This window comes from Comamonas nitrativorans (assembly GCF_042654765.1).
GTDB classification, from domain to species: domain Bacteria; phylum Pseudomonadota; class Gammaproteobacteria; order Burkholderiales; family Burkholderiaceae_C; genus Comamonas; species Comamonas nitrativorans.
This window is the reverse complement of the sequence record NZ_JBHSEW010000009.1, coordinates 1-55,554: the sequence shown is the minus strand read 5'-3', so window position 1 is coordinate 55,554 and position 55,554 is coordinate 1. Positions and strand designations below refer to the sequence as shown.

The 55,554-nt window shown below is 64.7% G+C and carries 52 protein-coding genes, 1 pseudogene and 1 riboswitch; of the genes and pseudogenes, 27 read left to right on the top strand and 26 right to left on the bottom strand.

Going from position 1 to position 55,554, the window contains the following annotated elements; translation table 11 throughout:
* The first annotated feature begins 25 nt into the window (after positions 1 to 25).
* The 7 genes from ACFO3A_RS10975 to ACFO3A_RS10945 all read left to right on the top strand — a co-directional run bounded on the left by ACFO3A_RS10975 (position 26) and on the right by ACFO3A_RS10945 (position 7,103).
* Positions 26 to 679, top strand: a complete 654-nt coding sequence (locus ACFO3A_RS10975; RefSeq protein ID WP_377726302.1) for an NADH-quinone oxidoreductase subunit J — start codon at positions 26 to 28, stop codon at positions 677 to 679.
* Positions 676 to 984 (top strand): NADH-quinone oxidoreductase subunit NuoK, encoded by a 309-nt coding sequence (gene nuoK / locus ACFO3A_RS10970; RefSeq protein WP_377726301.1) that lies wholly within the window; start codon positions 676 to 678, stop codon positions 982 to 984. The genes ACFO3A_RS10975 and nuoK overlap by 4 nt, the downstream gene beginning before the upstream one ends.
* Positions 985 to 1,014: 30 nt before the next feature.
* Complete coding sequence (gene nuoL, locus ACFO3A_RS10965) at positions 1,015 to 3,045, top strand: NADH-quinone oxidoreductase subunit L (RefSeq protein ID WP_377726299.1); 2,031 nt, start codon at positions 1,015 to 1,017, stop codon at positions 3,043 to 3,045.
* A gap of 13 nt (positions 3,046 to 3,058) precedes the next feature.
* Positions 3,059 to 4,534: an NADH-quinone oxidoreductase subunit M gene (locus ACFO3A_RS10960; RefSeq protein ID WP_377726297.1), complete on the top strand. Its 1,476-nt coding sequence runs from the start codon at positions 3,059 to 3,061 to the stop codon at positions 4,532 to 4,534.
* A gap of 27 nt (positions 4,535 to 4,561) precedes the next feature.
* Positions 4,562 to 6,058: an NADH-quinone oxidoreductase subunit NuoN gene (gene nuoN, locus ACFO3A_RS10955; protein WP_377726296.1), complete on the top strand. Its 1,497-nt coding sequence runs from the start codon at positions 4,562 to 4,564 to the stop codon at positions 6,056 to 6,058.
* Positions 6,059 to 6,069: 11 nt separating this feature from the next.
* Positions 6,070 to 6,378, top strand: coding sequence for a DUF2818 family protein (locus ACFO3A_RS10950; protein WP_377726295.1), 309 nt, complete (start codon positions 6,070 to 6,072; stop codon positions 6,376 to 6,378).
* Between the two features lie 251 nt (positions 6,379 to 6,629).
* Positions 6,630 to 7,103, top strand: coding sequence for a DUF1178 family protein (locus ACFO3A_RS10945; protein ID WP_377726293.1), 474 nt, complete (start codon positions 6,630 to 6,632; stop codon positions 7,101 to 7,103).
* Positions 7,104 to 7,292: 189 nt separating this feature from the next.
* Here ACFO3A_RS10945 and metE read toward each other — a convergent pair whose 3' ends face one another.
* A complete protein-coding gene (gene metE / locus ACFO3A_RS10940; protein ID WP_377726292.1) occupies positions 7,293 to 9,563 on the bottom strand; it encodes a 5-methyltetrahydropteroyltriglutamate--homocysteine S-methyltransferase in 2,271 nt (756 codons plus the stop codon).
* A 106-nt stretch (positions 9,564 to 9,669) separates the two neighbouring features.
* On the opposite strand from metE, the gene ACFO3A_RS10935 reads away from it, so the two are divergent.
* From ACFO3A_RS10935 to ACFO3A_RS10905, 7 genes are all read left to right on the top strand, one after another.
* Complete coding sequence (locus ACFO3A_RS10935; protein ID WP_377726500.1) at positions 9,670 to 10,557, top strand: LysR family transcriptional regulator; 888 nt, start codon at positions 9,670 to 9,672, stop codon at positions 10,555 to 10,557.
* Between the two features lie 153 nt (positions 10,558 to 10,710).
* Positions 10,711 to 11,367 (top strand): DUF924 family protein, encoded by a 657-nt coding sequence (locus tag ACFO3A_RS10930; RefSeq protein ID WP_377726289.1) that lies wholly within the window; start codon positions 10,711 to 10,713, stop codon positions 11,365 to 11,367.
* A 70-nt stretch (positions 11,368 to 11,437) separates the two neighbouring features.
* Positions 11,438 to 13,054 carry a methyl-accepting chemotaxis protein gene (locus ACFO3A_RS10925; RefSeq protein ID WP_377726287.1) on the top strand — a complete coding sequence of 539 codons (1,617 nt, stop codon included), beginning with the start codon at positions 11,438 to 11,440 and terminating at the stop codon, positions 13,052 to 13,054.
* Between the two features lie 2 nt (positions 13,055 to 13,056).
* Positions 13,057 to 13,569: a bacteriohemerythrin gene (locus ACFO3A_RS10920; protein WP_377726285.1), complete on the top strand. Its 513-nt coding sequence runs from the start codon at positions 13,057 to 13,059 to the stop codon at positions 13,567 to 13,569.
* Positions 13,570 to 13,630: 61 nt separating this feature from the next.
* Positions 13,631 to 13,869, top strand: a riboswitch (cobalamin riboswitch).
* Between the two features lie 65 nt (positions 13,870 to 13,934).
* Entirely contained in the window at positions 13,935 to 15,818 is a 1,884-nt protein-coding gene (locus ACFO3A_RS10915; RefSeq protein WP_377726283.1) for a TonB-dependent receptor domain-containing protein, read from the top strand.
* Entirely contained in the window at positions 15,803 to 16,717 is a 915-nt protein-coding gene (locus ACFO3A_RS10910; protein WP_377726282.1) for an ABC transporter substrate-binding protein, read from the top strand. The genes ACFO3A_RS10915 and ACFO3A_RS10910 overlap by 16 nt, the downstream gene beginning before the upstream one ends.
* Positions 16,704 to 17,231, top strand: a complete 528-nt coding sequence (locus tag ACFO3A_RS10905; RefSeq protein WP_377726280.1) for an ATP:cob(I)alamin adenosyltransferase — start codon at positions 16,704 to 16,706, stop codon at positions 17,229 to 17,231. The genes ACFO3A_RS10910 and ACFO3A_RS10905 overlap by 14 nt, the downstream gene beginning before the upstream one ends.
* A 129-nt stretch (positions 17,232 to 17,360) precedes the next feature.
* Here the strand turns inward: ACFO3A_RS10905 and yddG are convergent, their stop codons facing one another.
* From yddG to ACFO3A_RS10880, 5 genes are all read right to left on the bottom strand, one after another.
* Positions 17,361 to 18,260: an aromatic amino acid DMT transporter YddG gene (gene yddG / locus ACFO3A_RS10900; protein WP_377726278.1), complete on the bottom strand. Its 900-nt coding sequence runs from the start codon at positions 18,258 to 18,260 to the stop codon at positions 17,361 to 17,363.
* Positions 18,261 to 18,372: 112 nt separating this feature from the next.
* The gene (locus tag ACFO3A_RS10895) at positions 18,373 to 19,869 is read right to left on the bottom strand and encodes an aldehyde dehydrogenase (RefSeq protein ID WP_377726276.1); all 1,497 of its coding nucleotides are present in this window, start codon (positions 19,867 to 19,869) and stop codon (positions 18,373 to 18,375) included.
* A complete protein-coding gene (locus ACFO3A_RS10890) occupies positions 19,869 to 20,777 on the bottom strand; it encodes a dihydrodipicolinate synthase family protein (RefSeq protein ID WP_377726275.1) in 909 nt (302 codons plus the stop codon). Before ACFO3A_RS10890 ends, ACFO3A_RS10895 begins: the two co-directional genes overlap by 1 nt.
* Before the next feature lie 60 nt (positions 20,778 to 20,837).
* Complete coding sequence (locus ACFO3A_RS10885; RefSeq protein WP_377726273.1) at positions 20,838 to 22,169, bottom strand: MFS transporter; 1,332 nt, start codon at positions 22,167 to 22,169, stop codon at positions 20,838 to 20,840.
* 114 nt (positions 22,170 to 22,283) lie between these two features.
* Positions 22,284 to 23,603: an NAD(P)/FAD-dependent oxidoreductase gene (locus tag ACFO3A_RS10880; RefSeq protein ID WP_377726271.1), complete on the bottom strand. Its 1,320-nt coding sequence runs from the start codon at positions 23,601 to 23,603 to the stop codon at positions 22,284 to 22,286.
* Positions 23,604 to 23,846: 243 nt separating this feature from the next.
* Here ACFO3A_RS10880 and ACFO3A_RS10875 point away from each other — a divergent pair, with 243 nt between their 5' ends.
* The 5 genes from ACFO3A_RS10875 (at position 23,847) to ACFO3A_RS10855 (ending at position 28,059) form a co-directional block, all read left to right on the top strand.
* Positions 23,847 to 24,818: a LysR substrate-binding domain-containing protein gene (locus ACFO3A_RS10875; protein WP_377726270.1), complete on the top strand. Its 972-nt coding sequence runs from the start codon at positions 23,847 to 23,849 to the stop codon at positions 24,816 to 24,818.
* 135 nt (positions 24,819 to 24,953) lie between these two features.
* Positions 24,954 to 25,418: a bacterioferritin gene (gene bfr / locus ACFO3A_RS10870; RefSeq protein WP_377726269.1), complete on the top strand. Its 465-nt coding sequence runs from the start codon at positions 24,954 to 24,956 to the stop codon at positions 25,416 to 25,418.
* Positions 25,419 to 25,619: 201 nt separating this feature from the next.
* Entirely contained in the window at positions 25,620 to 26,087 is a 468-nt protein-coding gene (locus tag ACFO3A_RS10865; protein WP_377726268.1) for a MarR family winged helix-turn-helix transcriptional regulator, read from the top strand.
* Between the two features lie 65 nt (positions 26,088 to 26,152).
* Entirely contained in the window at positions 26,153 to 27,835 is a 1,683-nt protein-coding gene (locus ACFO3A_RS10860; protein WP_377726267.1) for an FAD-dependent monooxygenase, read from the top strand.
* 29 nt (positions 27,836 to 27,864) lie between these two features.
* Positions 27,865 to 28,059 carry a DUF2783 domain-containing protein gene (locus ACFO3A_RS10855; protein WP_377726265.1) on the top strand — a complete coding sequence of 65 codons (195 nt, stop codon included), beginning with the start codon at positions 27,865 to 27,867 and terminating at the stop codon, positions 28,057 to 28,059.
* A gap of 141 nt (positions 28,060 to 28,200) precedes the next feature.
* Here the strand turns inward: ACFO3A_RS10855 and miaA are convergent, their stop codons facing one another.
* From miaA to ACFO3A_RS10800, 11 genes are all read right to left on the bottom strand, one after another.
* Positions 28,201 to 29,202 (bottom strand): tRNA (adenosine(37)-N6)-dimethylallyltransferase MiaA, encoded by a 1,002-nt coding sequence (gene miaA / locus ACFO3A_RS10850; RefSeq protein WP_377726264.1) that lies wholly within the window; start codon positions 29,200 to 29,202, stop codon positions 28,201 to 28,203.
* Between the two features lie 18 nt (positions 29,203 to 29,220).
* Positions 29,221 to 30,444, bottom strand: a complete 1,224-nt coding sequence (locus ACFO3A_RS10845) for a multidrug effflux MFS transporter (protein WP_377726262.1) — start codon at positions 30,442 to 30,444, stop codon at positions 29,221 to 29,223.
* 26 nt (positions 30,445 to 30,470) lie between these two features.
* Positions 30,471 to 31,127: a maleylacetoacetate isomerase gene (gene maiA, locus ACFO3A_RS10840; RefSeq protein WP_377726261.1), complete on the bottom strand. Its 657-nt coding sequence runs from the start codon at positions 31,125 to 31,127 to the stop codon at positions 30,471 to 30,473.
* A gap of 22 nt (positions 31,128 to 31,149) precedes the next feature.
* The gene (locus tag ACFO3A_RS10835; protein ID WP_377726259.1) at positions 31,150 to 32,472 is read right to left on the bottom strand and encodes a TRAP transporter large permease; all 1,323 of its coding nucleotides are present in this window, start codon (positions 32,470 to 32,472) and stop codon (positions 31,150 to 31,152) included.
* Positions 32,469 to 33,035 (bottom strand): TRAP transporter small permease, encoded by a 567-nt coding sequence (locus ACFO3A_RS10830; protein ID WP_377726257.1) that lies wholly within the window; start codon positions 33,033 to 33,035, stop codon positions 32,469 to 32,471. The genes ACFO3A_RS10835 and ACFO3A_RS10830 overlap by 4 nt, the downstream gene beginning before the upstream one ends.
* A gap of 105 nt (positions 33,036 to 33,140) precedes the next feature.
* Complete coding sequence (locus ACFO3A_RS10825) at positions 33,141 to 34,160, bottom strand: TRAP transporter substrate-binding protein (RefSeq protein ID WP_377726255.1); 1,020 nt, start codon at positions 34,158 to 34,160, stop codon at positions 33,141 to 33,143.
* A 40-nt stretch (positions 34,161 to 34,200) separates the two neighbouring features.
* Entirely contained in the window at positions 34,201 to 35,214 is a 1,014-nt protein-coding gene (locus ACFO3A_RS10820) for a fumarylacetoacetate hydrolase family protein (protein ID WP_377726254.1), read from the bottom strand.
* Positions 35,215 to 35,340: 126 nt separating this feature from the next.
* On the bottom strand, positions 35,341 to 35,886 hold the full coding sequence (locus ACFO3A_RS10815; protein ID WP_377726252.1) for a VOC family protein: 546 nt from the start codon (positions 35,884 to 35,886) through the stop codon (positions 35,341 to 35,343).
* Between the two features lie 49 nt (positions 35,887 to 35,935).
* Complete coding sequence (locus tag ACFO3A_RS10810; protein ID WP_377726251.1) at positions 35,936 to 36,166, bottom strand: DUF2783 domain-containing protein; 231 nt, start codon at positions 36,164 to 36,166, stop codon at positions 35,936 to 35,938.
* A gap of 57 nt (positions 36,167 to 36,223) precedes the next feature.
* A complete protein-coding gene (locus tag ACFO3A_RS10805; protein WP_377726250.1) occupies positions 36,224 to 37,909 on the bottom strand; it encodes an FAD-dependent oxidoreductase in 1,686 nt (561 codons plus the stop codon).
* 116 nt (positions 37,910 to 38,025) lie between these two features.
* Positions 38,026 to 38,991, bottom strand: coding sequence for an MBL fold metallo-hydrolase (locus ACFO3A_RS10800; RefSeq protein ID WP_377726248.1), 966 nt, complete (start codon positions 38,989 to 38,991; stop codon positions 38,026 to 38,028).
* A gap of 102 nt (positions 38,992 to 39,093) precedes the next feature.
* Here ACFO3A_RS10800 and ACFO3A_RS10795 point away from each other — a divergent pair, with 102 nt between their 5' ends.
* Complete coding sequence (locus ACFO3A_RS10795; protein ID WP_377726246.1) at positions 39,094 to 39,993, top strand: LysR family transcriptional regulator; 900 nt, start codon at positions 39,094 to 39,096, stop codon at positions 39,991 to 39,993.
* 104 nt (positions 39,994 to 40,097) lie between these two features.
* Here ACFO3A_RS10795 and gdhA read toward each other — a convergent pair whose 3' ends face one another.
* From gdhA to ACFO3A_RS10770, 5 genes are all read right to left on the bottom strand, one after another.
* Positions 40,098 to 41,441 (bottom strand): NADP-specific glutamate dehydrogenase, encoded by a 1,344-nt coding sequence (gene gdhA, locus ACFO3A_RS10790; protein ID WP_377726245.1) that lies wholly within the window; start codon positions 41,439 to 41,441, stop codon positions 40,098 to 40,100.
* Between the two features lie 771 nt (positions 41,442 to 42,212).
* Positions 42,213 to 42,365, bottom strand: coding sequence for a hypothetical protein (locus tag ACFO3A_RS10785; RefSeq protein ID WP_377726243.1), 153 nt, complete (start codon positions 42,363 to 42,365; stop codon positions 42,213 to 42,215).
* A 182-nt stretch (positions 42,366 to 42,547) separates the two neighbouring features.
* Positions 42,548 to 43,378, bottom strand: coding sequence for a MurR/RpiR family transcriptional regulator (locus ACFO3A_RS10780; RefSeq protein ID WP_377726242.1), 831 nt, complete (start codon positions 43,376 to 43,378; stop codon positions 42,548 to 42,550).
* 78 nt (positions 43,379 to 43,456) lie between these two features.
* Complete coding sequence (gene mutL, locus ACFO3A_RS10775) at positions 43,457 to 45,391, bottom strand: DNA mismatch repair endonuclease MutL (protein WP_377726499.1); 1,935 nt, start codon at positions 45,389 to 45,391, stop codon at positions 43,457 to 43,459.
* 88 nt (positions 45,392 to 45,479) lie between these two features.
* Complete coding sequence (locus tag ACFO3A_RS10770) at positions 45,480 to 45,731, bottom strand: glycine zipper domain-containing protein (protein ID WP_377726241.1); 252 nt, start codon at positions 45,729 to 45,731, stop codon at positions 45,480 to 45,482.
* A 497-nt stretch (positions 45,732 to 46,228) separates the two neighbouring features.
* Between ACFO3A_RS10770 and ACFO3A_RS10765 the strand changes: the two genes are divergently transcribed.
* Entirely contained in the window at positions 46,229 to 46,876 is a 648-nt protein-coding gene (locus tag ACFO3A_RS10765) for a DedA family protein (protein WP_377726240.1), read from the top strand.
* A gap of 92 nt (positions 46,877 to 46,968) precedes the next feature.
* Here ACFO3A_RS10765 and ispH read toward each other — a convergent pair whose 3' ends face one another.
* Both ispH and ACFO3A_RS10755 read right to left on the bottom strand, forming a co-directional pair.
* The gene (gene ispH / locus ACFO3A_RS10760; RefSeq protein ID WP_377726498.1) at positions 46,969 to 47,931 is read right to left on the bottom strand and encodes a 4-hydroxy-3-methylbut-2-enyl diphosphate reductase; all 963 of its coding nucleotides are present in this window, start codon (positions 47,929 to 47,931) and stop codon (positions 46,969 to 46,971) included.
* A gap of 4 nt (positions 47,932 to 47,935) precedes the next feature.
* Positions 47,936 to 48,412: an FKBP-type peptidyl-prolyl cis-trans isomerase gene (locus ACFO3A_RS10755; protein ID WP_377726238.1), complete on the bottom strand. Its 477-nt coding sequence runs from the start codon at positions 48,410 to 48,412 to the stop codon at positions 47,936 to 47,938.
* 76 nt (positions 48,413 to 48,488) lie between these two features.
* On the opposite strand from ACFO3A_RS10755, the gene radC reads away from it, so the two are divergent.
* The 4 genes from radC (at position 48,489) to ACFO3A_RS10735 (ending at position 53,369) form a co-directional block, all read left to right on the top strand.
* Positions 48,489 to 49,163, top strand: coding sequence for a RadC family protein (radC, locus tag ACFO3A_RS10750; protein ID WP_377726236.1), 675 nt, complete (start codon positions 48,489 to 48,491; stop codon positions 49,161 to 49,163).
* A gap of 53 nt (positions 49,164 to 49,216) precedes the next feature.
* Positions 49,217 to 49,825 (top strand): Smr/MutS family protein, encoded by a 609-nt coding sequence (locus tag ACFO3A_RS10745; RefSeq protein ID WP_377726496.1) that lies wholly within the window; start codon positions 49,217 to 49,219, stop codon positions 49,823 to 49,825.
* 77 nt (positions 49,826 to 49,902) lie between these two features.
* Entirely contained in the window at positions 49,903 to 50,877 is a 975-nt protein-coding gene (locus ACFO3A_RS10740) for an ABC transporter substrate-binding protein (protein WP_377726234.1), read from the top strand.
* A complete protein-coding gene (locus ACFO3A_RS10735; protein WP_377726232.1) occupies positions 50,874 to 53,369 on the top strand; it encodes an EAL domain-containing protein in 2,496 nt (831 codons plus the stop codon). Before ACFO3A_RS10740 ends, ACFO3A_RS10735 begins: the two co-directional genes overlap by 4 nt.
* 23 nt (positions 53,370 to 53,392) lie before the next feature.
* Here ACFO3A_RS10735 and ACFO3A_RS10730 read toward each other — a convergent pair whose 3' ends face one another.
* Both ACFO3A_RS10730 and ACFO3A_RS10725 read right to left on the bottom strand, forming a co-directional pair.
* Positions 53,393 to 54,409 (bottom strand): M48 family metalloprotease, encoded by a 1,017-nt coding sequence (locus tag ACFO3A_RS10730; RefSeq protein WP_377726231.1) that lies wholly within the window; start codon positions 54,407 to 54,409, stop codon positions 53,393 to 53,395.
* A gap of 10 nt (positions 54,410 to 54,419) precedes the next feature.
* A complete protein-coding gene (locus tag ACFO3A_RS10725) occupies positions 54,420 to 55,013 on the bottom strand; it encodes a LemA family protein (protein ID WP_377726229.1) in 594 nt (197 codons plus the stop codon).
* Between the two features lie 84 nt (positions 55,014 to 55,097).
* Between ACFO3A_RS10725 and ACFO3A_RS10720 the strand changes: the two genes are divergently transcribed.
* Both ACFO3A_RS10720 and ACFO3A_RS10715 read left to right on the top strand, forming a co-directional pair.
* Positions 55,098 to 55,340, top strand: coding sequence for a hypothetical protein (locus ACFO3A_RS10720; RefSeq protein WP_377726227.1), 243 nt, complete (start codon positions 55,098 to 55,100; stop codon positions 55,338 to 55,340).
* Positions 55,341 to 55,426: 86 nt separating this feature from the next.
* Positions 55,427 to 55,554 (top strand): annotated as a pseudogene (locus ACFO3A_RS10715) (IS5/IS1182 family transposase); the annotation flags it as partial.

The window sequence follows — 55,554 nt, the reverse complement described above, 5'->3', positions numbered from 1 at the left end:
CCTGATCCACAGAAAGACGCGAATCATGGACGCCAAAACTGGTTTCTTTTATTTCTTTGCAGCCGTATTGCTGTATTCGGCCCTGCGCGTGGTCACGTCGCGCAATCCGGTACACGCCGTGCTGCACCTGATCCTGGGCTTTTCGCAGGCGGCGGCCATCTGGCTGCTGCTGAAGGCCGAGTTCCTCGGCATCATGCTGGTCGTGGTGTACATGGGGGCGGTGATGGTGCTGTTCCTGTTTGTCGTGATGATGCTCGACATCCGCATCGACCGGATGCGCGAAGGCTTCTGGAAGCATTTCCCCGTTGCCGCTGCCGTCGGTGCCCTGGTGGCGCTGGAAATGGCGGTGGTGCTGATGGGCGGCTTCGGCACCCTGGATGAGGCCAAGCCCGCCGCCGAGCTGCTCAACGCCCAGGGACAGGTGCTGCCGTATTCCAATACCCAGGCGCTGGGACGGCTGATGTACACGGACTATCTGTTCCCCATCGAGGTGGCTGCCGTCATCCTGCTGGTGGCCATGATCGCCGCGATCGCCTTGACGCTGCGCAAGCGCAAGGATGCCAAGACGCCCGACATCACGGGCCAGATCGGCGCACGCGCCCAGGATCGCCTGACCCTGGTGAGCATGCCTGCAACCAAAGCGGCTGCCGCAGCCGCACAGGGGGAGGAGACCAAATGACGCTCACGCTGGGGCATTTCTTGACACTGGGCGCCATGCTCTTTGCCATTTCGGTGATCGGGATTTTCTTGAACCGCAAGAACCTGATCGTGCTGCTGATGGCCATTGAAATGATGCTGCTGTCGGTGAACATGAACTTTGTCGCCTTCTCCCATTACCTGGGAGACATGCACGGTCAATTGTTCGTGTTCTTCATCCTGACGGTGGCAGCTGCAGAAGCCGCGATTGGCCTGGCCATTCTGGTTCTGCTCTTCCGTAACAAATCCAACATTAATGCGGAAGATCTCAACGTCCTCAAGGGTTGAGTCACCGGTATTTATGCAAGGTTCTGAAGCATGAGTTCAACACTTTCTGCATCGATGCTGCTGGCGGTACCTTTGGCGCCGCTGGCGGGGTCCGTCCTGGCAGGTATCTTTGGTACTGCCTTTGGTGGCAACAAGTTTGGCCGGGGGGTGAGCCATTCGCTCACCATCCTGGGTGTCTTGCTGTCGTTCGTTCTCTCGGCACTGGTGTTCCAGGCCGTGGTCAATGGCGGGGCACGCTTTGACGCCACCATTTACGAGTGGATGGTGATCGGCGGCGTGAAGATGGAGATCGGTTTCCTGATCGACTCCATCACCGCCATGATGATGTGCGTCGTCACCTTCGTGTCGCTGATGGTGCATATCTACACCATCGGCTACATGGCCGACGATGACGGCTACAACCGTTTCTTTTCCTACATCTCGTTGTTCACCTTCTCCATGCTGATGCTGGTGATGAGCAACAACCTGCTGCAACTGTTCTTCGGCTGGGAAGCGGTGGGCTTGGTGTCGTACCTGCTGATCGGGTTCTACTTCAAGAAGCCCTCAGCCATTTTTGCCAACATGAAGGCCTTCCTGGTCAACCGTGTCGGCGACTTCGGCTTCATCATCGGCATCGGCCTGATCTATGCCTACACCGGTTCGTTCAACTACGGCGAGATTTTTGCCAAGCTGCCCGAGCTGCAAGCCACCATCCTGCCCGGCACGGGCTGGCTGCTGCTGTCGGTCACGGGCATCTGCCTGTTCATCGGCGCGATGGGCAAGTCGGCGCAGTTCCCGCTGCACGCCTGGCTGCCGGACTCGATGGAAGGCCCGACCCCGATTTCCGCGCTGATCCACGCCGCCACCATGGTGACGGCCGGTATCTTCATGGTGTCGCGCATGTCGCCCCTGTACGAGCTGTCGGATACGGCCTTGAGCTTCATCCTGGTGATCGGTGCCATCACGGCGCTGTTCATGGGCATCCTGGGCATCATCCAGAACGACATCAAGCGCGTGATTGCCTACTCCACGCTGTCGCAGCTGGGCTACATGACGGTTGCCCTGGGGGCTTCGGCGTATTCGGTGGCCGTGTTCCACCTGATGACGCACGCCTTCTTCAAGGCGCTGCTGTTCCTGGGGGCCGGCTCGGTCATCATCGGGATGCACCACAACCAGGACATCCGCTGGATGGGCGGGGTGCGCAAGTACATGCCCATCACCTGGATCACCTTCCTGCTGGGCAATCTGGCGCTGATCGGCACGCCGTTCTTCTCCGGTTTCTACTCCAAGGACGCGATCATCGAGGCGGTGCATGCCTCGACCCTGCCGGGTGCCGGTTTTGCCTACTTTGCCGTGCTGGCCGGGGTGTTCATCACCGCGTTCTACTCGTTCCGCCTGTACTGGATCGTGTTCCATGGCAAGGAGCGCTATGACCAGAATCCCGATGCCCACCATGGCCACGGGCATGACGACCACCACCATGGCCACGATGCCAAGCCGCATGAATCGCCCTGGGTGGTCACGCTGCCCCTGGTGCTGCTGGCGATCCCGTCCGTCGTGATCGGTGCGATTGCCCTGATGCCCATGCTGTTTGGCGACTTCTTCAATGGCGTCATCTTCGTGGACGGCAGCAAGCATCCGGCCATGGCCGAGCTGGCCGAGGCCATCCACGGCTGGGTGCCGATGGCCCTGCATGGTTTCACCGCCGCGCCGTTCTGGCTGGCGTTGGCCGGGGTCGTGGTGTCCTACGTGTTCTACATGGTCAAGCCGGAAATTCCGACCGCCATCAAGGCGGCTTCGCAGAAGATCGGCCTGTACCAGGTGCTGGAAGGCAAGTACGGCGTGGACTGGGTGTACGAAAACGTCTTTGCCCGTGGTGCCCGTGTTTTCGGTACCGTGTTCTGGCGGGTCGGCGACCAGGTGCTGATCGACGGTGCCGTGGTCAACGGCTCGTGGAAGCTGGTGGGCAAGCTGGCTTCCGTGGTGCGCTGGTTCCAGTCTGGATATATCTACCACTACGCGTTGGTCATGATCTTGGGCGTGTTCCTGCTCATGACCTACTTCGTGTGGCTCAACAAGTAAGGGAAGAAGAAAAATGGGTTTGTTGAGTCTTGCCATTTGGGTCCCGATCGCCTTTGGCGTATTGCTGCTGACGTTGGGACGTGACAGCCAGGCCGGCGCAGTGCGCTGGCTGGCGCTGATCGGTGCCGTGCTCGGGTTGCTCGTCACTGTCCCCCTGATTACCGGGTTCGATACCAGTTCTGCGCAAATGCAGTTCGTGGAGAAAGCCTTGTGGATCGAGCGCTTCAGCATCCACTACCACCTGGGGCTGGACGGGCTGTCGTTCTGGTTCGTGCCGTTGACGGCGTTCATCACCGTGATCGTGGTGATCTCCTCGTGGGCCAGCATCACCGAGCGCGTCAATCAGTACATGGGCGCCTTCCTGATTCTGTCCGGGCTGATGGTCGGGGTGTTCGCGGCGCTGGACGGCCTGCTGTTCTACGTCTTCTTTGAAGCCACGCTGATCCCCATGTACCTCATCATCGGTATCTGGGGCGGGCCGAACCGCATTTACGCGGCCTTCAAGTTCTTCCTGTACACCCTGCTGGGTTCGCTGCTGACCTTGATCGCCATCATCTACCTGTACAACGCTGCGGGTGGCAGCTTCGACATCCTGACCTGGCACCAGCTGCCGCTGGGCAAGCTGCCGCAAACCCTGGTGTTCTTCGCCTTCCTGGCCGCGTTTGCCGTCAAGGTGCCCATGTTCCCGGTACACACCTGGCTGCCGGACGTTCACGTCGAGGCGCCCACGGGCGGCTCCGCCGTGCTGGCCGCCATCATGCTGAAGCTGGGCGCCTATGGTTTCCTGCGGTTCTCGATGCCGATTGCCCCGGATGCCGCACGTGAGTGGGCCTGGCTGATCATCACCCTGTCGCTGATCGCCGTGATCTACGTCGGTGTGGTGGCCCTGGTGCAGAAGGACATGAAAAAGCTGGTCGCCTATTCGTCGGTGGCACACATGGGTTTCGTGACCCTGGGCTTCTTCGTGTTCAACGACATCGGTGTCTCTGGCGGCATTGCGCAGATGATTGCCCACGGCTTTGTCTCGGGCGCCATGTTCCTGTGCATTGGCGTGCTGTATGACCGCGTGCATTCGCGCCAGATCGCCGACTACGGCGGAGTGGTGAACGTCATGCCCAAGTTTTCGGCCTTTGCGTTGCTGTTCTTCATGGCCAACTGCGGCCTGCCGGCCACCGCCGGGTTCGTGGGCGAATGGATGGTCATCCTCGCGTCGGTGAAGTTCAACTTCTGGATTGGCGTGCTGGCCGCCTCGGCGGTGATCTGGGGCGCGGCCTACTCCCTGTGGATGTACAAGCGCGTGTACTTGGGCGAAGTGACCAACGACCATGTGAAGCACATGCAGGACATCAATGGCCGCGAGTTCCTGGTACTCAGTGTTTTGGCGGTTGCAGTGCTGTTCATGGGGATTTATCCCAAGCCCTTTACCGACGTGATTGACCCCTCGGTGCAGCAGCTGCTGCAACACGTGGCCCAGTCCAAGCTTCCTTAAAGACCAGACTGAACAGAGAGATTCCAAATGATTGACAACATCAGCTGGCTTGCCATCTACCCCGAGATCGTGTTGATGGTCATGGGCTGTGTGATTGCCCTGGCCGATCTGGGCGTCAGCAGCGCACGCCGTACCGGCACCTATGTGCTGACCATGCTGACCCTGGCCGTGGTGGCCATCATGCAGGCCATGTACGCCTCCAGCGGCAACACGGTGTATGGCTGGAGCAACATGGTCGTCTCCGACGCCATGGGCAACTGGCTCAAGTGCTTTGCCACCCTGTCCATGATGGTGGCCCTGGTCTATGCCCGCCCGTATTCCGCCGATCGCGGCATGTTGCGCGGCGGCGGGGAACTGTTCTCCCTGGCCATCTTCTCGCTGCTGGGCATCTTCATCATGATCGGCAGCAACCATCTGCTGGTGCTGTACCTGGGCCTGGAGCTGCTGACCCTGTCCAGCTACGCCATGGTGGCGCTGCGCCGGGACCATGAAGCCTCGGTCGAGGCCGCCATGAAGTACTTCGTGCTGGGCGCCATGGCCAGCGGCTTCCTGCTGTACGGCATGTCCATGATCTATGGTGCCACCGGCTCCCTGGACATCGGCGAAATCTTCAAGGTCATCGACGCGGGCGAAACCAAGCCGCAAATCCTGGTGTTCGGCCTGGTGTTTCTGGTGGCCGGTCTGGCCTTCAAGCTGGGCGCGGTGCCCTTCCACATGTGGATTCCCGACGTCTACCACGGCGCTCCCACCTCGATCACCCTGATCATCGGCAGCGCCCCCAAGCTGGCTGCGTTTGCCGTGGTGATGCGCCTGCTGGTCGATGGCCTGCTGCCCCTGGCCGCAGACTGGCAGCAGATGCTGGCCTTCATGGCGATTGCCTCGCTGCTGATCGGTAACCTGGTCGGCGTGGTGCAGACCAACCTGAAGCGGATGCTGGCCTACTCCACCATTTCGCACATGGGCTTTCTGCTGCTGGGCCTGATGTCCGGCGTGGTCGATGGCGAAGTGGATACCGGCACGGCCCAGACGGCCTACAGCGCCGCCATGTTCTACGTCGTCACCTACGTGCTGACCGCCTTGCCCGCTTTTGGCATCATCGTCCTGCTGGCCCGCGAAGGCTTCGAGAGCGAGGAAATCGCCGATCTGGCCGGCCTGAACCAGCGCAGCCCGCTGTACGCCGCGATCATGACCATCTGCATGTTCTCGCTGGCCGGCATTCCGCCGCTGGTGGGTTTCTACGCCAAGCTGTCGGTACTCGAAGCTCTGGTGGCGACGGGCCAGACCTTCAACATCGCCCTGGCCGTGTTTGCCGTGGTGATGTCGCTGATCGGCGCGTTCTACTACCTGCGCGTGGTCAAGGTCATGTACTTCGACAAGCCTTTGACCGCTGGCGACATCGTGGCGCCGATGGACGTGCGCTCGGTGCTGTCCTTCAACGGCCTGCTGGTGCTGGTGCTGGGGATTTTCCCCGGTGGCCTGATGGGGCTGTGTGCCGACGCCGTCGTGCGGGCGCTGACTTCCTGAGGCGTAGGCGCGTGAGTCAAACCGCTTCCATCTGGCTGGTGATCCTGGCGGCCTTTCTGGCCGCCAATCTCCCTTTTCTGAACGAGCGCTGGCTGCTGGCCGGTCCGCGTCCCCGGCACGGCGCCAAGCCGTTGTGGGCGCGGCTGGGGGAACTGCTGCTGCTGTATTTCCTGGTCGGCGGCATGGCCCTGGCGCTGGAACGCCGCGCCGGGCAGATTTACCCGCAGGGCTGGGAGTTCTACGCCGTCACCGGCGCCTTGTTCCTGACGCTGGCATTTCCGGGCTTTGTGTACCGCTACCTGGGCAAGCACCGCAGCTGAGCCCATTGCGCGTTTACCCTTAGAACCTGTTCACGATCTCGGCGCGAAGGGGTGCGGGATGCAGATCGGGATGATCTGCCAGGCGCAGACCGCAGCCATAGCGGTGCTATGGCGAGGATTTGCAACGCCGCAGAGCGCCCGAGGCCGCGACTGCACACCCGCGCGGAGATCGTGAACAGGTTCTTACGGCATCTCTTTGCAGATGCCGTTTGTTTTTCTTCCTCCTTTTTTAGTTTTAAAGAGGGGCTGCCATGAAGGTTTTTGACTTGCGCTGCGGCCAAGGCCATATTTTCGAAGGCTGGTTCGGCTCCGAAGCCGATTACCGGAACCAGCAGCAGCGCGGCCTGCTGCAATGTCCGTTGTGCGGCGACGAGGAAATTACCAAGGGCTTGAGCGCCCCCCGGCTGAACCTGGGCGCTGTGGCGCCGCACGCCGCAAAAACCACGGAAGCCCCCGCTGCCGTGGCGACCCTGCCGGACAGTGCGCCGGAAAAGCTCCGCGCCATGCAGGCGGCCTGGCTGCAACTGTCGCGGCAATTGGCCCAGGGCAGCGAAGATGTGGGCACGCGCTTTACCGAGCAGGCCCTGGCCATGCACCGGGGCGAACAGGAGGAAAAACCCATTCGCGGCCAGGCCACGCCCGCACAGGCCCGGGAATTGCTGGAGGAGGGTGTGCCCGTGCTGCCGCTGGCCTTGCCCAAGGTGAGCGGAGAAACATTGCAATAGCCCGCCCGCCAGTTCGCCGGTCTGCCGACCCGCCGGCACGGCGATTCAACAGACGATAAAAAATAGCCCCAACCGTAAGGATGGGGCTATTTTCATAGCTGTTTCCACTGATGAATAAACGATTTCAGATAGAAAACACTTTGAAATCGTTTATTTACCTGCGGAAGAAGCTCTGCTATTTGATAGTCATCATGCCGCAGCACGCAGCTCCTGGGCGGCGGCCACCATGGCTTGCAGCGCGGGGATGACTTCGTTCCACTGGCGGGTTTTCAGGCCGCAGTCCGGGTTCACCCACAGGCGTTCGGCGGGGATGCGCTGGGCGGCTTTCTGCATCAGTTGCACGATGTGCGCCTGGGTCGGGATGTTGGGCGAGTGGATGTCGTACACGCCGGGGCCGATCTCGTTGGGGTACTGGAAGTTCTCGAAGGCATCCAGCAACTCCATGTCCGAGCGCGAGGTTTCGATGGTGATCACGTCGGCATCCATGTCCGCAATGGCGGCGATGATGTCGTTGAACTCGCTGTAGCACATGTGGGTGTGGATTTGCGTGCCGTCCTGTACCCCGTTGGCGGTGATGCGGAAGCTCTCGATGGCCCAGTCCAGGTACTCGTGCCACTGGCTCTTGCGCAGGGGCAGGCCCTCGCGCAGCGCCGCTTCGTCGATCTGGATGACGCGCACGCCGGCTGTTTCCAAATCCAGCACTTCCTGGCGGATGGCCAGTGCCAGTTGCTTGCAGGTGGTGCTGCGCGGCTGGTCGTCGCGCACGAACGACCAGTTCAGGATGGTGACGGGGCCGGTGAGCATCCCTTTCATGGGTTTGGCGGTCAGCGACTGGGCGTAGGTGATCCATTCCACGGTCATGGCCCGGGGGCGGGCGATGTCGCCGAACAGGATGGGCGGCTTGACGCAGCGCGAACCGTAGGACTGCACCCAGCCGAACTGGCTGAAGGCATAGCCTTCCAGTTGCTCGCCGAAGTATTCGACCATGTCGTTGCGTTCGGCTTCGCCATGCACCAGCACGTCCAGGCCCAGGGCTTCCTGCTCACGCACGCTGCGGGCGATTTCTTCCTGCATGGCTTTCTGGTAGTCGGCAGCGCCGATGCGTCCGGCCTTGAAGTCGCTGCGGGCGCGGCGGATGTCCGGCGTCTGGGGGAAGGAGCCGATGGTCGTCGTCGGGTAGGCCGGCAGGCGCAGGTGGGCGGCCTGCTGCTGGGCACGCGCGGCATAGCTGCTCTGGCGCTGGCCCAGGGCGGCGGTGATGGCAGCCACGGCGGCCTGCACTTCGGGGCGATGCACGCGCGGCGAGTTGCGGCGCTGGGCCAGGGCGGCGGCGTTGGCGGCCAGCTCGGCCTGCACGCTGGCGCGGCCCTGGTTCAGCGCCTGGCCCAGCACTTGCAGCTCCTGCAGTTTCTGTTTGGCGAAGGCCAGCCAGTTTTTCACCTCGGGGTCGAGTTTTTCTTCGCTGTCCAGATCGACGGGCACGTGCAGCAGCGAGCAGCTCGGCGCCAGCCACAGGCGCTCGCCCAGGCGTTCGGCCAGGGGTTCGAGCCAGTCCAGGGTGGCGCCCAGGTCGGTCTTCCAGATATTGCGGCCACTGATCACGCCCAGCGACAGCACCTTGTGCGCCGGCAGCAGGCCGATGAGCTGCTGCACGTCGCCCGCATCTTGCGTCGCATCCACGTGCAGACCGGCCACGGGCAGGTTGGCGGCCAGGTATTTGTTGTCCAGCAGTGGGCCGAAGTAGCTCGCCAGCAGAATCTTCACCTTGCTGCTCTTCAGCTGGTGGTAGGCGGTGTTCAGCGCGTGCTGCCAGTCGGCGTCCAGCTCCGTCACCAGGATGGGTTCGTCCACCTGCACCCACTCCACGCCTTCGGCGGCCAGGGTGTCCAGCAACTGGGCGTACACGGGCAGCAGGCGCTCCAGCAGGGCCAGCTTGTTGCTGTCGTCCTTGGCCTTGCCCAGCGCCAGGTAGGTGACGGGGCCGACGATGACCGGCTTGGGGTTCACGCCCTGGGCGCGGGCCTGGGCCAGTTGCTGCACCAGACGGCTGGCGTTGAGCGCAAACCGGGTGTCGGCGGTGAACTCGGGGACGATGTAGTGGTAGTTGGTGTCGAACCACTTGGTCATCTCGCCCGCGGCCACGCCGGTGCTGTCGCCTGCGCTGCGGCCCCGGGCCACGCGGAAGTATTGATCCAGTTCGCTGCCGGGCAGGTTGCGCACCCGCTCGGGCAGGTGGCCCAGGGTGAAGCTCATGTCCAGCACCTGGTCGTACAGGGCGAAGTCGCCCACGGGTACCCAGTCCAGCCCGGCTTGCAGTTGCCAGTGCTGTTCGCGCAGCCAGGTGCCCAGGGTGTTCAACTGCTCGGCGCTGGCTTCGCCGCGCCAGAAGGCTTCCAGGCCGAATTTCAGCTCGCGCTGGGCGCCGATGCGTGGGAAGCCAAGGTTATGAATGATGGTCATAAGGATTGCTTTCTTTCCAATGGTTGGTTCGATGGGCGCAATCCTAGGCGTCCTGGTACATGAAGTAAAATGGTAATAATTCAACTATCCATTATTTTTGTTCATGATTCTGGAGCGCATTCATCTGGCCATCGTGCTGGCGGTTGAGCAGCACGGCTCCCTGACCGCAGCGGCGCAGCAGTTGTACGTCACCCAATCGGCCCTGAGCCATAGCGTGCGCAAGCTGGAAGAGCGCCTGGGCACCGCCCTGTGGCTGCGCGAGGGGCGCAGCCTGCGCCTGACGCCTGCGGGGCAGCAACTGCTGATCCTGGCCCGGCGGGTGCTGCCGCAACTGGAGCAGATGGAGGCCAAGCTGGCGCAGATCGCCCAGGGCCAGCGCGGCAGCCTGCGCATCGGCATGGAATGCCACCCGTGCTACCAGTGGCTGCTGAAGATCGTCGCCCCCTACCTGGCGGCGTGGCCGGACGTGGATGTGGACGTGAAGCAGAAATTCCAGTTCGGCGGGCTGACGGCGCTGCTCGATTACGAGATCGATCTGCTCGTCACCCCCGACCCGGTGTACCAGCCGGGGCTGGTCTTTACCCCGGTGTTCGATTACGAGCAGGTGCTGGTCGTCAGCAGCCGCCATCCGCTGGCCCGGGTGGATTACGTCCGGCCCGCCGACCTGCAACGCGAAACGCTGATCACCTACCCCGTCCCGGCGGAGCGGCTGGACATCTTCACCCAGTTCCTGCTGCCCGCCGGTACGGCGCCTGCCGCGCACAAAAGCATCGAAACCACCGACATCATGCTGCAGATGGTGGCCAGTGGCCGGGGCGTGGCCGCCCTGCCGCGCTGGCTGGTGCTGGAATATGCCGAGCGCCTGGACATCCGCCCCGTGCGCCTGGGGCCGCAGGGCGTGGCCAAGCAGATTCACCTGGGCGTGCGCAGCGATGAGCAGGGGATCGATTACCTGGCGGCCTTCATCGCCCTGGCGCAAAGCCACGGGGATTGATAGAACGATAGCGGCTACCGCTGATAAATAAAAGGATTCACGGTGTTTTATTTCTGAAATCGTTTATTTTTCAGCGGAAGAAGCTCTTGTTCTTGATACGTTGCGCCGCCCTATCATGTTGCCTGAGACCTGTTCCAAGAAAGGGCTGCCGCCATGACCATGTTCGATTTCTCTGCCGCCACCCCCGTCCTTGACCCCCGTCTGGCCCAGGTGCTGGAATACTGGCTGGGCAGCGAACAGCCCAGCAACGCCAGCGCCCTGGCCCGGCAAGGCCTGTGGTTCACCAAGTCTGAGGCCACCGACGAGGAAATCCGCAAGCGCTTCGGTGCCGTGCTGCTCGAAGCCCTGGCCGGCAGGCTGCAATCCCAGGCGCAGCACCCGCTGGGCTGGCTGGCGCTGATCATCGTGCTGGACCAGTTCACGCGCAACGCCTACCGGGGCACGGCCAAGGCGTTTGCGGGCGATGCCCTGGCGCTGGCCCTGGCGCAGCAGGGCATCGATGCCGGCAGGGATCAGGACCCGGCCATCCCGCTGGTGGCACGGATTTTTCTCTACCTGCCGCTGGAGCACGCCGAAGACGCCGCCTTGCAGACGCACAGCGTGATTGCCTTCGAAGACCTGGCCGCGCAGGCGCAGGAAACGGGGGATGCCCAGGTCGGCAGCTTTCTGGCCGGCACCCTGGATTACGCCCGGCGCCACCAGGCCGTGATCGAGCAGTTCGGCCGCTTTCCGCACCGCAACCGTGTGCTTGGACGCAGCAGTACGGCGCAGGAGGTGAAATACCTGAGCCAGCCTGGGGCCGGTTTTTAATCGATGTTTCTTTCTGTAACATAAGCCCCCTTGCGGAGCTTTCCGATTCCTTTTCACAGCGTTCTTTCTTATGGTCAAACTTTTCTCTCCTCTGCGCCATTGGCGCGTCGGCACGCGTTTGTTCGCTGCTTTCGGCATGGTGCTGGCCCTGCTGTTGCTGGTTGCCATAGTGGCGCTGTGGAATCTCAACGCCTTGAGCCAGATCACCCGCCAAATGACGCACGTGACCTGGGCGAAGTCCGATGCCGCTTCGCGGCTGGGTCTGATTGCTGCGCTCAATGCCAAGCGCACGGTCGAGCAGCTCGTCAGCGACCCGCAGCGGCGCCAGCAGCTGCGCGATGAAATCCTGGCCTCGCGCGAGGAGTTCGTCGCTGCGGAAAAGCGCCTCGAAGCGCTGGTCTACCTGGACGAGGGCAAAGCTCTGCTGAAGAAAATCGAAGAGGCCCGCAGCCTGTATGTGCAGTCGCAGGCCAAGTTTTATACCTTGCTGGATGCTGGTGATACCGAAGCTGCCGTCAATGAATTGCAGAGCGTCACCTTGGTGCAACTCGCATTGATGACGGAGCATTGCCGCGCTCTGGGCGATTTGCAGCAACGCATTGCCCAGGAAGACGGTGCCCGGGCCGAGGCCGATGCGGATCTGGCCCGCTGGATCGTGGTTGTTACCGGCGTGATCGCTGCCATCCTGGGCATGGTGCTGGCCTGGGGGATTACCCGTTCCATCATCCAGCCGCTAGGCCAGGCCGTCGGGCTGGCCCAGTCCGTGGCCCAAGGGCGGCTGGATAACGCAATCGATATCGTCAACTCCGACGAGACCGGCGATCTGCTCCAGGCCCTGCGCAACATGGACCGCAGCCTGGCGCACATCGTCACCGGTGTGCGCCACGGCAGCGACTCCATTGCCACGGCGGCCGTCCAGATCGCCACCGGCAACCTGGACCTGTCCAGCCGCACCGAGGAGCAGGCCAGCGCCCTGGAAGAAACCACCGCCGCCATGCAGGAGCTGTCCGGCACCGTCACCCAGAACTACGACAGCGGCAAACAGGCCGCCGCGCTGGCCGAAAGCGCCGCCAAGGTCGCCGTGCGCGGCGGGGAAGTGGTGGCCGAAGTGGTGCATACGATGGAGGCGATCAACACCTCCTCGCGCAAGATTGCCGACATCATCGGCATCATCGACAGCATTGCCTTCCAGACCAACATCCTGGCGCTGAACGCCGCCGTCGAGGCCGCCCGTGCGGGCGAACAGGGGCGGGGCTTTGCCGTTGTTGCCAGTGAAGTGCGTGCCCTGGCCGGGCGCAGCGCCGACGCGGCCCGCGAGATCAAGGGGCTGATCAGCGAATCCGTCGGCAACGTCACCAGCGGCAGCACCCAGGTGGAAAAAGCGGGCAGCACCATGGACGAAATCGTCGTCAGCGTGCGCCGGGTGGCCGATATCATGGGCGAGATCAGCGAAGCCAGCCAGGACCAGAGCATGGGCATCGCCCAGATCAACCAGGCCATGCAACAGATGGATCAGGTCACGCAGCAAAACGCCGCCCTGGTGGAAGAAGCCGCTGCGGCGGCCCAGTCCATGCAGGCCCAGGCATCGGCCCTGGTGCAGGCGGTCAGCGTGTTCCGCCTCGTCCAGGGCGGCCGGGGGTCGGCGCGGGCCGCTGCCGTGCCGTTGCAGCTACAACAGGGGGGGTAGTTATGGCGTATTTCGAGTGGGCCGATGACATGGTCATCGACAACGGGGTGATCGACCAGGAGCATCGCGTGCTGGTCGATCTGGTCAATGAGCTGCACACCGCCACCAGCCGGGGCATGGGGCAGACGGTGGTGGCCTCCATCCTGCGCCGGGCCATCGACAGCACGCGCGAACACCTCACCCACGAGGAAGACATCATGGCCCGCGAGGGCTTCCCCGACCTGGAGGAACACAAGCTGCGCCACCAGGAATTCATGAACAGCCTGTACGACCTGGAGCGCCGCCTGCAAACCGGCGGCATCACCGTGGCCGCCCAGCTCTCGCGCGTGCTGCGCGACTGGCTGTCGCTGCATATCCGGCGCGGCGACAAGGAGCTGCGCCGCTTCGTCCAGCGCCGCGAGCGGGAGCAGGAGCGGGCCAAGTTGCAGGCCAAAATCCAGGGCCGGACGCAGGCCGCAGGGCAAATCGGCATGCAGGCCGGGAAAAACGGCGCGGGGCGTTTGCCGGGGAAGTGAAGAATGCCCGCCCGGATAAATGGCCGCCGTTGCTTGTGCGTCGGGCAGCGGCGGCTTTTTAACTAGAATCGCCCGCTTTGGTGCCCGCCAGGCAGTTCTCTTGCCTGGCAGTTAAACGGGAAACATGGCCGCTGGCCTGCCTGCACGGCAGGCCGCGCAGCATGTACTGCCCCCGCAACAGTGAGCACGCCGGTCGCAAGACCACAGACCCGCCCCCAGGCCACTACAGCCCCGTGCTGTGGGAAGGCCGCCGGTCTGATGCGTGCCAGTCTGGATACCGGCCAAAAAGGTTCCAGCCTGCCCACCCGCAGGCTGGTGTGCGTGAAGCCTTGGCGGGGACGCCGGGGCCAACAAATTCCTCTCTTATGTATAACCTGATTTCCCCTTTGGGCAAGGCTGCCGGCGTGCGCCTGCCCGCCCGTTTTGGCATGGCCGCCGTGGCGCTGGCCGCTTCGTCCCTGGCCCCTACTGTTGCGGCACAGGAGGCCCGGCTGGCTGAAACCGTGGTCACGGCCACCCGTACCGAAACCAAGCTGGACGAGACGCTGGCGGACGTGCGCGTCATCACCCGCGAGCAGATCGAGGCCATTGGCCCGGGCCGCTCGATGGCCGAGGTGTTGCAGCGCCTGGCGGGCGTGCAACTGTCCAGCAACGGTGGCCGGGGGCACCTGCAAAGCGTGTTTCTGCGCGGGGCAGGCAGCAGCCAGACCTTGCTGCTGGTCGATGGCGTGCGTTATGGCTCGGCCACCACAGCGGCTCCGGCCCTGGCCAATTTGCCGCTGGAACTGATCGAGCGTATCGAAGTGGTCAAAGGCCCGGCCTCGGCCCTGTACGGCAGCGAAGCCGTGGGTGGGGTCATCCAGGTGTTCACCAAGCGCGGCCAGGGTGCGGGCAAGCCGTTCCTGGGCAATGCCGAAGTCACGCTGGGCGACTATGGTCACAAGTCCGGCGCAGTCGGGCTGCGCGGCGAACAGAACGGCTTTGACTATCAGCTGAACCTGAGCCGTGTGACCGAGCATGGCATTTCCGCCACCAATGCCAACGACGGCGGCTACGACCCCGACCGCGACGCCTTCGACCAGACCGCTGCCCAGGTGGCCGTGGGCTATGCCTTCAACGCTGATTGGCGCGTGCAGGCGCAGTGGATGCAGTCCCGGGGCACGGTGTTCCTCGATTCCGGGCCGGGCAGCCATGACGACCTGCGTACCGAAGTCGGACGCGTGCAGCTCCAGGGTCAGGTGCTGCCGCTCTGGCGCAGCACGGTGTCGGTGGGGGAATCGACCGACAAGCAGATCGGCCTGCAGCAGGCTTGGGGCGACTACCACTTCACCACCCGCCAGACCGAGTACAAGTGGGACAACACCATCACCACCCCCCTGGGCGTGGTTCTGGCCGGGGTGGAGCGGCTGGAACAGAAGGTGGACACCTCGAACCACTACGCCGTCAACAAGCGGACGGTGGATGCCGTGTTTGCGGGCCTGAACGGCAGCGCCGGACGACATTCCTGGCAGATCAATGTGCGCAACGACGACAACTCGCAATTCGGCGACTTCACCACCTACGGTCTGAGCTATGGGCTGGAGCTGGTGCAGGGGCTGCGTGCCTATGCGGCCCACGGCAAGAGCATGAAGGCACCATCGTTCAACGATTTGTACTATCCCGCTCCCGGTATGTCGTGGGGCGGTAATCCAGACCTGGTGCCGGAGAAAGGCAAGAACAACGAAATCGGTCTGCAATGGAGCCAGGGTGCACACAGCGCCAAGCTGCTGCACTTCGACAACAAAATCCAGAATCTGATTGCATCCGGCAGTACCAGCATGGCCAACGTGGCAGGCACGACGCGCCTGAAAGGCTGGAGCGTGGAATACGGCTTTGCCTTTCAGGGCTGGGCTGTGGCTGCCGCCTACGACTACTTGGATGCCAAGCAGGCCGATGGCCAAACGCCCGTGCGCCGCGCCAAGCACCAGGCCAGCCTGAATGTGGACAAGCAACTGGGCGCCTGGCGCCTGGGCACCAGCCTGCTGCACGTGGGCAGCCGCAAGGATACGGATTTCAAACCCTGGCCTGCCGTCCCCGTCACGCTGCCTGCCTACACCACGGCGGACGTCTATGCCGAATACCAGTTCACCCCCGAATGGTCGTTGCAGGCGCGTATCGCCAATCTGGGCAACGTCCGCTATGAAACCGCCTATGGGTACAACCAGTTGGGCCGTGCCGGCTATCTGACGCTGAAATGGGCCATGCGCTGACAGCGGTGCGGGCGGCGGCCTGCCGGTCGTTGCGCTGCCTGGGGGCCGGGCTGCTGCTGTGGGCCGCAGCGGCTGCGGTCTGGGCGCAGCAGACCGTGCCACCCCGGCGCATCGTCTCCCTGCTGCCCTCGGCCACCGAAGCGGTATGCGCCCTGGGCGCTTGCGACCGGCTGGTGGGGGTGGACGATTTTTCCCTCGACCCGCCCCAGGTGCAGGCGCTGCCCCGCCTGGGCCGGACGTGGGAGCCGTCGATCGAAGCGGTGGTGCAATTGCGCCCCGATCTGGTTCTGACCGGGCGCACGCCGCCCGTGCAGCAGCGCCTGCAAGCGCTTGGCTTGAACGTGCTGGAGGTGGACGCCACCACCGTGGCCGACGTGCAGGCGGCCCTGCAGCGCATCGATGCGGCCCTGCAACTGGGCCGGGCCGATGCGCTGTGGGCCGGTTTGCAGCACCGCTTGCAGCAGCAGGCCGCAGCCGTGGCCCGTCAGCGCCAGGGGCTGCCGGCATTGCGGGTGTATATGGAAGTGGACAACGCCATGTATGCCGCCGGGCCGGATTCGTTCATGGGGCAATTGCTGGCGCAACTGGGGGCGGACAACATCGCACCGCCCAGCGCCACCGGGTTTCCGCAGCTCACGCCGGAGTATGTGGTGCGGGCCGACCCTGACCTCATCATCCAGTCGCACGCGGCCAGTGTGCGGGCCTTGGCCGGGCGCCCGGGATGGCGCAACCTGAGGGTGTTGCGCCAGGGTCAGGTGTGCCAGCTCAACCCGCAGGAAAGCCGCACCGTCACCCACCCCGGCCCCCATCTGGACAAGGCCGCAGCCATTCTGGCGCAGTGCCTGAATCTGGCCGCAACCACCGGAAAAGCACCAGGAGAACACCATGAAACCCAGTAAAAGCTATGGGGAGCTGTGCTACCCCTTCATCCACGAGACTTCGACGCTGTGCGATTTTGAAATGGTCACCGACGAGCTGTGCGCCCTGATCGGCATGGCCTTGTCTGCCATGCCGCCGGAAATGGCCGATCTGGCTGCCGACCTCGACCGATTGCAGCCCCTGGCGTTTCACGTCAATGGCTCGATGCGCGGCAGGCTGGCGGTGGAGGAGGCCGACGTGCAATGGGTGGTGCAGCGCCTGCGCCATTACCAGGATGAGCTGGGCGAGCGCCAGCACACCTTCATCCTGCCCCGGGGCACGGTGCCGGTGCCGCAATTGCATCTGGCCCGCTCGTGCGCCAAAAAAGCCATCCGTGCCCTGGTGCGGGTCGAGCAGGAGGGACATGCCATCCCTGACGTGCTGCCCCGCATGTGCAATGCCATGTGCAATCTGTTTTTCCTGATGACGCTGGTCGTCAATCGCCGTCGCGGGGTGGAGGAAGTGCCCTTCGTCAGCAAAAGCTACAAGGTGTAGCCCAGGGGCTTTAGAACGTGTTCACGATCTCCGCGCGGGTGTGCAGTCGCGGCCTCGGGCGGTTTGCGCCTGGCAGCCCATCCCGATCCGCTTCCCGCACCCCTTCGCGCCGAGATCGTGAACACGTTCTTACCGCCGTGTCGCCAGCCAGCACAGAATCGCCCCGCCGCACACCATGGCCGCGCCCTGCCAGAAGGCCCACGATAGCGCGGCCCCCAGCAGCCACACCGACAGCGCCGAGGAAAGCACGGGGATGAAGTACGAAGCCCCCGCCAGCACGGTGACGTTGCCGTGCAGGATGCCCACGTTCCAGGCCGCGTAGCCAAAGCCCATGGCCCCGGCGGCCAGCAGCAGGTAGACGATGGCGGAAAGGTTGAAATCCATGCTGGCGCCACTGGCATCACCCTGGAGCAGGTATTTGGCCCACAGCACCAGCGACACCAGGATGAAGAAGGGCGTGACGCCGTTCTTGCCATTGGCGATGCGGGCGGTGACGGTGCAGTAGCCGGCCCAGATCAGCGCCCCGGCCAGGGCCAGGCCGTAGCTCAGGGGGTTGTCCTGCACGTTCCGCCACATACCGGGCAGGTCGAAGCCCTGCTCGCCGCCCAGCACCCAGCCGATGCCGACGATGGACAGCACGAAGCCCGGCGCGATCAGCCAGTTGGCCTGCTGCCGGTTGAACACAATGGCCGCGACGATGGTGAAGGTGGGCCACAGGTAATTGACCATGCCCACCTCGATGGCCTGCTGCGCCGTGTTGGCGTAGCCGATGGACAGGGCCAGGCACAGCTCGTAGGCGACGAACAGCAGGCTGCCCCAGAGCAGGTAGCGCGGCGGAAACGCCCGCAGTTCGCGCGGCCTGGCGCCGCCCACGGTCAGCAGCAGAAAGACCGAGGCCACGCTGTACATCATGGCCGCCCCGCCCGTGGGGCCGAGGTGGTCGCTGACGCTGCGGATCAGGCCGACGATGGAACTCCACAGCACGATGGCGACCAGCCCGATCAGGGTGGCCCGGTTCTTGTTTGGCATGGGTAATCGGTAAATTTTTTGGAAAGAAATAGCTGCTTGCGCTTGTATATATTGGTTTTCAGATAAATAAATACCTGAAATTCAATGATAACAAGCAGTAGCAGCTATGTTTTTAGTCCTGCGTATCGATCCAGATGGTCTTGATCTCAGTGTACTGGTCGTGTGCCCACTGGGATTTGTCGCGGCCGCCGAAGCCGGACTCCTTGTAGCCGCCGAACGGCGTGGTGATGTCGCCCTCGCCAAAGCAGTTCACCGTGACCACGCCCGCATGGATGGCGCGTGCGACCTTGATGGCATTGCGCAGATCGTCCGTATAGACCGAGGCCGCCAGGCCGTAGACCGAATCGTTGGCCAGGGCAATCGCCTCTGCCACCGTTCTGAACGTGGTCACGGCCAGGATGGGGCCGAAGATTTCTTCCTGGAACAAACGGCTGTCCCGGCCCACGCCATCGACCACGGTGGGCTGCACGAACACGCCCTGCTCGGTCTGGCCGCCAAAGGCCACGGCAAGCTTTTCCTCTGCCGCATGGGCGAAGTAGGCGCTGACCTTCTCGAAATGCGCCTTGCTGACCATGGCACCCAGGCGGTTGTCGGGGTCCAGCGGGTCGCCCATCTTCCAGTCGCGCATGTGGGCGCCGATGCGCTCCAGCAGCGCAGCCTTGATGTCCTCATGCACGATCAGGCGCGAGGAGGCCGAGCAGTTCTCGCCCATGTTCCAGAACGCGCCTGCCACGATGTGCTGGGCAGCGGTGTCCAGGTCTTTCACGTCGTTCAGCACGACGGCCGGGTTCTTGCCGCCGCACTCCAGCACCACGCGCTTGAGGTTGGATTCCGCCGCGTATTGCAGGAACAGACGGCCCGTGTCGGTGGAGCCGGTAAAGCTGACCATGGTCACGTCGCGGTGGCGGCCCAGCGGCTCGCCCACGTCGCGGCCGCCGCCGGGCAGCACGTTGAACACGCCTGCGGGCACGCCAGCTTCGTGCGCCAGCTCGGCCACGCGCAGCGCGGTCAGCGTGGTTTCCTTGGCGGGCTTGACGACGATGGAGCAGCCCGCGGCCAGCGATGGGCCGATCTTCCAGGCCAGCATCAAGAGCGGAAAGTTCCACGGCAGCACCAGGCCGACCACGCCGATCGGCTCGCGCACCACCAGGGCCAGCGCGTTGCTGCCGACCGGGGCCGTGTGGTCGTAGAGCTTGTCGATCAGCTCGGCGTGCCAGCGGATGGTGTGGATGGCCTCGGGCACGTCGGTGTTCTGGCATTCGCGGATGGGCTTGCCACTGTCCAGCGTCTCCATCACGGCCAGCTCGTGGGCGTTTTGCTCCAGCAGGTCGGCAAAGCGCAGCAGGATGTGCTTGCGCTCATTGGGCGACAGGCGGCTCCAGCGGCCATCCTCATACGCGGCCTTGGCGGCGGCCACGGTGACGTCCACGTCCTCGGGGCCGCAGGCGGCGATCTGCGCCAGCGACTGGCCGGTGGCCGGGTTGGTCGTCTCGAAGGTCTTGCCCGACAGCGCGGGGCGGAAAGCGCCGTCCACAAAAGCCTGCGTCGGCAGCTGGATGGATTGGGCCAGGGCCGCGTACCGGGCGGCGGTCAGCAGTTCGGCGGCCATCAGTGCTTGCCTCCGGTGATGGCGGCCACGTCGCTCTTGAGCTTGGCGACCACGGCTTGCAGGCCCTGCTTTTCTGCGTCCGTCATGCCTTGCAGAGGGGCACGCACGCCGCCGGTTTTCAGACCGGCCAGCTCGCAGCCGTACTTGATGGACTGGACGAACTTGCCGCCTTCCAGGAAGTCCATCAGCGGCATCAGCGCAGCCATGATGCGGCGGCCCTTGTCGAAGTCTTTTTCGACCACGCAGGCTTCGTACAGCGCAATGTGTTCGCGCGGGATGAAGTTGGAGCCCGCGCAGACCCAGCTGCGTGCGCCCCAGGCAAAGAACTCCAGCGCTTGGTCATCCCAGCCGCAGGACAGGGCGATCTGCGGGAACTCGCAGGCCAGCATGTGCAGCTGGCCGGTCTGGCCCGAGCTTTCCTTGATGGCGACGAAGTTCTTCGACGCTTGTGTCACGGTCTGGAAGAACTCGCGGCCCATGGACATGCCCATGCGGCCCGGGTAGTTGTAGAGCATGACGGGCAGGCCCGCAGCGGCGTCGATGGCCAGCGCATGGGCGGCGTTCTCGGCCTCGGTCGGCAGCGCGTAGGGGGGCGTGCCCACCAGAATGGCGTCGGCCTTGAGCACCTTGGCCAGTCTGGCGTACTCCACCGATTCCTCGGTACGCACCGCGCCGGTGCCGATGATGAGCTGGGCGCGCGTGCCGATCACCTCCTTGGCGTAGGTGGCCAGCTCCAGGCGCTCCTGCGTGGTGTGGGCGTAATACTCGCCGGTCGAACCCGCGATGACGATGCCGTGGACGCGGGCGGCGATCAGCGACTCCAGCACCTCGGCAAACGCAGCCTTGTCGATGCTGCCGTCGGCGGCCAGGGGGGTGATGGCGGGGGTGTAGATGCCTTCGAATTGCATGATGATTTCCTTGAAAAAATGCCGCCAATCCAGCCTGTGGCGGCACACAGGTTGGGGGAATTAACGGTTGAGCGAAGCGGCGTCTTCCAGGCTCATGCCACGGGTTTCCGGGGCCAGCCAGATCGACACCAGCAGGCCGACGATGGACACCGCCGCCGCCGCATACATGGTGTGGCCGATGCCGATACTGGCCAGCGAGAGGGGCACCAGCCAGGTGCCGACTGCCGCGCCGATGCGCGAGATCGACGCCCCGATGCCCACGCCGGCGGCCCGGATGTCGGTGGGGAAAATCTCGTTCGGGTACACCAGTTGCAGCACCTGCGCACCGCCGATGAACAGCGCGTACAGGCCGAAGAAGGTCAGCACCAGCCACTCTGCGGCGTCCGAGAACGTGCCCAGGCCCAGCAGCGCCAGCGCCGACAGCAGAAAGCTCCAGATCAGCAACGGGCGGCGGCCCATGCTGTTGACCAGGGGGGTGGCAACGATGCAGCCCACCACGAACAGCAAGGTGATGGCAATCGAGCCATAAGCGGCCCAGTCGCCCGTCAGGTGCAGGGCATCCAGCACCTTGGGCACGAAGGCATAGACGGCGAACACCGGAATCACCGAGCAGGCCCAGAACACGCCGACGAACATCAGGCGCTTGCCGTAGCCGGACTGGATCAGCGTGCCCAGGGACACTTTCTTTTCCGCCGCCACGACCGGCATGTTGGCCAGGGAGAAGCCGGGGCCGTAGACCTTTTTGATGACGCCATCGGCCTGTGCATGGCGGCCTTTGCTGACCAGCCAGCGGGCCGATTCCGGCGTGCCCAGGCGCACCAGCAGCAGCGGCACGCCCAGCAGCGCGGGGCTGGCCAGCACCCAGTGCCAGCCGTCCGGGCCGGCGGCGCTCAGGATGGCGTTGCCTGCGATGTAGGCCAGCGCCGCACCGGCAAACCACAGAATCGTCAGCGCCGCCAGCCGGGGGCCACGGCTTTTGCTGGGCAGAAATTCCACCAGCAGCGAGCTGGCCACCGGGTATTCGATGCCCACGCCGATGCCGATGATGAAGCGCAGGAGGAAGATCGCCAGCGCCGATTCCACCCACAGGTGCGCCAGCGAACAGACGATGAACAGCAGCGGCGGCACGAAATACAGCTTCTGGCGCCCCAGCTTGTCGGTGAGCCAGCCGCCGAAAAAGCCCGCGAAGAAAATGCCCAGCAGCGCCGAGGCGGCAATCATGCCTTCCCAGAAGCCGGAGAGTTTCAGTTCCGCCGATACCTGCATCAGGGCCACGCCGATAATGCTGAGAATATAGCCATCCATCACCCAGCCGCCGCCCGAGCGCACGGTAAGCAATTGGTGAAAGCCGTTCAATGGCACATCCTCGATGGATGTCGTGTTTTTTTGCATGGTGATTATCTCCAGTCGTTGTAATGAGAATAGGGGGCAAAAATCCCGCTGAATGAATGGCAGCATTCAGCAAAAAATGAGAAAAATAAAAAGTTGAATCCGGCGGTGCCTGAATCAGGCTTCCCTGCCCGCCCGCATCTGGCCCCACCACAGCGTGGCATTCACGCCGATGGACAAAAACGGCTCGGGCGGCAGCCGGTTGGGGCCGGAGGTGTCCAGCAGGAAGTCCATCAGCGGGTGGTACTTGTTTGCCACCATGTCGGCCAGCAGCATCCCCGTGACGGTGCCGCGCGTCACGCCCAGGCCGTTGCAGAACAGGGCGCCGTAGACCCTGGGCGCAAGCTGGCCGAAAAAGCCCTTGTGGTTCTGCGTCAGCGCCAGCGAGCCGCTCCAGGTGTATTCGAACTCCACCTTCGGCAGCATCGGAAAACGCCGCTCGAAGGACTGGCGGTGGTTGCGGGCGAAGCGCTCCAGGCAATGCGGCTTGGACTGCTGGCCGGGGTTGAAGCTGAAGCTGTTGCGCATCAGGATGCGGTTGTCGTGCGTGCGGCGCACCGTGCTGCCGAAGGGGTCGGCGGGAATCACGCCCCAGAAGGGCTGGCCGCCCAGGGCGGACTGCTCGGCCTCGGTCAGTGGCCGGCTCAGGCTGGCGTACAGGTACATGGGCAGCACCGTGCCCTTGAGAAAGCCGAAGCGGGCGCCAAAGGCGTTGTTGGCCAGGATGATCTGGTCGGCCACGATGCGGCCATTGGCGTGAGTGAGTGCTACCTTGTCGCCATAGTCCACTTCGGTGATCGCCGTGTTCTCGTGCAGGGTGACGTTGCCGGGCAGGCTGTCGGCCAGCCCCTTGACCAGGGCGGCGGGCTGCACCAGGGCCGTGCCGGGGGTGAACAGCGCCTGGCGGTAGAAGGCCGTGCCGATGTGCGCGGGCAGGTCTTTGCCGGCAATCATTTCGTAAGGCTCGCCCAGCTTGTCCAGCCCGCGCCGGTAGGCGTCCAGCACGGCAATGCCGCGATTCTCCACCGCCGCCTGGTATTTGCCGCTGGAGCGCAGGTGACAGTCGATGCCGTGCTGCTCGACCAGATCGCGCAGCGTGTTCTGGCCCAGGCGGTTGAGCTGGAGGGTGGTCTTGGCGATCCCGATGTCGCCGATGTAATCGTCCGCGCCGATGTCGTGCGGCAGGTCGATGGCAAAACCGGCATTGCGGCCCGAGGTGCCGAAGCCCACCTCCTGCGCCTCGATCAGCACGATTTCATCGCCGGGAAAATTCAGCGCCAGTTGCCGTGCCGCAGCCAGGCCGGTAAAACCGGCGCCGATCACCGCCCAGCGGACGGCTTTCTCGCCGCGATGGGCGGGCCTGGGCAGACGGGCCGGGGCGGTATGGAACCAGCCGCACCGGGCGTCGTCTTTGGGTGTCACGCTTACTTTGGTCATTCAAGTCCCCTGTTATTTTCCGATTTGCAAATGCCGTGCAAAAACCAGCGTGTTATTCAATGGCACCCAGGCTTTGCAATATCCCGTCTGGAATAAAAAATAACCCCTCTAGCGGATATAAACGGGTGTTTCACTTCCTAGGGTTATTACCTAGATAATGTTTTTTCCAGGCGGACGAAGTCTAGGTATTCTGAAAACACTGCACAATTAACATTTCCGGCCATGAATTGATAACCTGGTGTTATGAATAATCCCCCCGCCTCCGACCAGACTTTGCTCAAAATGCCCTCGCTGCGGGCCGTGCGCTGCTTTGTGGCCGCTGCGCGTTACCAGAGCTTCACCCGCGCTGCCGAAACCCTGTGCGTCACCCAGGCCGCCATCAGCCGCCAGATCCGCGAGCTGGAGGAACACCTGGGCACCGCCCTGTTCGAGCGCACCGGGCGCTCGGTGCGGCTGACCACGGCGGGTTCCATCTTTTTCGACGCGGCGCAACTGTCCTTTCTGAACATCGCCCAGGCGGCGGCGCGTATCCGCAAGGACTACGGCGGCAACGCCCGGCGCACGCTGCAGCTGTGCTGCTCGCCCGCGTTCTCGGCGCTGTGGATGGCGCACCGGCTGCCCAGCTTTTTCAGCGCCAACCCGGACATCGACCTCGACCTGGTCACCACGCAGAACTTTCTGTCGCTGGAGCCGGGCATCCAGCCCGACATCTTCATCACCAAGATGTCGCGCCTGCGCGATGGCTACGCCAGCGTGCCGCTGTTCCACGACCGCATCTACCCGGTCTGCACGCCGCAGTACCTGGGCGAGCACCCCGAAATCGCCAACCTGGAAGCACTGCGCAACGGCGTGCTGCTCAACCTCAGCCCCTATGGCCGCTCCCAGGTGGCCGAGCATGTGGACTGGAGCGTGTGGCTGGCCGTGCATCGCCTGGACATGGAAGACCGCCTGAAGAACGGGGCGCATTACTTCAACGCCAACGACTACAACCTGCTGATCCAGATGGTCTTGAGCGGCCAGGGCGTGGCGCTGGGTTTCGACCATCTGGTTCGCCCGCTGATCGACCAGGGGCTGCTGACCCGGCCCGTGGTGCAGGAGCTGGTGCTGGAGGAATCGCGCCACTACTTTGCCTACCGCGAGGACAAGGCGGGCGACGACGCGCTGGGGCGGTTCAGGAACTGGTTCTTCGCCTACAGCGGCGTGGCGGCGGCGTAGTGGGACAAAGGATGCGAATGCCTCTGCTTACGGCACGCATCCAGAACGCTGGCCCCCGGGAATTGCCGGCGGGCTTTGATTCCCGAGGCCCGGTGCGGGATACTCCCGGCTTTACAACCCTTCAGAGTTCATACCATGCAAGGCCATCCCGAAGTCATCGACTACCTCAAAGAACTCCTGCGCGGCGAGCTGACGGCCCGTGACCAGTACTTTGCCCATTCGCGCATTTACGAAGACCAGGGCCTGAGCAAGCTGTTTGCCCGCATGGACCATGAAATGCAGGAAGAAACCCAGCACGCCGATGCCCTGCTGCGCCGCATCCTGATGCTCGGTGGTCGCCCCGACATGCGTCCCAAGGAGCTGAACCTGGGCGAGAACGTGCCCGACATGCTGCGCAAGGATCTGGCGGCCGAATACTCGGTGCGCGACAACCTGCGCAAGGGCATGGCCTTGTGCGAACAGTACGGCGATTACGTCAGCCGCGACATGCTGCTGCAGCAATTGCGCGATACCGAGGAAGACCATACCTACTGGCTGGAAAAACAGCTGGCCCTGATCGAACAGGTGGGGCTGCAGAACTATCTGCAAAGCCAGATGTAGGCTTTTCCAGGCGCCGGGCGATTGCGTCTGGCGGTCACTTCAAGCCGGTTTCGTGCGTATGGAACCGGCTTTTTTGCGCCCTAATTTGTTGCATACGCAACCAAATTGCCGGGTTATTGGTTGCGTATGCAACTAATAATTTGGATACTTCCCTCTCGGCGTGGCGGGCAAAGGCCCGGCACGGAACCAGGATTCATGCTTATGACCACTCTTCGCACTGCTGCCCAGGATCCGTTCGATCTGCCTCTGGACCGCATGTTTACCTACCGGCTGCACATGCTGGGCAAGTTGTCGGACCCTTCGAGCCAGCACGCCTACGTGCAGGAGACGGGGCTGTCGCTCAGTGACGGGCGGTGCCTGATCACCATCGGCAGTTTTGAGCCGTTGTCCGTCAAAGACCTGGCCCGGCGATCCAATCTGAATAAAAGCCAGGCCAGCCGCGCTGCCCAGGCGCTGGTCGAGCAGGGACTGGTCAGCAAAACGGAGAGCGTTGCGGATGGCCGGGGGGTGGTTCTGGCCTTGACGCCCGCAGGCAGGGAGCGTTGCGCGGCGGCCCATGCGCTGGTTCTGCGCCGCAATCGGGAGATTTTCGGCTGCTTGAGCACCGCCGAGCTGGAGCAGTTCAGCGCCCTGCTCGACCGCCTCATTGCCCATAACGTCCGCGCCTGATTGCCTGCATCGGCGCTTGGTGGCGTGCCCGCACGATTTTTCTGATTTTTTACCTGGAGACAAACATGCACCAACCCACTACAGAGCCGCGTCCGTCCATTTACTACCCGTATGAGGTGTTTGCCCCGTGGCTGCCTTCGGCCCACGGGCCGCAGGTACGTCAGCAGGTCGTTATTGTGGGGGCCGGCCCGGCAGGCATGGTCACGGCTCTGGAGCTGGCCCGCCACGGGATTGCCAGCGTGGTGCTGAATGCCGAGTTGCAGTTTTCCCAAGGCAGCAGGGCAATTGTGTTCACGCGCCGCTCGATGGAAATCCTGCAACAGGTGGGGGTGGCCGATCGCATGACGGCGGCCGGTCTGCCCTGGCGGTTTGGCAATTCGTTCTATCGCAACCAGCTGTGTTTCCGTATGGAAGCGCCGCACGATGAGAATGATCGCTATTACCCCATGCTTAACCTGCAGCAGCAGTACCTGGAGCAGTACCTGTACGAAGCCTGCGCCGCCAATCCGTTGATCGACTTTCGCTGGGGCAACAAGGCTGCAGCGGTGACGCAGCACGACGGCTATGTCAGCGTGTGCGTCGATACGCCGGAGGGGGGGTACGTCCTGGAATCCGGCTGGCTGGTGGCTGCCGATGGCGGACGTTCCGCCATCCGCGAGGCTTGCGCGTTGCGCATGGAGGGGGCTTCGTACGAGGGCTTTTTCGTGATTGCCGACATCAGGGTCGATCTGCCCCTGCCGACGGAGCGCCTGGCTTATTTCGACCCGGACTGGAATCCAGGCAACACGATCCTGATGCACCGCGAGCCGCATGGCATCTGGCGCGTCGATTACCAGTTGCCCGAGGGCGAAACTCCGGAGGAAGCGCTGCGCCCCGAATCGCTCAAGGCGCGTATTGACGCCCAGCTGGAGATGATCGGCTTTGGCGGCACGCCCTGGGAGATGGATTGGAGCTCGGTTTATTCCGCCCGCACCCTGACGCTGCCGGACTACGTGCACGGCAATATCCTGTTCGTGGGCGATGCGGCCCACCTGCTGCCTATTTTTGGCGTGCGCGGGGCGAACACGGGCTTTCAGGATGCCCAATCCCTGGCCTGGCATCTGGCCTATACCCTCAGGGGGCTGGGCGGCGGCAAGCTGTTGGCCAACTACAGTGCCGAGCGGGTTGGCGCGGCGCGGGAAATTATTGACGAGGCGGGCAAAAGCACCCGTTTCATGGCCCCGCCGGCGGGTGGTTTCGCCCTGCTGCGGGATGCCGTGCTGTCGCTGTCGCTGACCGAAGAGTTTGTCCGTCCGCTGTACCACTGGCGTACTTCGCGTCCGCATGAGTACAGCCGTTCGGCGCTGAACAGCGCAGGCGACGACAACGCCCTGTTCACCGCAGGCCCGGCGCACGGAGCGCCGCCGCAAAACATCCGCTTGGGCGCGAACGACTACCTGCTCGACCACCTGGGGGGCGGCTTTGAATTGTTGTACTTCACCCAGGGCGAGGCCCTGCCCCGGCCTTTGCTGGCGGTGGTGGAGCAGGCCCGCGCACGCGGCCTGACGCTGCGCGTGACGGCCATCGGCGCGGCGCAGGCAGTGGCCGGGGCCGACCAGACCCTGGCCGATGCCAGCGGCCGGCTGCGCCAGCGCTACGGCGTGCAGGCCGACGGCGCGGCCTATCTGCTGCGCCCCGATCAGCACGTTTGCGCCCGCTGGCTGACGTTGGACGCCACGCGCCTGCAGGCGGCGCTGGCGATGATCTGAAAATCGATGCAATGAAGGAGCAACAAGCCATGACATCTCCCATCACTACCCTGACCCTGGACGGCCTGGAAACGGTGTACGACCGCCTGGCCCAGGCCATAGACCGCGCCGGAGAAGACAAGCGTGCGCTGTTTCTGGTGAAGCTGGCCCTGCTCAATGCCCAGGCGCTGGGCGACGCGGAGCTGTTCCAGCAGCAGATGGAGAAAGCACTGCTGAATTTATAAAAAAGATAGCTTCTATCGCTTGTCAGTAATTGTTTTCAGAATAAAAAATATCTGAATCGATTGTTATGAAAGCGGTAGAAGCTCATATTTTATTTGTTCACCTGCCCGTCCCCAGTCCGTTCAGCGCGGAGCCGGGGCAGTTCATCCGCGTGCCGGGGGCAGGCAGGCCAGCGCGGCCTGCACCAGTTGCTGCTCGGCCTCCGGCGCGTCGCAGGCGATGGTCTGGCGCTGGGGCATGGAGCGCAGCCAGGTGATCTGGCGCTTGGCCAGCTGGCGCGTGGCGGCGATGCCTTTTTCGCGCAGGCCGGGCAGGTCGGGCTGATCGGAAGGGAGGCCGCTGGCGGCGGCCAGGTCGAGCGCCTCCCACGCCTGGCGGTAGCCCACGCAGCGCATGCTGGGCAAATCCGGGTGCAGGTCGCCGCGGGCGCGGAGCTGCTGCACTTCGGACAGAAAGCCGCCCTCCAGCATGGCGTCGAAGCGCCGGGCGATGCGTTCGTGCAGCCAGGCGCGGTTCTCCGGTTCCAAGGAAAAAAAGGCACCAGCGCTTATGGGGTTTGCGCTGGCAGCTCTGGTTTTTGCCTGATGAAAGTGGGACAGGGGCTGGCCCGTGGTGGCCCACACCTCCAGGGCACGCTGGATGCGCTGGCTGTCGTTGGGGGCCAGCCGGGCGGCGGTGGCGGGGTCTACTGCGGCCAGCCGGGCGTGCATCGCGGGCCAGCCGTGCTCGGCGGCCTCGGCATCCAGCCGGGCGCGGGTGGCGGGGTCGGCGGCGGGCATGTCGTCCAGGCCGTCCATCAGAGCCTTGAAGTAGAGCATGGTGCCGCCCACCAGCAGCGGCACGGCGTGGCGCTGGCGGATGGCGGTAATCAGGCGCGTGGCATCGCGTACAAATTCGGCGGCGCTGTAGCTGTGCAGCGGGTCGAGGATGTCGATCAGGTGGTGCGGCACCCGGGCCAGCTCGGCGGCGCTGGGCTTGGCGGTGCCGATGTCCATGCCGCGATAGACCAGGGCGGAATCCACGCTGACGATTTCGCACCCCTGGCCGCGCAAGGCCAGAGCGGCGGCCAGGGCCAGGGCGGCGGCCGTCTTGCCGCTGGCGGTGGGGCCGGCGATGGCGATGCAGGGCAGGGCAGGGACAGTCACTGTGCAGGCTGGGAACGGCTAGGACGAAGGCGCGAATTTTTGCACAGGCCACCAGGCCACGATGGCCAGGGCGATCGAGCAGCCCCACACCCCGTACACCAGGGGCCAGATCGTGTTGTTGGACTGCTGGCCCAGCCACAGGCCAATGGCAAAGGCCAGCAACATCATCATGAACCCGTTGAACGCCGAGGCCACGCCCGCTGCCTGGGGAAAGGGCGCCACGCACCCCGTCTGGCCGCAGGGCTGGTGGATGCCGTGCCCCAGGGCGAAGATGTAGAACGGGCACAGCAGCGCCAGCGGGTGGTGCCAGCCCAGGAAGGCGGCACCGGCCAGCAGCGTGCCGCCGGTGATGCTGAGCAGGCCGCCGATGGCAACGGTGCGTTGCAGTCCCCAGCGGGCCATCAGGGCGCGGCACAGGAAGGTGCCCAGAAAGTACGCCAGCCCCGAGGTGAACAGCACCCAGCCGTAGTGGGTGCGGCTGAGTCCCAGCACGCCGATGAAAATGAAGGAGGACGTGGCCAGGTAGGTGAACAGGCCGCCGTAGGAGGCCGTGGTCAGCAGGGAGTACGACCAGAACGTGGGATGGCGCAGCACCAGGCTCCAGGTACGCACCAGGGTGCCCGGTTGCAGTGCCCGGGGGTTGGGGCGGGCCAGGGTCTCCGGCAGATACCGCCAGACCAGAAGCAGGCAGGCCAGGGCATACACCGTGACGGCGGCCAGCGGAGCCCGCCAGCCCAGCATCTGGGCCAGCAGGCCGCCCACCGGGGCGCACAGGCAGGCCACGACGCCCAGCCCGGTCAAGGCCTTGGACATGGCCCGTGCCCCGGCCACGGGGTCGTACAGGTCCCGCACGATGGCACGGGCACACATCACCACGGCGCCCATCGCCGCGCCCTGCACGGTGCGCCACAGGATCAGCCAGTCCATGCTGGCGGCGGCCACGCTGCCCACCGAGGCCAGGGCGTACAGCACGATGCCGCAGAGCAGGATCGGGCGACGGCCAAAGCGGTCGGACAGCGGCCCCCAGACCAGTTGCGAACAGCCGAAGGCCAGCAGCAGGGCACTCAGGGTGAGCTGCCCTGCGGCCACGGTGCTGCCCAGGGCCTGCGTCAGGGCGGGCAGGGCGGGCAGATAAACGTCGGTGGTGACGGGCTGCAGGCTCAGCAAGGCGGCCAGTACGACGATGGTGATGGCCGCCCGGGCCGTGCGGGCGGCAGGGGCAGATGCGGTGGGAACAGGCATGGCAATGCGGCCGGAGTGTAGCGCTGCTATGCCTGTGCGTCGGGCTGCTGCTCGGGGGCAGCCTGTTGGAAGGCGGGCAATTGCTCGCAGGCGGCCACGATGCGGGCGATGGTGGGGTAGTTCTCCAGCGGGCAGCCGAAGCGCCGGGCATTGAACATCTGCGGCACCAGGCAGCAGTCGGCCAGGGAGGGGCGGTCGCCGTGGCTGAAGCGCCCGGTGGCGCCGCTGCTGGCCAGCATGGCCTCCAGGGCGTCCAGGCCCGTGCATACCCAATGCTGGTACCAGGCGGTTTTCTGGGCCTCGGTCGTGCCCAGCTCCTGCATCAGGTAGCGCAATACGCGCAGATTGTTGAGCGGGTGGATCTCGCAGGCCACCGCCTGTGCCAGGGCCCGCACGCGGGCGCGGCCCAGGGCATCGGCGGGCAGCAGGGCGGGGCGGTCGGGGTAGGCCTCGTCCAGATACTCCATGATGGCCAGCGATTGGGTCAGCACGGTGCCGTCCTCGGTGGTCAGGGCGGGCACCAGCTGCTGCGGGTTGATGGCTTGGTAGGCCGGGCTGTGCTGCTGCCCGCCGTCGCGCACCAGATGGACGGGGGCGCTGGCATAGGGCAGCCCCTTCAGACCCAGGGCAATGCGTACGCGGTAGGCGGCCGAGCTGCGAAAGTAGGTGTACAGAGTGAGCATGGGGAAAACAGGCCTCCTGGCTTTAATTGAGCATGTGGACGAGCCACAGCGAAAGCCCGGGCACCAGCATCAGCACCACCGTGCGCACCAGGTCGGACAGGATGAAGGGCAGGGTGCCCTTGTAGGTTTCCTTCATCGGCACGTCCTTGGCCAGGCTGTTGATGATGAACAGGTTCATGCCCACGGGCGGGGTGATGAGGCCGATTTCCACCACCATCAGCGCCAGGATGCCGAACCAGATGGCCTTGTCCGTCTGGCCCAGGCCCCAGAAGTCCAGCCCCAGCACGATGGGCAGGAAGATGGGAATGGTCAGCAGCAGCATGGACAGGCTGTCCATCACGCAGCCCAGCACCAGGTAGATCAGCACGATGCCCACCAGCACCAGCATGGGCGACAGGTCGGAGCTGAGCACCCACTGCGCGGCGGCCACGGGCATTTGCGAGATGGCGAAGAAGGCGTTGAGCAGGTCGGCGCCCAGCAGGATGAGGAAGATCATGGCCGTGGCCGATGCCGTGTCCAGCGCGGCATCGACGATGCCCTTCCAGGTCAGCTCGCGCATGAACAGGGCCAGGGCGCCGGTGGCCATGGTGCCGATGGCGGCGGCCTCGGTCGGGGTGAAGATGCCGCCGTAGATGCCGCCGATCACGGTGATGAACACCGCCATGATGGGCCAGACCTCGCGCAGGGTGCGCAGGCGCTCGGGCCAGCTCATGCGCGGCGCAGCCGGGCCGCTGCTGGGCGAAACGCGCACGTAGACCATGATGGCGACCATGTAGCCGCCCAGGGCCAGCAGGCCCGGCAGCAGCGCGGCGATGAACATCGAGGCCACGTTCTGCTCGGCCAGCACGGCGTAGATCACCAGCACCACCGAGGGCGGAATCAGCACCCCCATCGTGCCGCCCGCCGCCAGGGCGCCGGTGGCCAGCGCCGGCGAATAGTTGTAGCGGCGCAGCTCCGGCAGGGCCACCTGCCCCATCGTCGCCGCCGTGGCCAGCGAGGAGCCGCAGATGGCCCCGAACCCGGCGCAGGCGCCCACCGCACTCATCGCCACGCCGCCCCGGTAGTGGCCCAGGAAGGCGTTGGTGGCCTGGAACAGCCGCCGCGACAGCCCGCCGCGCGAGGCCAGGTTGCCCATCAGCAGAAACAGCGGCACCACCGACAGGTCGTAGACCGAGTAGCGGGCGAAGGCCATGGTCTTGGCGTAGTTGAACAGCGGGTCGATGCCCGCCACCAGGGCGTAGCCGATGCCCCCGGCCAGCAGCATCGCCACGGCAATGTGGATGCGGATGACCAGCAGCACCAGCACCAGCCCGCCCATCAGGAATCCGATCGTGACGCCGCTCATGCTGCACCTCCCTGGCCGTTGTCATTCATGTTGCGGCCCAGATTCCAGGCGGTGTAGAGGGCGGTGAGCGTCAGCAGGGCAAAGCCGGGGGCGATGGTGATGTGCGCCCACCACAGCGGCCAGTCCAGAATCATCGACGCCTCGCCGTTGCTGTAGGCGTCGATGGCGCCCGCCGTGCTGCGCCAGGTCAGCCAGGCGGCGACGAGGGCCAGAACCAGTGCGGTCAGGATGTCCAGCAGGGCGCGGGTGCGCGGGCTGGCGCCGTGGGTGAAGAAGTCCACGATGACGTGGGCGTTTTTCATCTGGGCGTAGGGCAGGAAGGAGGCAATGGCCAGCGAGCAGACGATCTGCACGATTTCCACGTCCCCCATGACGGGGGTATCGAACAGGGCGCGGCCCAGCACGCTCCAGGTACACAGCAGGCAGATGCCCACCAGCAGCACCACGCCGCACAGGGCGGAAAGCTGGGACCAGCCCAGCAGGAAACGGCCCAGCGCATCCTGCGGGGCCGCCGGGGCGCTGGAGGCAGATTCGCCTTCGGGGGGATGGAGAACTTCGGTCATCGGATATTCAATAAAAGAAGCTTCTACCGCTGGTAAACAAAGGATTTCAGATAAAAAAAACACTCTGAAATTCAATCAACAAGCGCGGTAGAAGCTATGGAGTTTTTATTTTGCGTACTTGGCAGACAGGGTTTGGGCGTCTTCCAGCATGGCCTTGCCGTCGTAGCCCTTGGCTGTCACTTCCTTCACCCAGTCGGTGGCGACGCGGGCGGTGGCTTTCTGGAAGCCCTCCACCTCGGCGGCGCCGATGGTGTTGAACTGGTTGCTCCGGTCTTGTGCCTGCTTGCGGGCGGCAGGGGCCGATTCATCCCAGACCTTGCCGACTGAGGCCGAGAAGTCCGCGCCGGAGTTGGCGTCGATCACCTTCTTTTGCTCCGGCGTCAGGCTGTCGTATTTGGCCTGGTTCATGGCGATGGTGAACAGCGTGGTGTACAGGCCGGGCTGCGGCGGGTTGATTTCCGAGTGGTACTTGGTCATCTCGTGCAGCTTCATGGTCGGCACCACTTCCCAGGGCATCACGTAGCCATCGACCACGCCCTTGGAGACTGCATCCGGCGTCTGCGGCATGGGCATGGCCACGGGGGTGGCGCCCAGGGCGGCAATCATCTTGTTGGTCAGGCGCGTGGGGGCACGCAGCTTCAGGCCCCTGAAGTCGGCCACCTTGGTGATGGGGCGCTTGTTGTTGTGAATCTGTCCCCGGTCATGCGTGTGGAAGGCCAGAACCTTCAGGCCCGCAAAGTCCTTCTGGCCGTACTTCTGGTAAATCTCCCAGGCGGCGCGGCTGCTGCCTTCGGCATCCTTGGTCAGGAAGGGGATTTCCATCACCTCCATCGACGGAAAGCGCCCGGCGGTGTAGCCCGGCAGCGTCCACACGATGTCGGCCACGCCGTCGATGGCCTGCTGGATCAGTTGCGTCGGCGTGCCGCCCAGCTGCATGGAGGGGTAAATCTGGCATTGCAGGGTGTTGTTGGATTCCTGGGCGATCTTGGCGCACCAGGGTTCCAGCACCTTTTGCTGCGACAGCGCGGTGGCGGGCCAGAAGTGGGCCACTTTCAGGATCACGGGGTCGGCGCTGGCGGCCAGGCTGGCGCTGGCGCAGGCCAGGGCGATGAGGGTTTTTTTCATGGTGCTTGTCTCCTTCGGTTTTGTGAAATTCAGCGGGCGCTCAATCCAGGCTGCGGGTGTCCACCGGGTTTTCGATGGTGCCGAAGATGTTCTGGCCCTGGGCGTCGAACATCTCGATGCGCACCACGTCGCCGTGGCGCATGAAGGGCGTGGCGGGCTGGCCCTGCTCGATGGTTTCGTAGGTGCGCACTTCGGCCAGGCAGCAATAGCCCACGCCGCCGTTGGCAATCGAGGAACCCCACAGGTTGCCCTGCTTGTTCGACACCGTGCCCGAGCCGATGACCGAGCCGGCGCACAGCGTGCGCGTCTTGGCCACGTGGGCAATCAGCTGGCCGAAGTTGAACGTCATGTCCACCCCGGCGTTGGGTTTGCCGAACAGTGCGCCGTTCAGATGCACCACCAGCGGCAGGTGGACCTTGGCGTCCTGCCAGGCGTCGCCCAGCTCGTCGGGCGTGACGGCCACGGGGCTGAAGGCGCTGGCCGGTTTGCTCTGGAAAAAGCCGAAGCCCTTGGCCAGCTCTGCCGGAATCAGGTTGCGCAGCGATACGTCGTTGACCAGCATCACCAGCCGGATGGCCTTGGCCGCTTCCTCGGGCGTGGCGCCCAGGGGCACGTCGCCGGTGACGACGGTGACTTCCGCCTCCATGTCGATGCCCCAGGCCTCCTTGGCGACGATGGGTGCACGCGGGGCGATGAAGCCGTCGCTGCCGCCCTGGTACATCAGCGGGTCGGTGTAGAAGCTCTCGGGCACCTCGGCGTTGCGGGCGCGGCGCACCAGCTCGACGTGGTTGATGTAGGCCGAGCCGTCGGCCCACTGCCAGGTGCGCGGCAGAGGGCTGTGGCAGGCGGCCTGGTCGAACGGCTGGCCTTCGATCGCGCCGCTGTTCAGCGCTGCGTACACCTGGCGCAGTTGCGGCTCCACCGTGGCCCAGTCGTCCATCGCGGCCAGCAGGGTGCGGGCAATGGCGGGCACGGCGCGGCAGCGGCTCAGGTCGCGGCTGACGACGACCAGGGTGCCGTCGCGGCCGCCTTGTTGCAGGGTGGCAAGTTTCATGGAGTGGGGTTCCTTCAGGTTGTTATTCCATTGCTCAATCATTCGAGTACGCGAAGGCGAAGCGCAGACAGTGCTGACGCACGGCAAGCGCAGCCGACAAAGTAATCGGATGATTGAGCAATGGAATTAGTTGGCGTAGCTGCCGTCGTGCATCCAGCGGGCATGTTCGGGCGCCTTTTTGGTGCGGTCCCATTCGTTGAGCATGTCCCACTTCACTTCGTCGAGCATTTTGTTCATCTTCGGCGTGGCGGTGTCGGCGGCCAGCTCCAGGCGGTGGCCCGAAGGGTCGCGGAAGTAGATGGACTGGAAGATGGTGTGGTCGGTGGGGCCGATGACTTCGATGCCGTCGGCTTCCATCTTCGCCTTCACCTGCATCATGGTGTCGATGGAATCGACCTTCAGCGCCAGGTGCTGCGTCCACGCCGGGGTGTTGGCATCGGACGGGGCGATCATCGGCTGCTTGGTCGGCAGCTCGAAGAAGGCCAGGATGTTGCTGCCGCCGATGTCGATGAAGATGTGCATGTAGGGGTCAGGCTCCTTGGTCGAGGGCACCTGGTTCTCGGCAATGGCGAGGATGAAGTTTGCGTCCAGATACTTCTGGTACCACTCCACGGTTTCCTTCGCGTTTTTGCAGCGGTAAGCGACATGGTGAACGCCGTTGAGAAAGGCCATGGTTGTCTCCTTGGTGGTGGTTGTGGCAGGTGGTGGGTTGTGGTGGCGGTTAATTCTGGAAGGGCTTGCGGGCAATCGCCAGCGCCTCGCGCAGCACGCCGATGTCGCCGATGTGGTTGGCCAGCAGCAGCACCAGGCGGGCATTGACGGCCAGGCTCTGCTCGTCGCTCAGGCCCTGGTGGGTGTCGATCAGGGCTTCGTAGAAATCGTCGCCGGGCGAATACGCCTGGAAGTAGCGCTTGCCGGGTTCTTGCAGGTTGGCGTCGGTGATCAGGGGCATGGCGGGGTGTCTCCTTGGATTTTTATGGGGTGCCTGGGCCGTGGGCCGTGGGCTGTTTTAGGCGCTGGCAGCGGCGTTGCCCGTGGCGCGGGCCACGGCGGCACGCACCCGGGCGGCGTCGAAGCTGCGCCAGCGGGCGGCAACGTGCTGGTCGGGGCGCACCAGGTAGCAGGTGCCCGGCTGCATGTCGTAGCGCTGGGCAATGGTGCCTTGTTCGTCCAGCAGCGTCGGCAGTCCGTGCCCGGCTGTGCCGGCGGTGTTCGTTTTTGCCACCACCACGGCCCGCACGCCGATGTTGTCGTGGGCCAGGGCGGCCAGCGCCCGGGCCTGGTCGGGGCCGATCTGGCTGGCGTCGTCGACGTAGCACAGCAGCTGGAATTGCGTGTCCATCTCGCCCAGCAGCCAGCCGGTGCGGCTGCCGGTGGCGGGGGCGTCGTCCATCGGTGCGCCGGGAATCATGTTGCCCGCGAAGGGTTCGGCATCCGGCGTGTTCAGCGGCGAATCGACCAGCCAGCTCGGCACCGACAGGCGGCCCGAGTTCACCAGGGCGCGGGCAAAGGGGTAGTCCTGCGCCAGCTCCAGCACGGCATTGCGGAAGGCCTTGCTGACGTTGCTCTTGGGCGTGATGAAGTCGGTGGAGCGCGTGGAGTTCATGATGTTCTCGTCGGCGGCGTAGCAGCGCTCGGCGCTGTAGCTGTCCAGCAGGGCGGCGGGGGCCTTGCCGTCCAGCACCAGTTTCAGCTTCCAGGCCAGGTTGTCCGTGTCCTGGATGCCGCTGTTCGCGCCGCGGGCGCCGAAGGGCGAGACCTGGTGCGCCGCATCGCCCACGAACAGCACGCGGTTGTGGTTGAACTGGCCCATGCGGCGGCACTGGAAGGTGTAGACGCTGACCCATTCCAGCTCGAACTCGCGCTCGTCGCCCAGCATGGCTTTGATCCGGGGGATGACGTTTTCCGGCTTTTTCTCGGCCTCGGGGTCGGCGTCCCAGCCGAGCTGGAAGTCGATGCGCCAGACGTTGTCGGCCTGCTTGTGCAGCAGCACCGACTGGTTGCGGTGGAACGGCGGGTCGAACCAGAACCAGCGCTCTGCCGGGTAGTCGGCCTTCATCACCACGTCGGCAATCAGGAAGCGGTCCATGAAAATCTTGCCGTCGATGTCCAGCCCCAGCATGGTGCGGATGGGCGAGCGGGCGCCGTCGGCGGCCACCAGCCAGTCGCAGGTCAGGGTGTAGGCGCCGTCGGGCGTTTCCACGCGCACGGTGGCCTTGTCAGTATCTTGCTCGACGCTGATGACGTTGTTCTTGAAGCGCATCTCCAGGTTGGGCAGCTGGCGGGCGCGTTGTACCAGGTAGTCCTCCAGGTAGTACTGCTGCAGGTTCACCATGCCGGGGCGCTGGTGGCCGTCCTGCGGGCGCAGGTTGAAGCTGAACACCTCGCCCTCGCCGAAAAAGGTGCGGCCCACGTTCCACGACACGCCCTTGTCCACGCAGGGGGTGCCGCAGCCCATGCGATCCAGCACCTCCAGCGCCCGCTTGGCGTAGCACACGCCGCGCGAGCCGATGGACACCGTGTCGTCGTTGTCCAGCAGCAGCACCTGCTGGCCCTGGGCCGCCAGGTCGATGGCCATCGACAGGCCCACCGGCCCGGCGCCGACCACCACCACGGGGTAGTGACCGCTGCGCTGCTCGGCCACTTCGGGCGGGCGCACGTATTCGAATTTGGGATAGGTGTAGGTGGATAGCATCTTGTCTCCGTCGGGTGTAATTCTTTTAAAAGATAGCTTCTACCGCGCGTATTTGCTATGTTTCAGATAGTTATGTATCTGAAGTCCTTTATTTATCAGCGGTAGGAGCTATTGATTTACGCTTGCTGCAGCGCGTGCCACATTTCCTTGTCGCGCTCGGCCGTCCAGATGCGCGGGTCGCGGATGCCGCTGGCCTCGTCATGGGCGCGGGTCACGTCGAAAGGCAGGCAGTGTTCGTAGATGAAAACGTGGCCGAACTTGGGGTCCATGTTTTTGCGCGTGTGCTGCATGCAGGCGTTCAGATCCATGCCCTGGGCCACGGCCTCCTGGGCGCTGGTGTAGAGCGTGCTGACGAAATCGCGCGTGTAGGCCAGCCCCTTTTGTACGTCCGCCGGGGTCAGCAGCGCCGGGCCACGGCCCGGAATCAGCTTGTCGAACTGCATGGCGGCCAGGTTGTCCAGCGTCTGCGGCCAGTCGGCCAGATAGGCATCGCCGGTGTAGCAGGCGGCATCGGCCTCCACCAGATCGCCGGAGAAGCAGATGTTCTGGCTGGGCAGGTAAACGATGGTGTCGCCCTTGGTGTGGCCGCGGCCCACCTGCTTGATCTTCACCTCCAGCTTGCCCAGCCATAGGGTCATTTCGCCCTCGAAGGTCATGGTCGGCCAGGTCAGGCCGGGCACGCTCTCGACGGCTTGGAACAGGCGCGGGAAGCGGCCGATTTCCGAATCCATGTCCTGCTGGCCGCGCTCGACGATCAGGTCGTAAGTGTCGCGGCTGGCGATGATCTGCTCCAGCCCTTCGCTCTTGTAGCCCGACGCGCCCAGCACGCGCACGGCGTGGTAGTGGGTCAGCACCACGTATTTGATCGGCTTGTCGGTGATCTCGCGGATTTTGGCGATCACGCCCTGCGCGGCCACCGGGGTGGCCGTGGCGTCGATGATCATGCAGCCGTCGTCGCCGATGATGACGCCCGTGTTCGGGTCGCCCTCGGCGGTGTAGGCGTAGGCGTTGTCGCTGAGTTTTTCCCAGCTGATCTTCTTTTCTTCCAGATCGGCCTGGGAGGCGAATTTCTTCTCGCTCATGGATGGTTCTCCTTGGATTGAATGGCAGTGCTTGGCTGCATTACAAAGGAGATCAATTTATGATTCAAACGGTTTTTTCTTATCAATTTATTTGTTTATCTTATGAATGTCACCCTGCGCCAACTGCACGCCTTCATCGCCGTGGCCCAGACGGGCAGCTTCACCCTGGCTGCCGAGCGCCTGTTCGTCACCCAGTCGGCCCTGAGCGGCCTGATCCGCGAGCTGGAAAACAGCCTGGGCCTGCGCCTGTTCGACCGCAGCACGCGGCGCCTGCGGCTGTCCGTGATGGGGCAGGAGCTGTACCCGCAGATCGAAAAAATCCTGCACGACCTGGAGGGCGTGGTCAGCGAGGCCGGCAACCTCAAGGCCCTGCAACGCGGCAAGGTGCGCATCGCCGTGCCGCAACTTTTGGCCTGCACCCTGCTGCCGGAGGTGATGTCCGGCTTCAAGGCCCGCTACCCCGGGGTGCAGCTGCGCATGGTCGATTGCGCGGTGGAAAGCGTCATGGCGCGGGTGTTTTCCGGCGAGGTGGACATCGGCATCGGCCCCGAGCGCGAAACCAATTCCGACATCGAGGCCGCCGAGCTGTTCACCCTGCCCTTCATGGTGGTGCTGCCGCCCGACCACCGGCTGGCCGCGCAGGAGCAGGTGGTCTGGCAGGACTTGAGCGCCCAGCCCCTCATCACGCTCCAGGGGCAATTCACCGAGTTGCTGGTCAGCGACGCTGGCGATGCGGCCCGCGACTTGCAGCAGGATTCCTTCATGCAGGTGACGTTCATGACCTCGGCCCTGGCGCTGGTGCGTGCCGGGCTGGGCATCACCCTGTGCCTGCCCTACGCGCGACTGCTGGTGGAGCAGAACGGCCTGGTCATGCGCCCGCTGGTTGCGCCGGTGGTGCGGCGCAGCTTCTGGACGTTCACCCGCAAGGGCCGTGCCCTGTCCCCGGCAGCGCAGGCGTTTCTGGAAGACCTGCGTGCCCGGCTGGGGCGCAATTGGGAATAAGCGGGAATGGATGAGGAAATAAAAAAAGCCCGCCTCGGAGTGAGGCGGGCTTGGTGCAGATCGTTAACCGTTTTTAACGTCTTTTGGTATCTGTTTGACGATTTTTAGATCACGCCCTGGCCCAGCATGGCATCGGCCACCTTGACGAAACCGGCAATGTTCGCGCCCTGGATGTAGCTGATGCTGCCGTCGGCGCGGCGGCCATGTTCCAGGCAGGCGGCGTGGATGCCGTGCATGATGCCGTGCAGGCGCTGATCGACTTCTTCGGCGGTCCAGGACAGGCGGATGGCGTTCTGGCTCATCTCCAGGCCCGAGGTGGCCACGCCGCCGGCATTGCTGGCCTTGCCGGGGGCGTACAGCACGCCGGCTTCTTCAAACACCTTGGCCGCTTCGTTGGTGCTGGGCATGTTGGCCCCTTCGGCCACGCACAGCACGCCGTTCTTGACCAGGGTGCGGGCGTCGGCTTCGTCCAGCTCGTTCTGCGTGGCGCAGGGCAGGGCGATGTCCACCGGAATGTGCCAGGGGCGCTGGCCTTCCAGGAACTGCGCACCGACCAGGGCGGCGTACTCGCTGGCGCGGCCATAGCGCTCGTTCTTGATTTCCATGAGCTGGGCCAGCTTCTCGGGCGTGAAGCCCTCGGGGTCGTACACCGTGCCGGCGGAGTCGGACACCGTCACCACCTTGGCGCCCAGATGCAGGGCTTTTTCCACGGCGTACTGCGCCACGTTGCCCGAGCCGGAGATGCTCACGCGCTTGCCGGCCAGCTCCTTGCCCCGGGTACCCAGCATCTCCTGCGCGAAATAGACCGTGCCGTAGCCGGTGGCCTCGGGGCGCATCAGCGAACCGCCAAAGGTCAGGCCCTTGCCCGTGAAGGTGCAGGCGGCGGTGTTGGTCAGCTTCTTGTACATCCCGGCGATAAAGCCCACTTCGCGGCCACCCACGCCGATGTCGCCCGCAGGCACGTCGGTATCCGGGCCGACGTGGCGGAACAGCTCGCTGGCGAAGGCCTGGCAGAAGCGCATCACCTCGGCCTGGCTCTTGCCCTTGGGGTCGAAGTCCGAGCCGCCCTTGCCGCCGCCCATGGGCAGGCCGGTCAGGGCGTTCTTGAAGGTTTGTTCAAAGGCCAGGAATTTCAGCACCGAAGGCGTCACCGAGGGGTGGAAGCGCAGGCCGCCCTTGTACGGGCCGATGGCCATGCTGTGCTGGATGCGGTAGCCGCGATTGACGTGCACCTGCCCCTTGTCGTCGTGCCAGCAGACGCGGAACTGGATCAGGCGCTCCGGCTCGACCAGGCGTTCGAGCAAGGCGTGGTCGGCGTAGTGCGGATTGGCGGAAATGAACGGCCACAGGCTTTCCATGACCTCGGTGACCGCTTGCAGGAACTCGGGCTGGTCGGGGTTGCGGCGGGCAACGTCATGCAGGAATTGGTCGAGGGTGGGGAGCGTCATGGGGAAACCGGCCTTTCATAGCGTTATTGCGATGCAGCAGATTATGCCAAAAACGTATGACCTCATGCAATCTGCATCGAGTCATCCTGGCATCACCGTTTGCGATACATCGCCGCGATGGCAGAAAAAAACGCTTGTACCCCGGAAGGCACAAGCGTTTGGCGTAATTTTTTGGATTGTGTTTTTACTCTGACTCAAAGGGCGTGGCACCCCCACTGCATGGCGTGGGCAGCCAAGCTATGCACCAATGTGCGTACATGGTGATTTTATTTAATGAAAACAAATACGCTTCATTATTATCTTGCTGATGAAAATGACAAGCGACATAAGAATCGAAAATTCCAACCAGTTATCCAGTCTTCTCTTCCATTTCCCAGTTATCAGACTTTTTGTCACAAGATAGCCGCCAAAAATTATTATCACCGTGGAAGTCATGACGATGAAATTTAGCAAAAAATCTTCAGCATTCCATGACTCCCATTGAATGCCAAGAAAATGGAGTGATTCTTTTGGAGAATTGTTCATGTAGTGACCGAATTATGAATTGTATTCTGTAACATGCAAAAAACCAATAAGCGTCAATCTTTTCTTCGCCCTGGTCATAACAACACTTGCGACCAGCGGCACAGTGGATGCTGCCAAAAAGCAAGCGAAGGCCAGACAGAAAATTGGTCAATAAAAAAAATAACACCACACCGAACAGGCATGGTGTCTAGAAACACATCAAAAGCATTGTGGGTAAGCTTGCATATTTTTCCGGATTTTTGATCATTATTCACCTCCTGTTGATCGTTCGCGTATTTCGTCTTTCCTTATGGTTTTCCAATCTTTACCTGCAACAACCAAGCACAATTCAATTTTTGCCTGCATGAGAGTATTTGCTTTGCAGCATCCATCGATCTGTTTTTCTTGTTCTTGCATCATTTAATGTAATAAATGATGCGACTAAGATTAAAAATCATTCTCGTATTGTATGTTATTTTTGCCATGTATTTCTTATGTGAAATCGCCGCACTGCCTGCATTTGCGCACCGCAGTTCGCGGAAACAGGCCGCGGTCAGCGCTGTGATAGCGGAGGGTTGGGCTACGCCCTGCGGCGGATGCCGTTATTCCAGCTCAAAGGGCGTGGCGCCCCATTGCACGGTGTGCGCCACCAGCCCGTAGACCAGGGTGTGCGCGGCGCTGGTATCGATCAGGTGGGCCAGCATGGGGGCGTGCGGGGTGCTGTCGCAGCGCAGCAGCCAGTCGGAGGCGGGCGCAGCGCTGGTCAGGTCGGTGATGCACAGCAGCTGGATGCCCGTCCGCTGCGCCTGCTGGCCCAGCGCCAGCAGCGGCGCGGGCACGCCGCCCAGGGCGCACAGCACCAGGATGTCGCCACGGGCCAGGGGGGCCAGGGCGGTGTCCAGCGTCTGCCCGGCAGCCGGTTCGGCCTGCGCGGGCTTGCCCAGCGCCTGGGCCAGCAATTGGCACAACTGCTGGGCCAGCAGGTGATTGGCCCCCAGCCCCAGGGCGGTCACGCGCGGGGCGCGGTGCAGGGCGGCGGCGATGGCGTTCATGGTGCTGGCCGGGATTTGCGCCAGGGTGGCCCGCAGCTTGTCCTGCTGGGCCTGCCATAGCGCCTGGCTGTTGGGGGCGTTGGCGCTGGCCAGGGCGGCGGGGGGGAGGGGCAGGGTACCGGCGGCGTCGGCTTCCAGCCGGGCCTGGCGGCGGGCTTCTTCATAGCTGCCGTAGCCCAGGTGGCGCACAAAGCGGGTGATGGTGGCGTTGGAGACGTCGGTGATCTGCGCCAGCTCGCTGGCGCTGTAGCTGCCCAGGTGGATGGGCGTGTCCAGCACCAGCAGGGCCAGCTTTTTCTCGGTGGGCGAGAGCTGGTCGAGCATCTGACGCAGGCGGGCCAGGAAGGGCGTGGCGTTGGGGTGGGCGGGTTGGATGGGCATGGCAGAAGTCGATGCGAAGGCAGGGCAGGGGCGATGCAAAACGGCAGTGCAAAACGGCGGTGCGGTCGGCGGTGTTGTTCAGCGCCCGCGCAGAAAGAGGGCGTCCAGCTCCGGCATCGTGAGCTGCCGCCAGGTGGGGCGGCCGTGGTTGCACTGGTCGGAACGTTCGGTCTGTTCCATCTGGCGCAGCAGGGCGTTCATTTCTTCCAGGCTCAGGCGGCGGTTGGCCCGCACGGCGCCGTGGCAGGCCATGGTGGCCAGGATTTCGTGCCGGGCGCGGGCAATCAGCGTGCTGGCTTCGTGCTGTTGCAGTTCGGCCAGCACGCTGCGGGCCAGCTCCACGGCATCGCCTTGCGCCAGCAGGGCGGGGACGCAGCGCACGGCCAGGGTCTTGGGCGAAAACGGCGCAATCTCCAGCCCCAGGGTGTGCAGGCTGGCGCTGTGCGCCTCGGCGGCGGCCACTTCCTGCGGCGTGGCGGCGAAGGTGGCGGGGATGAGCAGCGGTTGGCTGGCAATTGGCTGGTCGTTGCCCAGCTGCGCCTTCAGGCGCTCGTAGACGATGCGTTCGTGCGCGGCGTGCATATCGACGATGACCATGCCCTGGGCGTTTTCCGCCAGGACGTAGACGCCGTGGATCTGCGCCACGGCGCGGCCCAGCGGCCAGTGGCCGGGGGCCGCTGGCGCGGGGGCGGCCACGGCGGTCGCCGGGGGGCCTTCCTGCACTGTCAAGGGGGGGGCGTCGGCACGGTCTGTGGCGGGCGGGGTGGCGAAGCCCGCTGTGGGGGCCGGGACTGCGGTGGGGATGGGGGCGGTTGCGGGCAGTGCAGCCTCGCGCAGCGGTGCCCACAGGGCTTGCAGCTGGGCCGGTTGCAGCGCCCCGGCAGCGGTGTTCAGCGGGATGTTGTGCTGGTACTGGGCCGGTACGCGGGCTGCTGCCGTTGTGGGCGTCGCCGTGGGCGGGATGGGGGCTGCCGTCGGTTCGGTCTGTGTCAGCAACTGGGCGCGGGGCACGGCCAGGGCATCTTCCACGGCGTGCTTGACGGCCTGGTGGACTTCGCGGCTGTCGCGAAAGCGCACTTCGATCTTGGTGGGATGTACGTTCACGTCCACGCGCAGCGGGTCGATCTCGATATACAGCGCGTATACCGGCTGCTTGTGCCCGTGCAGTACGTCCTCGTAAGCGGCCTTGGCGGCGTGGCTGATCACCTTGTCGCGCACGAAGCGGCCATTCACATAGCTGTATTGCTGGTCGCCCCGGTTGCGGGCGGCGTCCGGCAGGCCCGCGCGGCCATAGACGGTGATCGCACCGTTGTGGAACACCCGCTCCACCGGCAGGGATTGATCGACGAAGTCCTGCCCCAGCACATCGGCCAGCCGCCGCGCCAGGGCCTGGCTGCGTTCGGTGTCCGGCGGCAGGGCACGCCACTGCTCGACCAGCTTGCCCTCGTGCCAGATGGCAAAGCCCACGTCCGGGCGGGCCAGGGCGTGGCGGCGCACGCTTTCGATGCAGTGGGCCAGCTCGGTGGCGTCGGTTTTCAAAAACTTGCGCCGTGCGGGGGTGGAGAAGAACAGCTCCTTGACCTCCAGCGTCGTCCCCTGGGCGCGGGCGGCACGGCGCAGTTCGCCGCTGTGGGCGTCCAGCAGCCAGGCGCTGTCGGCATCCGCCGTGCGCGAGAGGATGCTGGTCTGCGACACCGAGGCCACCGCCGCCAGCGCCTCGCCGCGAAAGCCCATGGTGGTCACGCTCTCCAGCTCGTGCAGATCGCGCACCTTGCTGGTGGCGTGGCGGCGCAGGGCCACGGGCAGCTCCTCGGGCGGAATGCCGCAGCCGTCGTCCTCGACGCTGATCAGGCGCACGCCGCCGGCCAGCAGGCGCACGGTGATCTGGTGGGCGCCGGCGTCCAGGGCGTTATCGACCAGTTCGCGCACCACGGAGGCTGGGCGCTCGACCACCTCGCCAGCGGCAATCTGGCTGATGAGTTCGTCGGGCAGGTCCTGGATGGGGCGGCGCAGGGGGGGAGTGTGGAAACCGGGGTGCTGCTCATTGCAGGGATTTTATGCACCTGGGCCGCTCCTCCCGGCCACAGGCGCATGGTGGGGGTCAATGGCGGTGCTTGCCGCGTTTTTTCTGGCTGGGGCCATCGTTGCGTTTGCCGATTTCGTTGCCGATCAGGGCACCGGCAGCGGCCCCGCCGACGGTGCCCAGGGTGGAGCCGAAGACGACGTCGCCCAGCAGGCCGCCAGCCACCGCACCGGCACCCGTGCCGATCTGTGCGTTGGTCGGGTGGCTGGCGCAGCCGGCCAGGCCCAGTGCCAGGGCCGTGCTGATGATGAGGGTTGGGGTGCGGGCCATAAGACGATCCTCCTGTTGTATGTAGCGTGCAATGGGTCGCCGTACTGTGCCAGCCCGCCCGGTAAACAAGGGTTGCCGTACGTAAAGTTGACTGCCGGTTTGTTAGAACCTGTTCACGATCTTTTCATGGTGCCCGCAAGGCAGCCAACCGCCGCAATCTAGGCGCGTGCCGCAGGCCAGGCTGGTGGCCTAGTCAAGGTGCGCAACGACGAGTGCGGCTGTTGGCTGCCTTGCCCGAAGGGTTGCCTCGCCAAGACAGCATCTGCGGCGTTGCAAATCCTCGCCGCCCCACCAGGGCGTCTGTGGTTTGCGCCTTGCATCTGCCGCCTTGGCGGGGCAACGGGCACCAGGAAAAGATCGTGAACAGGTTCTTAGGAAAGCTCTGCACGAAGCGCCGCACTGCGTGATTCGTGCAGAGTTTTCCTGGCGTTTGTTGAAGCGCCGGTGCGCGGCGCTACAGTACGCGCTTTCTTTTGTTTGCGCCCAGGGGCTGTGTTGTGGAAATTGCCGCGTTCTTGATCGACTTCATCCTGCATATCGACAGGCATTTGCAGGACTTCGTGGTGGCCTATGGCCCCTGGGTCTATGCCCTGCTGTTTTTGATCGTGTTCGTGGAAACCGGGGTGGTCGTCATGCCCTTTCTGCCCGGCGATTCGCTGCTGTTCATCGTCGGCGCCATGTGCGGCGCGGGGCTGATGGATTTCACCCTGGCCATGGGGGTGCTGCTGGTGGCGGCGATTCTGGGCGACCAGTGCAACTACAGCATTGGCCGCTTCATCGGCCCCAAGGTGTTCCAGTGGGAGAACTCGCGCTGGTTCAACCGCCGCGCTTTCGACCAGGCCCACAATTTTTACGAACGTTACGGCGGCGTGACCATCATCCTGGCGCGGTTCATGCCGTTCATCCGTACCTTTGCCCCTTTCGTGGGCGGGGTGGCGGCCATGTCGCGCAGCAAGTTCACGCTGTTCAATGTGGTCGGGGCGCTGGTGTGGGTGCTGGGCATTGGCACGGCGGGGTATTTTTTCGGCAACCTGCCGTGGGTGCAGGCCAATCTGGAAAAAATCATCTGGGGCCTGATCCTGGTGCCGGGGCTGATCGCCATCTATGGTAGCTGGCACGCCGGGCGCAAGAAACAGGCGGCTTGATTACTAAAAATAATAGCTTTTTCCGCTGATAAATAAAGATTTCTAGATATAAAACCATCTGAAATCCTTTGTTTTTGCGCGTAAGCAGCTCTTTATTTTTTCGACTTGCTGATGGACACCGGCTCCAGCTTCAGGCCTTTGGGCAGGGGGAACTTGATGGTTTCCTCCAGCCCGTCCATCTTGCGCACGCTGGCGGCGCCCAGCGCCCGGATGCGTTCGATCACGCCCTGCACCAGCACTTCGGGGGCGGATGCGCCCGCCGTCAGGCCGACGCGGGCGGCCTGGGCGAACCAGTGCGGCTGCAATTCCTCGGGGCTGTCGACCATGAAGGCGGGCGTGCCCAGGCGCTCGGCCAGCTCGCGCAGGCGGTTGCTGTTGCTGCTGGTGGGGCTGCCGACGACGATCACCACGTCCACCTGCGCGGCCAGTTGCTTGACGGCGTCCTGGCGGTTCTGCGTGGCGTAGCAGATGTCCTGCTGCTTGGGTTCGCGAATCTGCGGAAAGCGCTGGCGGATGGCGGCCAGGATGCTGGCGGCATCGTCCACGCTCAGGGTGGTCTGGGTGACGACGGCCAGCTTCTCGCTCTGGCGCGGCTGCACGCGGGCCACGTCGGCCTCGTCCTCGACCAGGTAGATGCCGTCCAGGAGCTGGCCCATGGTGCCTTCCACCTCGGGGTGGCCCTTGTGGCCGATCATGAGGAACTCGTAGCCCTCTTTGGCCAGCTTGGCCACTTCGACGTGTACCTTGGTCACCAGCGGGCAGGTGGCGTCGAAGATGCTGAAGCCGCGCCGCCGGGCTTCCTCCTGCACCTCGCGGCTCACGCCGTGGGCGGAGAACACCAGGGTCGCGCCGGGCGGCACGTCGGCCAGGTCCTCGATGAAGATCGCGCCGCGTGCCTTCAGGTCGTTGACCACGTAGGTGTTGTGGACGATTTCATGGCGCACGTAGATGGGGGCGCCGAACTTGGTCAGCGCCCGCTCGACGATCTCGATCGCGCGATCGACCCCGGCGCAAAAGCCGCGCGGCTCGGCCAGGAGGATTTCCTTGGGCTCCATCACCTCAGATGATCCCGATGATTTCGACTTCGAACGTCACCGGCTGGCCGGCCAGCGGGTGATTGAAGTCGAACAGCACCGCGCCATCCTCGCGCACCTGCACCACGGCACCGGCGTAGCTGCCTTCGCCGTCGGGGGTGGGGAACTCCACCACTTCGCCCACCTGGTACTGCTCGTCCGGATCGCCCTGTTCATTGAGCAGCTTGCGGGACACCCATTGCACCAGCTCGGGGTTGCGCTCGCTGAAAGCGGCACCGGCCGGCAGCGCAAAGCTGGCGCGTTCGCCCTCGGCCATGCCGATGATCTTTTCTTCCAGCGCAGGGGCCAGCTCGCCCATGCCCAGGGTCAGCGTGCCGGGCTTGCCGCCAAAGGTGTTCACCACATCGCCGGTGGCGCCGCCCAGGCGGTAATGCAAGGTTAAAAAAGCGCCGGCTTGCACGCGGGCGGGCTGGCCTTGGGGTTGAGGTGCGGTATCGGTCATGGGACTCCCTATAAACTGGCCGACATTGTAAGAAGCCGCGTTTGGCCCTTCATCCCACCCTCATTCCCGCCTTCTGATGTCGCTCAAAGACCTGCCATCCGATACCCTGCCGCGCGAAAAGCTGCTGGCCCGGGGCGCGGGCGCCCTGGCCGATGCCGAGCTGCTCGCCATCCTGCTGCGCACCGGGCTGGCCGGGCGCAGCGTGCTGCACATGGCGCAGGACATTCTCGACAGCCAGGGCGGTCTGGCCGGACTGCTCAACGCCAGTGCGGGCAGCCTGACCGGCATCAAGGGGCTGGGCATGGCCAAGCAGGCCGAAATCCTGGCCGTCATGGAACTGGCCCGCCGCGCCACGGCGCAGCAGTTGCGGCAGCAGCCGCTGTTCGACAGCCCGCAGGCCGTCAAGCACTATCTGCAACTGCATCTGGCGCACCTGCGCCACGAGGTGTTCGCCGTGCTGTTTCTGGACAGCCAGCACCGCCTGATTGCGCTGGAGGAGCTGTTTCGCGGCACGCTCACCCAGACCTCGGTCTACCCGCGCGAAGTGGCGCTGCGGGCCCTGCACCACCATGCGGCGGCCGTGGTGCTGGCACACAACCATCCCAGCGGCAGCGTGACCCCCAGCGCGGCGGACATCCAGCTCACGCAGACGCTGACCGGCGCCCTGGCGCTGATCGACGTGCGCGTGCTCGACCACCTCATCGTGGCGCAAGGCCAGGCGCTGTCGCTGGCCGAACAGGGGCAGCTGTGAAGCAGCACGCCCCCCTGTCCGGCCTGCACAGCCTGAAAGCCGTGGCCCAGGAAATCCGGCAGCGCAACGCCCAGCAGGCCGCGCAGCAGCAGGCCCGCATCGCCGCCCGGCGCCAGGCCGAGCGCGAACGCAACCTGTTTGCCCTGACCGTCGGCCCGGTCACGCCGCTGCGGGCGCAAAATCTGTATCAAATCCCGCTGGAACCCGCACCGCCAGAACCGCTACAGCTACAGATCGACGAGCAGAACGTGCTGCGCGAAGCCATGAGCGACGAGTTCGACATCAGCACCCTGCTGGAAGTGGACGCCGACCTGAGCTACCGCCGCCCCGGCATCGGCCCGGACGTGCTGCGCAAGCTGCGCAGCGGGCAGTGGAGCATCCAGCGCCAGCTCGACCTGCACGGCCTGCGCACCGACGAGGCCCGCGAGGCCCTGGGCCAGTTCATCCGCCTGGCACACCGCACCGGACTGCGCTGCGTGCGCATCGTCCACGGCAAGGGCCTGGGCTCGCCGGGCAAGGTGCCGGTACTCAAGGCCAAGGTGCTGCGCTGGCTGGTGCAAAAGCGCGAGGTGCTGGCCTTCGTCCAGGCGCGGCCTGCCGACGGCGGCGCCGGGGCGCTGGTGGTGCTGCTGCAACCGAGTACCCGACTGATGCGGCATTGACAATCCCCCATTGTCGCTGGGGTTGCTGTCATAATTGGATACAAGCCGCGTTCTCTGCGGCATTTTCCTGCCGCCCCATGCTGCGCCTCCTCCGCCTTCCGTGCTCCCTTCTGGCCGTGCTGGGCCTGACCTGGCTCCTGGCCGGTTGCAGCCCGCGCTACCAGCCGCCCCTCACCCTGGGCACCAACACCTGGATCGGCTACGAACCGCTGTACCTGGCGCGAGAGCTGGGCTATTACGACGGTGCCAACCTGCGCCTGGTGGAGCTGGCCTCGACCACCCAAACCCTGGATGCGCTGCGCATCGGCACCCTGGACATGGCCGCCGTCACCCTGGACGAAGCCCTGCTGCTGGCCCAGGAGGGGCAGCCGATTTCGGTGCTGTGGGTGCTGAACATCTCTGCCGGCGCCGATGCCCTGATTGCCAAGCCGGCCATTACCGCCCTGGCGCAACTGCGCGGCAAGCGCATCGGCGTGGAGCAAACCGCCACCGGCGCCTACATGCTGGATGCGGCCTTGCAGCAGGCCGGCCTGCAGGTGCAGGACATCACCATCGTGCCCCTGCCGCTGGACGAGCATTTCAGCGCCTGGCAGGCCAATGCGATCGATGCCGTGGTCACCTTCGATCCGGCACGGCAAAAGCTGCTGCACACCGGCGGGCTGGAGCTGTTTACCAGCCAGGACATTCCCGGGCAGATCGTCGATGTGCTGGTGGCCCGCCAAAGTGCCCTCGATTGCTGCCGCCCGCAGATCGCCCAGGTCATCGCCGGGCAGCAGCGTGCCCTGCAATACCTGCGCCAGACGCCCGATCAGGCCTGGCAGCACATGGCGCCGCGCCAGGGGGTTGCCGCAGAAAACGTGGCCGACGCGCTCTCGGGTATCGAGCTGCCGGATGCCCGTATGAACCGGCAGCTGCTTACCGACCCGAACACCGGGCTGCCCGCCACCACCCGCCAGCTGGTGCAGACCATGCAGCAAAACCACCTGCTGCATAGCCCGCCCGACACGGCAGCGTTGATCCGCGCCGACTTCGCGGTGGAGGCCGCGCCATGACCCCTGACACCCCCTTGCGTTCCGTGCGGCTGCAGGTGTGGCTGCCCGTGGCCCTGGCCGTGGCGGGCCTGCTGATACTGGCGCTGCTGACCATGCTGGAGCGCCGCCATGCCCAGGAAGACCTGCAGCGCTTTACCGACCGCACGGCCTACGTCCAGTTGCTCGGCACCCGGCGGTCGCTGGAGACGGTGCTGCGCCGGGACGATGGCAGCGGCCTGGACGCCATCGTGGCCGAGCTGGGGCTGTCCCCCACCATCGACTACGCCGCCTTGCTGGATGAGCACGGCACCGTGCTGGCCGCCACCCGTTTTGCCTGGAAAGGGCAGCCGGCGGCCCGCGTGCTGCCCCAGCCCGTCATGCCCCCGGCCCTGGACGCCCCGCAGACGCGCCTGCTGCTGGACAGTGCGCTGCTGCGCCTGCATGCGCAGACCCCGGTGGCCATGCCGCTGCAGCCCCACGAAATCCGCGCCAGCCGCTATGGCACCCTGGTGCTGGAGTACGACCTGGCGCCCCTGGCGGCGCAATGGCACCAGCGCATCCTGGAGCAACTGCTGATGTCCATCGCCATCACCGGGGTATCGGCCATTTTGCTGCTGGGCTTTGGCCGCCACTACATCCTGCGGCCCGTCGCCACGCTGCAAACGGCCATGCGGGCCATCGGCGCCGGCCATTTCAATATCCCCCCGCCCCTGACCGGCCAGGGGGAAATGTTCGAACTGGGCCAGTCCCTGCAACACATGGCGCAGACCCTGCAAGCCAGCAAGGCCGCCCTGGCTGCCAGCGAAACACGCTTTCACCAATTGGCCGACGCCACGCTGGAGGCGATTTTCTTCCATGCCAACGGCACCATTCTCGACGTCAATACCAACGCCGAAAAACTGCTCGGGCGCAGCGCCAAGGAGTTGATCGGCTGCGACATCTTCAGCCTCGTTACCCCCGAATACCGCCCGATCATCAGGAAACGTGCTGCCGGCGGTATCGAGGGCACCTGGGACGTGGACTTCCTGGCCAGCGACGGCCACACGCCTATCCCCTGCGAAGTCACCGCCCTGCAGCGCGAAATCAATGGCCGCAGCGTGCGCACGGTGGTCGCCCGCGACATCCGCGAACGCCTGCAGGCCGAAGCACAAATCCGCCAGCTCGCGCACTTCGACGCCCTCACCGGCCTGCCCAACCGCCGCCAGCTCTTCGACCATGTCCGCACCGAACTCCAGGAGGTCGAACACCACCCCAAGCGCCGCGCCGCCCTGGCAACCTTCAATCTGGACAATTTCAAGGCCATCAACGACTCGCTGGGGATGGCCACGGGCGATGCCACCTTGCGGGCTCTGGCCCAGCGCCTGAGCAGCCAGCAAGCCCCGCACCAGTTGCTGGCCCGCATCCACAGCGACACCTTTGCCCTGCTGCTGACCAATCTGAGCGGCACCCTGGAAGAAGCCAGCACCCAGGCAGCCCGCCAGGTCGAACAACTGCTGGCCCAGATCGCCCACCCCCTGCCCGTACAGCAGCACACCCTGCATCTGAACGCCGGCGCCGGGCTGGTGATGATTCCCAACGACAGCAAGGAGCCGCCCGAACTGCTGCGCGAGGCCGAAACGGCAATGCACCTGTCCAAAGCCGCCGGCGACAACCGGGTGCGCTTTTTTGCCCATGCCCTGCAGGAAGCGGCCAGCACCCGCCTGGCGCTGCGCACCGACCTGACCGCCGCCCTGCACATCGCGCCCCCCGAAGCGCAGCAACTGCTGCTGCACTACCAGCCGCAAGTCAACGCCCAGGGGCAGCTGCACGGGGTGGAGGCCCTGGTGCGCTGGCAGCACCCCAGGCGCGGGCTGATTTCCCCCGGCGCCTTCATTGCCGAGGCTGAGGCCAGCGGCCTGATCATCCCCCTGGGCCATTGGGTCTTGCAGGAAGCGGCCACGACCCTGCGCCGCTGGCAGAGCGACCCCGCCCACGCCGCCTGGGCACAGCCGCTGACCATGGCCGTCAACGTCAGCCCCCGGCAGTTCCGGGAGCCGGATTTTGTCGATCGCGTCCACGCCATCCTGGAGCAACTGGGCCTGAACGCCCTGTCGCTGGAACTGGAGCTGACCGAAACCGTGGTCGCCGACGATCTGGACGCCACCCTGGAGAAAATGCAGCAGCTGCGCCGCTACGGCGTGCGCTTCGCGCTCGATGATTTCGGCACCGGCTACTCCAGCCTGTCCTACCTCAAGCGCCTGCCCATCGACACGCTGAAAATCGACCGCTCCTTCGTCATGGACATCGACGCGCCCACGCCCGCCGTCCTGGGCGGCAAGCGCCCGGCAGTGCTGATCGAGGCCATCATCGCCATGGCCCACCAGCTCGACATGCAGGTACTGGCCGAAGGGGTGGAAACCCCGGCGCAGCTGGCACACCTGAAGGCCTCGGGCTGCGACATCTTCCAGGGCTATTTCTTCAGCAAGCCGCTGCCCGAAGCGCAATTGCAACCCTGGGCTGCCGCCCGGATGTAGGAAGACAAAGGCCCCCTGCCCTGCTAATCGCGTTTATCCAGCGCCATGGCCGGCATGGGGTGGCCGTACACCCGGGCAATGCGCTCCCTGAGCGGCGGGTGGGCATCCAGCCAGTGCGCCAGGCGGTTGCTGTCCGGCACTTCGGCCAGCAGCATGTGCTGCACCAGGGGGTGGTGCAATCCGGCATGGCTGCGCCGGTCGTGGTGCCAATGGCCGCGCTCGCGCTGCGCCTGCTGGCGCTGGTACAGCACCTTGCGCAACACCCCGCCGATACCGGCCGGGTTGCGCGTCCATTGCAGCGCCCGGGCATCGGCCAGCCATTCGCGCTGGCGCGAAACCGCCGCCTTGAGCAGCTTGCCGCTGAACCACCCCACCCAGCCCGCCGCCATGATGGCGCTGCCGAACCAGCGCCCCAATCCGCCGCCTTCCTCGCGCAGGGTGGCGCCAAAGTTATGGATCAGCTCCAGCCCGTAGACCATGCCCACCAGGTGCATGTTCAGGTAGGTGTCGCCTTCCTTCAGGTGCGACAGCTCGTGCGCCACCAGGCCCTGCAGCTCGTCGCGGGTCAGGTAGTCCAGCGCCCCCTGGGTGACGGCAATCACGGCGTCCTCCGGCGCCCAGCCCGCGGCAAAGGCATTGATGGCATCCGTGCGGGCCAGCACCACTACCTGCGGCGGCTGCATGTGGGCGGCCACGCACATTTCCTGCACGGTATTGACCAGCTGCTGCTCCGGCAGGTTGCGCCCGGTCTGCGCCGGGCGGGCGCCGACCAGCTGCGCCAGCTTGCGCCCGCCCCCCTGCATGGCGTCATGCTCCACCCACCAGCCGCCGAGGATGAAAAACAGCGTCACCCCCAGGTTGGTCAGCACAAACCCGCGCGGGTACGGCCAGCCGTGCAGCAGCAGCCACCAGGCCAGCGTCAGCCCCAGGTGGACGACGCCCAGGCACAGCAGCACGCACAGGAAAAAACCCAGCAGCAGGCGGCGCGTGCGCCGGCGGGCCTGGCGCTGGGTGTCCCAGAAACCTTGGGGGCGAACCATCGGCAGAGGATTAGAAACGTACCTGGGGGGCGGCGCGTTCGTGGGCCGACTGGGTCGCCTGCAGCATGTCCAGATGGGCAAAGCCCATCAGCCGGGCGATGACGAGGTCGGGGAACTGGCTGGCCTGATCGTTGTAGGTCAGGATTTCATCGTTGTACGCCTGACGGGCAAAGCCCAGGCGGTTTTCCGTGCTGGTGATTTCCTCGCTGAGGCTTTGCATCTGGGCATCGGCCTTCAAGTCGGGATAGTTTTCGGTCAGCACCATGAGCTGGCCCAGGCTGGCGCCCAGGGCGGCCTCGGCCCCGGCCAGACCGGCCATCGCAGCCGTCTGGCCCGGATGGCGGCGGGCGGTGGCGGCCGCTTGCGCGGCCTGCCCCCGGGCGCGGGCCACGGCCTCCAGCGTGCTGGCCTCGTGCGCCATATAGCCCCGGGCCACTTCCACCAGATTGGGGATGAGGTCATGGCGGCGTTTGAGCTGCACGTCGATCTGCGCAAAAGCGTTGTCCACCCGGTTGCGCAACTGGCGCAGGCGGTTGTGCAGGACAACGGCCCAAAGCGCCAGCGCCGCCGCCACGCCCAAAGCGATCCAGCCAGAAGTTTGCATAGTGGTTTGTCTCCCCGGTTGATGGACTGTGCAGCCCGCAGAATCCCGCAAAATTGGCACGAGAAAGCGAAAGAAAGCCAGTATATGCAAACACCCCCCGCACCTCTGCCCCCGCATCCCGCCACCCCCGACTGGCGCGACGCCCCCGGCCCCGACTGGAACTGGCTGGCGCAGGACGCCGACGGCCAATGGTTCTGGTACCGCACCGAACCGCAGCTCGGCTGGGCAGGCGGCATCTGGCGCAGCAATTCCCGCTACCAGCACCCCGCCGGACAAGGCACGCCCACCCCCGACTGGGCCAACTCCCTGCAAACCAGGCCAGACTGAAGCTGCGCAGCAAGCGAAAAGGCCCACACCCAGCAACGCGTCCGTAAGAACGTGTTTACGATCTTTTTGCCCCCGACAATCCTTGGATGAAAAGAAAGCCGTACCCAAGCGACATCAGTCGAGAGAAATTTGCCGAGATCGAGCCGCTGTTGCGCAGCGTTCGACGCAGCACCAAACCGATCAAGCTCGATCTGTACGAGGTGTTCTGTGCAGT

What these genes read in the sequence shown, in the direction of transcription:
- ACFO3A_RS10755 (WP_377726238.1), bottom strand. Translation starts at nt 48,412, where the DNA reads ATGACCGATACCGCACCTCAACCCCAAGGCCAGCCCGCCCGCGTGCAA.
- ACFO3A_RS10975 (WP_377726302.1), top strand. Translation starts at nt 26, where the DNA reads ATGGACGCCAAAACTGGTTTCTTTTATTTCTTTGCAGCCGTATTGCTG.
- ACFO3A_RS10880 (WP_377726271.1), bottom strand. Translation starts at nt 23,603, where the DNA reads ATGACCAAAGTAAGCGTGACACCCAAAGACGACGCCCGGTGCGGCTGG.
- ACFO3A_RS10895 (WP_377726276.1), bottom strand. Translation starts at nt 19,869, where the DNA reads ATGGCCGCCGAACTGCTGACCGCCGCCCGGTACGCGGCCCTGGCCCAA.
- gdhA (WP_377726245.1), bottom strand. Translation starts at nt 41,441, where the DNA reads ATGACGCTCCCCACCCTCGACCAATTCCTGCATGACGTTGCCCGCCGC.
- radC (WP_377726236.1), top strand. Translation starts at nt 48,489, where the DNA reads ATGTCGCTCAAAGACCTGCCATCCGATACCCTGCCGCGCGAAAAGCTG.
- ACFO3A_RS10730 (WP_377726231.1), bottom strand. Translation starts at nt 54,409, where the DNA reads ATGGTTCGCCCCCAAGGTTTCTGGGACACCCAGCGCCAGGCCCGCCGG.
- ACFO3A_RS10830 (WP_377726257.1), bottom strand. Translation starts at nt 33,035, where the DNA reads ATGACCGAAGTTCTCCATCCCCCCGAAGGCGAATCTGCCTCCAGCGCC.
- ACFO3A_RS10740 (WP_377726234.1), top strand. Translation starts at nt 49,903, where the DNA reads ATGCTGCGCCTCCTCCGCCTTCCGTGCTCCCTTCTGGCCGTGCTGGGC.
- ACFO3A_RS10890 (WP_377726275.1), bottom strand. Translation starts at nt 20,777, where the DNA reads ATGCAATTCGAAGGCATCTACACCCCCGCCATCACCCCCCTGGCCGCC.
- ACFO3A_RS10785 (WP_377726243.1), bottom strand. Translation starts at nt 42,365, where the DNA reads ATGATGCAAGAACAAGAAAAACAGATCGATGGATGCTGCAAAGCAAAT.
- ACFO3A_RS10875 (WP_377726270.1), top strand. Translation starts at nt 23,847, where the DNA reads ATGAATAATCCCCCCGCCTCCGACCAGACTTTGCTCAAAATGCCCTCG.
- bfr (WP_377726269.1), top strand. Translation starts at nt 24,954, where the DNA reads ATGCAAGGCCATCCCGAAGTCATCGACTACCTCAAAGAACTCCTGCGC.
- ACFO3A_RS10795 (WP_377726246.1), top strand. Translation starts at nt 39,094, where the DNA reads ATGAATGTCACCCTGCGCCAACTGCACGCCTTCATCGCCGTGGCCCAG.
- nuoN (WP_377726296.1), top strand. Translation starts at nt 4,562, where the DNA reads ATGATTGACAACATCAGCTGGCTTGCCATCTACCCCGAGATCGTGTTG.
- ACFO3A_RS10915 (WP_377726283.1), top strand. Translation starts at nt 13,935, where the DNA reads ATGTATAACCTGATTTCCCCTTTGGGCAAGGCTGCCGGCGTGCGCCTG.
- ACFO3A_RS10805 (WP_377726250.1), bottom strand. Translation starts at nt 37,909, where the DNA reads ATGCTATCCACCTACACCTATCCCAAATTCGAATACGTGCGCCCGCCC.
- ACFO3A_RS10945 (WP_377726293.1), top strand. Translation starts at nt 6,630, where the DNA reads ATGAAGGTTTTTGACTTGCGCTGCGGCCAAGGCCATATTTTCGAAGGC.
- ACFO3A_RS10725 (WP_377726229.1), bottom strand. Translation starts at nt 55,013, where the DNA reads ATGCAAACTTCTGGCTGGATCGCTTTGGGCGTGGCGGCGGCGCTGGCG.
- ACFO3A_RS10855 (WP_377726265.1), top strand. Translation starts at nt 27,865, where the DNA reads ATGACATCTCCCATCACTACCCTGACCCTGGACGGCCTGGAAACGGTG.
- ACFO3A_RS10770 (WP_377726241.1), bottom strand. Translation starts at nt 45,731, where the DNA reads ATGGCCCGCACCCCAACCCTCATCATCAGCACGGCCCTGGCACTGGGC.
- ACFO3A_RS10820 (WP_377726254.1), bottom strand. Translation starts at nt 35,214, where the DNA reads ATGAAACTTGCCACCCTGCAACAAGGCGGCCGCGACGGCACCCTGGTC.
- metE (WP_377726292.1), bottom strand. Translation starts at nt 9,563, where the DNA reads ATGACCATCATTCATAACCTTGGCTTCCCACGCATCGGCGCCCAGCGC.
- yddG (WP_377726278.1), bottom strand. Translation starts at nt 18,260, where the DNA reads ATGCCAAACAAGAACCGGGCCACCCTGATCGGGCTGGTCGCCATCGTG.
- ACFO3A_RS10860 (WP_377726267.1), top strand. Translation starts at nt 26,153, where the DNA reads ATGCACCAACCCACTACAGAGCCGCGTCCGTCCATTTACTACCCGTAT.
- ACFO3A_RS10885 (WP_377726273.1), bottom strand. Translation starts at nt 22,169, where the DNA reads ATGCAAAAAAACACGACATCCATCGAGGATGTGCCATTGAACGGCTTT.
- ACFO3A_RS10720 (WP_377726227.1), top strand. Translation starts at nt 55,098, where the DNA reads ATGCAAACACCCCCCGCACCTCTGCCCCCGCATCCCGCCACCCCCGAC.
- ACFO3A_RS10735 (WP_377726232.1), top strand. Translation starts at nt 50,874, where the DNA reads ATGACCCCTGACACCCCCTTGCGTTCCGTGCGGCTGCAGGTGTGGCTG.
- ACFO3A_RS10815 (WP_377726252.1), bottom strand. Translation starts at nt 35,886, where the DNA reads ATGGCCTTTCTCAACGGCGTTCACCATGTCGCTTACCGCTGCAAAAAC.
- nuoL (WP_377726299.1), top strand. Translation starts at nt 1,015, where the DNA reads ATGAGTTCAACACTTTCTGCATCGATGCTGCTGGCGGTACCTTTGGCG.
- ACFO3A_RS10810 (WP_377726251.1), bottom strand. Translation starts at nt 36,166, where the DNA reads ATGCCCCTGATCACCGACGCCAACCTGCAAGAACCCGGCAAGCGCTAC.
- ACFO3A_RS10800 (WP_377726248.1), bottom strand. Translation starts at nt 38,991, where the DNA reads ATGAGCGAGAAGAAATTCGCCTCCCAGGCCGATCTGGAAGAAAAGAAG.
- ACFO3A_RS10865 (WP_377726268.1), top strand. Translation starts at nt 25,620, where the DNA reads ATGACCACTCTTCGCACTGCTGCCCAGGATCCGTTCGATCTGCCTCTG.
- ACFO3A_RS10930 (WP_377726289.1), top strand. Translation starts at nt 10,711, where the DNA reads ATGACCATGTTCGATTTCTCTGCCGCCACCCCCGTCCTTGACCCCCGT.
- ACFO3A_RS10920 (WP_377726285.1), top strand. Translation starts at nt 13,057, where the DNA reads ATGGCGTATTTCGAGTGGGCCGATGACATGGTCATCGACAACGGGGTG.
- ACFO3A_RS10835 (WP_377726259.1), bottom strand. Translation starts at nt 32,472, where the DNA reads ATGAGCGGCGTCACGATCGGATTCCTGATGGGCGGGCTGGTGCTGGTG.
- ACFO3A_RS10845 (WP_377726262.1), bottom strand. Translation starts at nt 30,444, where the DNA reads ATGCCTGTTCCCACCGCATCTGCCCCTGCCGCCCGCACGGCCCGGGCG.
- ACFO3A_RS10905 (WP_377726280.1), top strand. Translation starts at nt 16,704, where the DNA reads ATGAAACCCAGTAAAAGCTATGGGGAGCTGTGCTACCCCTTCATCCAC.
- maiA (WP_377726261.1), bottom strand. Translation starts at nt 31,127, where the DNA reads ATGCTCACTCTGTACACCTACTTTCGCAGCTCGGCCGCCTACCGCGTA.
- ispH (WP_377726498.1), bottom strand. Translation starts at nt 47,931, where the DNA reads ATGGAGCCCAAGGAAATCCTCCTGGCCGAGCCGCGCGGCTTTTGCGCC.
- ACFO3A_RS10825 (WP_377726255.1), bottom strand. Translation starts at nt 34,160, where the DNA reads ATGAAAAAAACCCTCATCGCCCTGGCCTGCGCCAGCGCCAGCCTGGCC.
- nuoK (WP_377726301.1), top strand. Translation starts at nt 676, where the DNA reads ATGACGCTCACGCTGGGGCATTTCTTGACACTGGGCGCCATGCTCTTT.
- ACFO3A_RS10780 (WP_377726242.1), bottom strand. Translation starts at nt 43,378, where the DNA reads ATGCCCATCCAACCCGCCCACCCCAACGCCACGCCCTTCCTGGCCCGC.
- ACFO3A_RS10960 (WP_377726297.1), top strand. Translation starts at nt 3,059, where the DNA reads ATGGGTTTGTTGAGTCTTGCCATTTGGGTCCCGATCGCCTTTGGCGTA.
- ACFO3A_RS10910 (WP_377726282.1), top strand. Translation starts at nt 15,803, where the DNA reads ATGGGCCATGCGCTGACAGCGGTGCGGGCGGCGGCCTGCCGGTCGTTG.
- ACFO3A_RS10925 (WP_377726287.1), top strand. Translation starts at nt 11,438, where the DNA reads ATGGTCAAACTTTTCTCTCCTCTGCGCCATTGGCGCGTCGGCACGCGT.